General features: G+C 59.5%; 58 protein-coding genes and 1 tRNA gene (2 of these 59 only partly in view). 19 read left to right on the forward strand and 40 right to left on the reverse strand.

Annotated elements, in window-relative coordinates:
* The 4 genes from V5F23_RS22775 to V5F23_RS22790 form a co-directional block, all read right to left on the reverse strand.
* Positions 1-344, reverse strand: partial view of a multicopper oxidase family protein gene (locus tag V5F23_RS22775; protein WP_338496624.1) — the 5' end (the start) only. Its footprint begins 1,033 nt before the window's first position; 344 of the gene's 1,377 nt are visible here — the first part of the coding sequence; it begins with the start codon at positions 342-344; its stop codon lies off the left edge, out of view.
* A gap of 152 nt (positions 345-496) precedes the next feature.
* Positions 497-1,021: a DNA-binding protein gene (locus tag V5F23_RS22780; RefSeq protein WP_042731063.1), complete on the reverse strand. Its 525-nt coding sequence runs from the start codon at positions 1,019-1,021 to the stop codon at positions 497-499.
* Positions 1,022-1,025: 4 nt separating this feature from the next.
* Positions 1,026-1,301 carry a hypothetical protein gene (locus tag V5F23_RS22785; RefSeq protein ID WP_080922117.1) on the reverse strand — a complete coding sequence of 92 codons (276 nt, stop codon included), beginning with the start codon at positions 1,299-1,301 and terminating at the stop codon, positions 1,026-1,028.
* 238 nt (positions 1,302-1,539) lie between these two features.
* On the reverse strand, positions 1,540-1,947 hold the full coding sequence (locus tag V5F23_RS22790; RefSeq protein WP_053147808.1) for a DUF6632 domain-containing protein: 408 nt from the start codon (positions 1,945-1,947) through the stop codon (positions 1,540-1,542).
* Between the two features lie 303 nt (positions 1,948-2,250).
* Here V5F23_RS22790 and V5F23_RS22795 point away from each other — a divergent pair, with 303 nt between their 5' ends.
* On the forward strand, positions 2,251-4,197 hold the full coding sequence (locus tag V5F23_RS22795; protein WP_338496628.1) for an EAL domain-containing protein: 1,947 nt from the start codon (positions 2,251-2,253) through the stop codon (positions 4,195-4,197).
* A gap of 100 nt (positions 4,198-4,297) precedes the next feature.
* Here V5F23_RS22795 and guaA read toward each other — a convergent pair whose 3' ends face one another.
* The 4 genes from guaA to V5F23_RS22815 all read right to left on the reverse strand — a co-directional run bounded on the left by guaA (position 4,298) and on the right by V5F23_RS22815 (position 9,105).
* On the reverse strand, positions 4,298-5,875 hold the full coding sequence (guaA, locus tag V5F23_RS22800; protein WP_123579929.1) for a glutamine-hydrolyzing GMP synthase: 1,578 nt from the start codon (positions 5,873-5,875) through the stop codon (positions 4,298-4,300).
* Positions 5,876-5,954: 79 nt separating this feature from the next.
* On the reverse strand, positions 5,955-7,424 hold the full coding sequence (gene guaB, locus V5F23_RS22805; protein ID WP_338496630.1) for an IMP dehydrogenase: 1,470 nt from the start codon (positions 7,422-7,424) through the stop codon (positions 5,955-5,957).
* A gap of 295 nt (positions 7,425-7,719) precedes the next feature.
* Complete coding sequence (locus tag V5F23_RS22810) at positions 7,720-8,268, reverse strand: hypothetical protein (RefSeq protein WP_042731056.1); 549 nt, start codon at positions 8,266-8,268, stop codon at positions 7,720-7,722.
* A gap of 69 nt (positions 8,269-8,337) precedes the next feature.
* Positions 8,338-9,105 (reverse strand): sulfite exporter TauE/SafE family protein, encoded by a 768-nt coding sequence (locus V5F23_RS22815; protein ID WP_338496633.1) that lies wholly within the window; start codon positions 9,103-9,105, stop codon positions 8,338-8,340.
* A gap of 220 nt (positions 9,106-9,325) precedes the next feature.
* Between V5F23_RS22815 and xseA the strand changes: the two genes are divergently transcribed.
* The 3 genes from xseA (at position 9,326) to leuA (ending at position 13,687) form a co-directional block, all read left to right on the forward strand.
* Entirely contained in the window at positions 9,326-10,705 is a 1,380-nt protein-coding gene (gene xseA / locus V5F23_RS22820; protein WP_042731054.1) for an exodeoxyribonuclease VII large subunit, read from the forward strand.
* Positions 10,706-10,708: 3 nt separating this feature from the next.
* A complete protein-coding gene (locus V5F23_RS22825) occupies positions 10,709-11,542 on the forward strand; it encodes a peptidoglycan DD-metalloendopeptidase family protein (protein ID WP_053147806.1) in 834 nt (277 codons plus the stop codon).
* A 465-nt stretch (positions 11,543-12,007) separates the two neighbouring features.
* A complete protein-coding gene (leuA, locus tag V5F23_RS22830) occupies positions 12,008-13,687 on the forward strand; it encodes a 2-isopropylmalate synthase (RefSeq protein WP_053147801.1) in 1,680 nt (559 codons plus the stop codon).
* Between the two features lie 135 nt (positions 13,688-13,822).
* Here the strand turns inward: leuA and V5F23_RS22835 are convergent, their stop codons facing one another.
* The 22 genes from V5F23_RS22835 to trmJ all read right to left on the reverse strand — a co-directional run bounded on the left by V5F23_RS22835 (position 13,823) and on the right by trmJ (position 33,328).
* Positions 13,823-14,236, reverse strand: coding sequence for a hypothetical protein (locus V5F23_RS22835; protein ID WP_042727984.1), 414 nt, complete (start codon positions 14,234-14,236; stop codon positions 13,823-13,825).
* Between the two features lie 68 nt (positions 14,237-14,304).
* Positions 14,305-15,096: an amidohydrolase gene (locus V5F23_RS22840; protein WP_042727985.1), complete on the reverse strand. Its 792-nt coding sequence runs from the start codon at positions 15,094-15,096 to the stop codon at positions 14,305-14,307.
* Complete coding sequence (locus tag V5F23_RS22845; protein ID WP_047736788.1) at positions 15,084-16,232, reverse strand: pyridoxal phosphate-dependent aminotransferase; 1,149 nt, start codon at positions 16,230-16,232, stop codon at positions 15,084-15,086. Before V5F23_RS22845 ends, V5F23_RS22840 begins: the two co-directional genes overlap by 13 nt.
* Positions 16,233-16,547: 315 nt before the next feature.
* Complete coding sequence (gene der / locus V5F23_RS22850) at positions 16,548-18,020, reverse strand: ribosome biogenesis GTPase Der (RefSeq protein WP_042727987.1); 1,473 nt, start codon at positions 18,018-18,020, stop codon at positions 16,548-16,550.
* A 201-nt stretch (positions 18,021-18,221) separates the two neighbouring features.
* Entirely contained in the window at positions 18,222-19,373 is a 1,152-nt protein-coding gene (gene bamB, locus V5F23_RS22855) for an outer membrane protein assembly factor BamB (RefSeq protein ID WP_047736791.1), read from the reverse strand.
* A complete protein-coding gene (locus V5F23_RS22860) occupies positions 19,366-20,007 on the reverse strand; it encodes a tetratricopeptide repeat protein (protein ID WP_042727989.1) in 642 nt (213 codons plus the stop codon). Before V5F23_RS22860 ends, bamB begins: the two co-directional genes overlap by 8 nt.
* A gap of 40 nt (positions 20,008-20,047) precedes the next feature.
* Positions 20,048-21,337, reverse strand: a complete 1,290-nt coding sequence (hisS, locus tag V5F23_RS22865; RefSeq protein WP_047736793.1) for a histidine--tRNA ligase — start codon at positions 21,335-21,337, stop codon at positions 20,048-20,050.
* 23 nt (positions 21,338-21,360) lie between these two features.
* On the reverse strand, positions 21,361-22,470 hold the full coding sequence (ispG, locus tag V5F23_RS22870) for a flavodoxin-dependent (E)-4-hydroxy-3-methylbut-2-enyl-diphosphate synthase (protein ID WP_020795607.1): 1,110 nt from the start codon (positions 22,468-22,470) through the stop codon (positions 21,361-21,363).
* A 3-nt stretch (positions 22,471-22,473) separates the two neighbouring features.
* Positions 22,474-23,514, reverse strand: a complete 1,041-nt coding sequence (locus tag V5F23_RS22875) for a RodZ family helix-turn-helix domain-containing protein (protein ID WP_123579934.1) — start codon at positions 23,512-23,514, stop codon at positions 22,474-22,476.
* On the reverse strand, positions 23,514-24,272 hold the full coding sequence (gene pilW / locus V5F23_RS22880; protein WP_042727992.1) for a type IV pilus biogenesis/stability protein PilW: 759 nt from the start codon (positions 24,270-24,272) through the stop codon (positions 23,514-23,516). The genes V5F23_RS22875 and pilW overlap by 1 nt, the downstream gene beginning before the upstream one ends.
* 12 nt (positions 24,273-24,284) lie before the next feature.
* Positions 24,285-25,433: a 23S rRNA (adenine(2503)-C(2))-methyltransferase RlmN gene (gene rlmN / locus V5F23_RS22885; protein ID WP_042727993.1), complete on the reverse strand. Its 1,149-nt coding sequence runs from the start codon at positions 25,431-25,433 to the stop codon at positions 24,285-24,287.
* 28 nt (positions 25,434-25,461) lie between these two features.
* Complete coding sequence (ndk, locus tag V5F23_RS22890; RefSeq protein ID WP_042727994.1) at positions 25,462-25,887, reverse strand: nucleoside-diphosphate kinase; 426 nt, start codon at positions 25,885-25,887, stop codon at positions 25,462-25,464.
* An 88-nt stretch (positions 25,888-25,975) separates the two neighbouring features.
* On the reverse strand, positions 25,976-26,176 hold the full coding sequence (gene iscX / locus V5F23_RS22895; RefSeq protein ID WP_042727995.1) for a Fe-S cluster assembly protein IscX: 201 nt from the start codon (positions 26,174-26,176) through the stop codon (positions 25,976-25,978).
* Between the two features lie 13 nt (positions 26,177-26,189).
* Positions 26,190-26,531, reverse strand: coding sequence for an ISC system 2Fe-2S type ferredoxin (fdx, locus tag V5F23_RS22900; RefSeq protein ID WP_042727996.1), 342 nt, complete (start codon positions 26,529-26,531; stop codon positions 26,190-26,192).
* A 3-nt stretch (positions 26,532-26,534) separates the two neighbouring features.
* The gene (gene hscA / locus V5F23_RS22905) at positions 26,535-28,397 is read right to left on the reverse strand and encodes a Fe-S protein assembly chaperone HscA (RefSeq protein WP_212802996.1); all 1,863 of its coding nucleotides are present in this window, start codon (positions 28,395-28,397) and stop codon (positions 26,535-26,537) included.
* 50 nt (positions 28,398-28,447) lie between these two features.
* Positions 28,448-28,969 carry a co-chaperone HscB gene (hscB, locus tag V5F23_RS22910; RefSeq protein ID WP_047736804.1) on the reverse strand — a complete coding sequence of 174 codons (522 nt, stop codon included), beginning with the start codon at positions 28,967-28,969 and terminating at the stop codon, positions 28,448-28,450.
* 8 nt (positions 28,970-28,977) lie between these two features.
* On the reverse strand, positions 28,978-29,301 hold the full coding sequence (gene iscA / locus V5F23_RS22915) for an iron-sulfur cluster assembly protein IscA (RefSeq protein ID WP_030139597.1): 324 nt from the start codon (positions 29,299-29,301) through the stop codon (positions 28,978-28,980).
* Between the two features lie 24 nt (positions 29,302-29,325).
* Entirely contained in the window at positions 29,326-29,712 is a 387-nt protein-coding gene (gene iscU, locus V5F23_RS22920) for a Fe-S cluster assembly scaffold IscU (RefSeq protein ID WP_003185157.1), read from the reverse strand.
* A 43-nt stretch (positions 29,713-29,755) separates the two neighbouring features.
* A complete protein-coding gene (locus V5F23_RS22925; protein WP_042727999.1) occupies positions 29,756-30,970 on the reverse strand; it encodes an IscS subfamily cysteine desulfurase in 1,215 nt (404 codons plus the stop codon).
* A 50-nt stretch (positions 30,971-31,020) separates the two neighbouring features.
* On the reverse strand, positions 31,021-31,512 hold the full coding sequence (gene iscR, locus V5F23_RS22930; RefSeq protein ID WP_042728000.1) for a Fe-S cluster assembly transcriptional regulator IscR: 492 nt from the start codon (positions 31,510-31,512) through the stop codon (positions 31,021-31,023).
* Between the two features lie 267 nt (positions 31,513-31,779).
* Positions 31,780-32,556: a serine O-acetyltransferase gene (gene cysE, locus V5F23_RS22935; protein WP_042728001.1), complete on the reverse strand. Its 777-nt coding sequence runs from the start codon at positions 32,554-32,556 to the stop codon at positions 31,780-31,782.
* Between the two features lies 1 nt (position 32,557).
* Positions 32,558-33,328: a tRNA (cytosine(32)/uridine(32)-2'-O)-methyltransferase TrmJ gene (gene trmJ / locus V5F23_RS22940; RefSeq protein ID WP_042728002.1), complete on the reverse strand. Its 771-nt coding sequence runs from the start codon at positions 33,326-33,328 to the stop codon at positions 32,558-32,560.
* A 144-nt stretch (positions 33,329-33,472) separates the two neighbouring features.
* Here trmJ and suhB point away from each other — a divergent pair, with 144 nt between their 5' ends.
* A complete protein-coding gene (gene suhB / locus V5F23_RS22945) occupies positions 33,473-34,291 on the forward strand; it encodes an inositol-phosphate phosphatase (protein ID WP_003185165.1) in 819 nt (272 codons plus the stop codon).
* Positions 34,292-34,525: 234 nt separating this feature from the next.
* Here the strand turns inward: suhB and V5F23_RS22950 are convergent, their stop codons facing one another.
* From V5F23_RS22950 to queA, 6 genes are all read right to left on the reverse strand, one after another.
* Positions 34,526-35,074 (reverse strand): glycine zipper 2TM domain-containing protein, encoded by a 549-nt coding sequence (locus V5F23_RS22950; RefSeq protein WP_042728003.1) that lies wholly within the window; start codon positions 35,072-35,074, stop codon positions 34,526-34,528.
* Positions 35,075-35,189: 115 nt separating this feature from the next.
* On the reverse strand, positions 35,190-36,104 hold the full coding sequence (gene secF / locus V5F23_RS22955) for a protein translocase subunit SecF (RefSeq protein WP_042728004.1): 915 nt from the start codon (positions 36,102-36,104) through the stop codon (positions 35,190-35,192).
* A gap of 9 nt (positions 36,105-36,113) precedes the next feature.
* Positions 36,114-37,982: a protein translocase subunit SecD gene (secD, locus tag V5F23_RS22960; protein ID WP_338496637.1), complete on the reverse strand. Its 1,869-nt coding sequence runs from the start codon at positions 37,980-37,982 to the stop codon at positions 36,114-36,116.
* Between the two features lie 65 nt (positions 37,983-38,047).
* Positions 38,048-38,383, reverse strand: coding sequence for a preprotein translocase subunit YajC (yajC, locus tag V5F23_RS22965; RefSeq protein WP_024777037.1), 336 nt, complete (start codon positions 38,381-38,383; stop codon positions 38,048-38,050).
* 43 nt (positions 38,384-38,426) lie between these two features.
* Positions 38,427-39,542 carry a tRNA guanosine(34) transglycosylase Tgt gene (tgt, locus tag V5F23_RS22970; RefSeq protein WP_161796089.1) on the reverse strand — a complete coding sequence of 372 codons (1,116 nt, stop codon included), beginning with the start codon at positions 39,540-39,542 and terminating at the stop codon, positions 38,427-38,429.
* Between the two features lie 14 nt (positions 39,543-39,556).
* Complete coding sequence (queA, locus tag V5F23_RS22975) at positions 39,557-40,606, reverse strand: tRNA preQ1(34) S-adenosylmethionine ribosyltransferase-isomerase QueA (RefSeq protein ID WP_159284984.1); 1,050 nt, start codon at positions 40,604-40,606, stop codon at positions 39,557-39,559.
* A gap of 108 nt (positions 40,607-40,714) precedes the next feature.
* Between queA and V5F23_RS22980 the strand changes: the two genes are divergently transcribed.
* Positions 40,715-40,799, forward strand: a tRNA-Leu gene (locus V5F23_RS22980).
* Positions 40,800-41,103: 304 nt separating this feature from the next.
* A complete protein-coding gene (locus V5F23_RS22985) occupies positions 41,104-41,433 on the forward strand; it encodes a hypothetical protein (protein WP_042728008.1) in 330 nt (109 codons plus the stop codon).
* Between the two features lie 75 nt (positions 41,434-41,508).
* On the opposite strand, the gene V5F23_RS22990 is transcribed toward V5F23_RS22985, so the two are convergent.
* Together V5F23_RS22990 and V5F23_RS22995 are read right to left on the reverse strand one after the other, a co-directional pair.
* The gene (locus V5F23_RS22990) at positions 41,509-42,129 is read right to left on the reverse strand and encodes a glutathione S-transferase family protein (RefSeq protein ID WP_237614120.1); all 621 of its coding nucleotides are present in this window, start codon (positions 42,127-42,129) and stop codon (positions 41,509-41,511) included.
* Positions 42,130-42,314: 185 nt separating this feature from the next.
* Complete coding sequence (locus V5F23_RS22995) at positions 42,315-43,061, reverse strand: SDR family oxidoreductase (protein WP_053147777.1); 747 nt, start codon at positions 43,059-43,061, stop codon at positions 42,315-42,317.
* A 139-nt stretch (positions 43,062-43,200) separates the two neighbouring features.
* On the opposite strand from V5F23_RS22995, the gene V5F23_RS23000 reads away from it, so the two are divergent.
* The 6 genes from V5F23_RS23000 to V5F23_RS23025 all read left to right on the forward strand — a co-directional run bounded on the left by V5F23_RS23000 (position 43,201) and on the right by V5F23_RS23025 (position 50,517).
* Positions 43,201-44,103, forward strand: a complete 903-nt coding sequence (locus V5F23_RS23000; protein WP_338496647.1) for a LysR family transcriptional regulator — start codon at positions 43,201-43,203, stop codon at positions 44,101-44,103.
* A gap of 496 nt (positions 44,104-44,599) precedes the next feature.
* Positions 44,600-45,880, forward strand: a complete 1,281-nt coding sequence (locus tag V5F23_RS23005; RefSeq protein ID WP_338496650.1) for an N-6 DNA methylase — start codon at positions 44,600-44,602, stop codon at positions 45,878-45,880.
* Positions 45,877-48,147: a sensor histidine kinase gene (locus V5F23_RS23010; protein ID WP_338496652.1), complete on the forward strand. Its 2,271-nt coding sequence runs from the start codon at positions 45,877-45,879 to the stop codon at positions 48,145-48,147. The genes V5F23_RS23005 and V5F23_RS23010 overlap by 4 nt, the downstream gene beginning before the upstream one ends.
* Before the next feature lie 4 nt (positions 48,148-48,151).
* Positions 48,152-48,793 (forward strand): hypothetical protein, encoded by a 642-nt coding sequence (locus tag V5F23_RS23015; RefSeq protein WP_338496655.1) that lies wholly within the window; start codon positions 48,152-48,154, stop codon positions 48,791-48,793.
* 1 nt (position 48,794) lies between these two features.
* Entirely contained in the window at positions 48,795-49,445 is a 651-nt protein-coding gene (locus tag V5F23_RS23020) for an HNH endonuclease (protein WP_338496658.1), read from the forward strand.
* A gap of 109 nt (positions 49,446-49,554) precedes the next feature.
* Positions 49,555-50,517 carry an HNH endonuclease gene (locus V5F23_RS23025; RefSeq protein ID WP_338496660.1) on the forward strand — a complete coding sequence of 321 codons (963 nt, stop codon included), beginning with the start codon at positions 49,555-49,557 and terminating at the stop codon, positions 50,515-50,517.
* Positions 50,518-50,688: 171 nt separating this feature from the next.
* Here the strand turns inward: V5F23_RS23025 and V5F23_RS23030 are convergent, their stop codons facing one another.
* Both V5F23_RS23030 and V5F23_RS23035 read right to left on the reverse strand, forming a co-directional pair.
* Positions 50,689-51,054 carry a DUF6124 family protein gene (locus V5F23_RS23030; protein WP_212803006.1) on the reverse strand — a complete coding sequence of 122 codons (366 nt, stop codon included), beginning with the start codon at positions 51,052-51,054 and terminating at the stop codon, positions 50,689-50,691.
* 478 nt (positions 51,055-51,532) lie between these two features.
* Positions 51,533-52,099 (reverse strand): XRE family transcriptional regulator, encoded by a 567-nt coding sequence (locus V5F23_RS23035; RefSeq protein WP_063322864.1) that lies wholly within the window; start codon positions 52,097-52,099, stop codon positions 51,533-51,535.
* Positions 52,100-52,249: 150 nt separating this feature from the next.
* Between V5F23_RS23035 and V5F23_RS23040 the strand changes: the two genes are divergently transcribed.
* The 6 genes from V5F23_RS23040 to V5F23_RS23065 all read left to right on the forward strand — a co-directional run.
* A complete protein-coding gene (locus tag V5F23_RS23040; protein ID WP_212803007.1) occupies positions 52,250-53,032 on the forward strand; it encodes an aldolase in 783 nt (260 codons plus the stop codon).
* Positions 53,033-53,051: 19 nt separating this feature from the next.
* Positions 53,052-53,939, forward strand: a complete 888-nt coding sequence (locus V5F23_RS23045; RefSeq protein WP_047736839.1) for a dihydrodipicolinate synthase family protein — start codon at positions 53,052-53,054, stop codon at positions 53,937-53,939.
* Between the two features lie 74 nt (positions 53,940-54,013).
* The gene (locus V5F23_RS23050) at positions 54,014-54,292 is read left to right on the forward strand and encodes a Rho-binding antiterminator (protein WP_047736848.1); all 279 of its coding nucleotides are present in this window, start codon (positions 54,014-54,016) and stop codon (positions 54,290-54,292) included.
* A gap of 291 nt (positions 54,293-54,583) precedes the next feature.
* Entirely contained in the window at positions 54,584-55,771 is a 1,188-nt protein-coding gene (locus tag V5F23_RS23055) for a colicin E3/pyocin S6 family cytotoxin (protein WP_123579902.1), read from the forward strand.
* The gene (locus tag V5F23_RS23060; RefSeq protein WP_053147749.1) at positions 55,768-55,998 is read left to right on the forward strand and encodes a hypothetical protein; all 231 of its coding nucleotides are present in this window, start codon (positions 55,768-55,770) and stop codon (positions 55,996-55,998) included. Before V5F23_RS23055 ends, V5F23_RS23060 begins: the two co-directional genes overlap by 4 nt.
* A gap of 258 nt (positions 55,999-56,256) precedes the next feature.
* Positions 56,257-56,664 carry the start of a sensor domain-containing diguanylate cyclase gene (locus V5F23_RS23065; protein ID WP_338496671.1) on the forward strand. The gene runs 666 nt beyond the window's last position, so the window shows 408 of its 1,074 coding nt (coding positions 1-408); its start codon is at positions 56,257-56,259; its stop codon lies off the right edge, out of view.

The following is a 56,664-nucleotide window of genomic DNA, read 5'->3' on the forward strand; positions in this document are numbered from 1 at the left end:
AACTGCGAGACATACGGCACGCCATCCATCTCCAGCGGCAAGCGGATGCCGTGCCAGTGGATGGTGGTGGCGACCGGCAGGTGGTTGATGAACCGCACCCGCAGCCATTCACCCTGGCGTACCCGCAGCTCGGTGCCCGGCGCCGACGGGCCGAAGGCCCAAGCCTGGGTCTTGTGCCCGGCCACCAGTTCCACGTCCAGGGGCGCGGCGATCAATTCATAGTCGTGCCCAGCCTGGGCATCCGCCCGCTTGCCCAACCAATACCGCGATGCGCCTCCCGCGCCAACGCCTACAATAACAAGACCGGCCAGGCCACCGAGGATTTGGCGACGGGTAAACGACATGAAGGCAACCACCTATTGAATCCGCGCGAACCGGTAGGCCCGCAAAAGGCGAATACGATACACCCGCAATTGAGAAAGATTAAGTGAAGGATTGTCGCGCAGGCCCGCCAGAGGCGACGAGGGGGCCTGGGGGTGCCCCTCACCCCAGGTTATCAGCCAACCAAAGCCTCCCAGTCCTCGAAAATCATTCCTGGTAAGCGTCGGCCTTCCTTCGCAACGTTGACCTGCAAGGCTGCCAGGGCAACATCCAACACATTTTTGGTAAGCGAATAACTGCCCTTGCTCTGCAGCCAGCTCAGCACGTCCGCCAAGTGCCAGATAGACGCACTGCCCTCGTGTACGGGCGTCGGGAAGCTGCTCGGGTGGGCCAACATCAACTTGCGCATGTTCTGCCGAGACACGCCGACGATCTCGGCCACATCGGTGAGCCCGACCAGATCAGGAGCAACCTCGATCAGCCGGGCCGCTGGTACCGCACGGCGGACATCGCCCAAAGCGCTGAGCACGGCCTTAATCGCGTCAGGGGCATCGCGCGTGAATTCGAGAGCCAACCGTCCCGGCTGTCCTATGCCTACCAAGGCATCGTCGCAACCGGACGCACCCAGCCGCTCCAACAGTTCATCCGAGGTACGGTCGTCGTCAGCAAGCTGATATTTCAGGGTAAAGGTATATTCCACAGTCTTACTCCTCAGCATCGTCATCAGCCTCGCAACGACTGCGATGGGTCGTGCAATTGTCTACAACGCGTTGTAGCGCTCGCGCATGATTGCCAGGGTTTCTCGGCGAGCTCCATATCGATGTGATGCAGAACTCACCGCAACGGCACGCTTCGTCGTTATACGGACAATAAGCCCGTCCCCAGGCATGACTGCCGCCGACCTCTATGCGCCACCCCCACGCTTCGGCATGCCTCAGCACTTCTTCAACTTCTTTTTTCGGATGCGAGGGACGAATCATCAAGGCTCACCAGTATTCGCATGGCCTGCCTGGTTGTCAAATGACAACCTTATCCTTCCTTGGAGGATAGGCATTCCCGGCGCAACGCTGAGGGCCGAATCGTAGCGAAAGGTGACAGTGCCGGACGGCTTCTGCGTCGAGGGCCAAAACAGCGCAAGGGAAAAACGGCAAGGGCATCAAAACAAAAGCCCTGCAGAGATTATCCACAGGGCTTTTCAGATGCTCCGCGACGCAAGGATCACCCCGCCAACAACCGCGCCTTCTCCCCACGGGGTGTGAAGAACGCCAGCGCCGCCGCGACGACGAACAGCGCGGGCACGTCGCCGAGCAGATGGCCGTAATGGCTCATGCCGTCCATGCCGACGCCAAAGGACTGCACGGCCATGATCGCGCCATGCACGATGCTCGACCACACCGTGAACCAGATCAGGCTCAAGTGCCTCATCGGATCACGCGAAGCCCTGAGCAGGAACACACCTAGCGTGGCATAGAGGCCCACGATCATCAGCGGATAGTCGGAATAGCCGCTGTGCCACGTCCAACCGGACGGCCACAGGATCATCAGCGGCCAGATCGCAAACACGGAGATCAGGCCCACCCCGATCAAAACCATGCGCAAGGCGGCGAGTCTTTGGGTGTCGTTCATGGCGCTCTCCTTATTGCGGCGCAGCGGGCGCCGAAACGGGACGCGGTTGAGTATAGAAGGCCCCTTGGTTTGTAGTGCGTCGCTGAAACAAAAAAGCCGCGTGAATGCAGGTTCACACGGCTTTTTATTTGCCGTTTATCGGCTACGGAACGAAATCAAAGTGCCATCACTCATAGAGACTGAAGAAACCCGAGGATCAGCCGACACGATCCTATAAGAGCAGTGTTTAGCCCTGCTTGGCCCAGGCTGGAAAGGATAACCCGTTCGGTTATTCATCTGGTTGTATTCTCAGAGCGTCGCCTGATGAAAAAAACCCTGCTCGGCATGCGAGCGTTGATGTCCGTTCCCAAGGACAATCCCGGTCTGGTCAAGGCGCAATACATCGCGCTGTCTCGCCAGTTGCCCATGATGTATTTCATCCTGCTGACCAATACCCTGATGCTGGCGGGCACCCACTTTGCGGTCGCGCCGCGCTGGCTGGTGGTGTATTGCCCGTTGATCATGAGTTTGTTCGGCGTGATTCGTGCGGTGGAATGGATACGCACGCGCAAGCAGACGCGCAGCCCGGCGCAGATGCTCACGGAGCTCAAGCGCACCAACATGCTCGCACCCTTTGTCGCCGTGGCGTTCACTGCCTGGTCGCTGGCGCTGTTTCCCTACGGCACGAGCTATACCCAGGCGCATGTCGCCTTTTACATGGCGATCACCGTCATCGGCTGCATTTTTTGCATGATGCACCTGCTGCCAGCAGCCCTGGCCACCACAGCCGTGGTCAACACCGCCTTCGTGGTGTTCTTCGCCTCCACCAATATCATTACCTTCATTGCCACTGCGATTGACGTCCTGCTGGTGTCCATCGCCATGCTGATCATTCTCAAGGCACAGTACGCCGACTTCACCCGGCTGGTGAACATGCAGGCGCATACGGCAAAACTCAGCGAGGAAAACCTTCAACTGGCCAATCAGGACAGCCTGACCGGCCTGGCCAATCGGCGGCAGTTCTTTTCCCGCCTCGATACGCTGCTGTCCCGCGCCAGCGAGCTGGCGATTCGCCTGCCCGTGGGGCTGATCGACCTGGATGGCTTCAAGCCGGTCAACGATCTGTATGGCCACAGCATTGGCGACAAGCTGCTCTATCAGGTGGGTCAGCGCCTGACCGGGCTGCTCAATGAAGATGTACACCTGGCCCGGCTGGGGGGTGACGAGTTCGGCCTGATCATCACTCGGGCCATGAGCGATGACCAATTGCGGGCGTTTGGCGAGAAAATCTGCGCCAGCATGCGCGAGCCGTTTCTGCTGGTGGACATCCCTATTCAGATCAGCGCGTCACTGGGCATCGCCACCTTCCCGGATCAGGCATCCAGCGCCACCCAAGTGTATGAATACGCCGACTATGCCTTGTATCAGAGCAAGCGCCACCGCCCCGGCACGGTCTGCCTGTTCAGCGCGGCTCATCGTCAGCAGCTCAATCGCGAAGGGCTGACCGAACAGGCCCTGCGCAGGGCCGATCTGGAGGGTGAGTTTAACGTGGTATTCCAGCCCATCATGGATATTCGCAGTGAGCAAACCGCCGCGTTCGAGGCACTGGCACGCTGGGAAAGCCCAGAGTTGGGTAACGTGCCGCCCAGTGAGTTCATCCCGATTGCCGAGCGCGTCGGCATGGTCAATCGCCTCACGGTGCCGTTGCTGAGCAAGGCGCTGGACGCGGCCGCAAGCTGGCCCGCGGGGATGCGCCTGTCATTCAACCTGTCCGCCCACGACTGTGGTTCGGAGGACGCCGCCCAGCAGATCGTCGAGCTGATCAAGAGCAGCCGGTTCGACCCGGCCTGTCTCGATTTGGAAATCACCGAAACCGCGGCCATCCAGGATCTACCGCAGACCCAGCGAGCGATCGGCCGTTTTCGCGAACTGGGCTGCGGCATCTCCCTCGACGATTTCGGCACCGGCTATTCCAGCCTGAGCCAGATCCACGCGCTGTCGCTGACCAAACTGAAGGTGGACCGCACCTTCGTCACCAACATCCACCTCGACCCGGCCAGCTTCAAGATCGTCAAGTCGCTGATCGCCATGTGCCAGGACATGCAGCTGGAATGCATCGTCGAAGGCGTGGAAACCGCCGCAGAACTCGACGTACTGAAAAACCTCGGCTGCGCCTGGGCCCAGGGCTACCTATTCTCCAAACCCATGCGCGCCAGCGACATCAGCGCCTGGCTTGAAGGCGAAAAAATGACCAAGGTGCAAGTGGTTTAATCCGCCGCCAGGGCAAGGCGCAATTAGTCGAAAGCCCGCAATTACGCGGGCTTTCGGTGTGTTTCCTACCACTTGATGCCGGGCAGTGCCGGACGCGGGATCATTCCCACTCAATCGTCGCCGGCGGCTTGCTCGACACGTCATAGGTGACGCGGGAGATGCCGTCGATTTCGTTGATGATGCGTCCGGACACGGTTTCCAGCAGCTCGTACGGCAGGTGTGCCCAGCGAGCGGTCATGAAGTCGATGGTTTCCACGGCGCGCAAGGCCACGACCCAGGCGTAGCGACGGCCATCGCCGACCACGCCCACCGATTTCACCGGCTGGAACACCACGAAGGCCTGGCTGACCTTGTGGTACCAGTCGGCCTTGCGCAGTTCTTCGATGAAGATGTGGTCGGCGCGACGCAGCAGGTCGGCGTATTCCTTCTTCACTTCACCGAGGATTCGCACGCCCAGGCCCGGGCCCGGGAATGGGTGGCGGTAGACCATGTCGTACGGCAGGCCCAGTTCCAGACCGAGGCGACGGACCTCGTCCTTGAACAGTTCGCGCAGCGGCTCGACCAGCTTGAGGTTCATTTCTTCCGGCAGGCCACCGACGTTGTGGTGGGACTTGATCACGTGGGCCTTGCCGCTCTTGGCGCCGGCCGACTCGATCACGTCGGGGTAAATAGTGCCCTGGGCCAGGTACTTGATGTTGTCCAGCTTGCAGGATTCGGCGTCGAACACGTCGATGAAGGTGCGACCGATGATCTTGCGCTTCTTCTCCGGGTCGGACTCACCGGCCAGGTTGGTCAGGAACTGTTCTTCGGCATTGGCGCGGATCACCTTGACGCCCATGTTCTCGGCGAACATGGCCATCACTTGCTCGCCTTCGTGCAGGCGCAGCAGGCCGTTGTCGACGAAGACGCAGGTCAGTTGATCACCGATGGCCTTGTGCAGCAGCGCCGCGACCACCGAGGAGTCCACGCCGCCGGACAGGCCCAGCAGCACGTTGTCGGTACCGACCTGGGCACGCACCTGGGCAATGGCGTCTTCGGCGATCTTCGACGGCGTCCACAGGGCTTCGCACTCGCAGATGTCGAGGATGAAGCGCGACAGGATACGACCGCCCTGCTTGGTGTGGGTCACTTCCGGGTGGAACTGCACGCCGTAGTAGCGGCGTTCGTCGCTGAACATGCCGGCAATCGGGCAGCTCGGCGTGCTGGCCAGGATGTGGAAGTCTTCCGGCATCCGGGTGACCTTGTCACCGTGGCTCATCCACACGTCCAGGCCGAACAGGCCGTCGGCGTCGACATGGTCTTCGATACCGTCGAGCAGGCGGCTCTTGCCGACCACATCAACGCGGGCATAACCGAACTCACGCAGCTCGGAACCTTCGACCTTGCCGCCGAGTTGCTCGGCCATGGTCTGCATGCCGTAGCAGATGCCGAAGACCGGCACGCCCAGGTCAAACACCGCCTGCGGGCAGCGCGGGCTATTGGCTTCGTGCACGGACTCGGGACCGCCGGCGAGGATGACGCCTTTGGGAGCGAACTCGCGAATCGCTTCGTCATCCATGTCGAACGGGTGCAATTCGCAGTACACGCCGATTTCACGCACGCGGCGGGCGATCAGCTGGGTGTACTGGGAACCGAAGTCGAGGATCAGGATGCGGTGAGCGTGAATGTCGAGGGCCATGACTCATTCTCATGTAGTGAATCAGAAACAACTCGGGGCTGAATGAACAGCCCCGGTGATTAACGTTTTGCTGGAAGCCTCAACCTACGCGGTAGTTCGGCGCTTCCTTGGTGATCTGCACGTCGTGGACATGGGACTCGGCCATGCCGGCGCCGGTGATGCGCACGAACTCCGGCCGGGTACGCATCTCTTCGATGTTGGCGCTGCCGGTGTAGCCCATGGAAGACCGCAGGCCGCCCATCAGTTGATGGATGATGGCGCTCAGGGTGCCCTTGTACGGCACACGACCTTCGATGCCTTCCGGTACCAACTTCTCGGCACCCGCGGAGGAGTCCTGGAAGTAACGGTCCGAAGAGCCCTGGGCCTGGGACATGGCGCCCAGCGAACCCATGCCGCGGTAGGCCTTGTAGCTACGACCCTGGAACAGTTCGATCTCGCCTGGCGCTTCTTCGGTACCGGCGAACATCGAACCCATCATCACACAGTAGGCACCGGCGACGATGGCCTTGGACAGGTCACCGGAGAAACGGATACCGCCGTCGGCGATCAACGGCACGCCCGTGCCTTCGAGGGCGGCGGCGACGTTGGCTATGGCGCTGATCTGCGGCACGCCGACACCGGCAACGATACGGGTGGTGCAGATCGAGCCTGGGCCGATACCGACCTTGACCGCGTCGGCGCCAGCGTCGGCCAGGGCCTTGGCGGCTTCGCCGGTGGCGATGTTGCCACCGATCACCTGCACGTCAGGGAAGTTCTGCTTGACCCAGCGAACGCGGTCGATCACGCCTTTGGAATGGCCGTGGGCGGTGTCGACGACAACGACGTCGACGCCGGCATTGACCAGGGCGGCGACACGGTCACCGGTGTCCTTGCCGGTGCCGACTGCCGCGCCTACGCGCAGACGACCCTGGTCGTCCTTGCTGGCCAGCGGGTAGGCCTTGGCTTTTTCGATGTCGTTGACAGTCATCATGCCCTTGAGGGCGAACTTGTCGTCGACGATCAGCACGCGCTCGATGCGGTGTTTGTGCAGCAACTCGCGAACTTCGTCCTTGCCGGTGCCTTCCTTGACCGTGACCAGGCGCTCTTTAGGCGTCATCACTTGGCGGACGGTGGCATCCAGGCGGTTCTCGAAACGCACGTCGCGGGACGTGACGATGCCGACCAGGTCGCCATCGTGCAGCACCGGAACGCCGGAGATGTTGTGCATGCGGGTCAGTTCGAACAGATCACGAACCGTGGCATCGGCCTCGATGGTGATCGGGTCCTTGACCACGCCAGCCTCGAACCGCTTGACCTTGCGCACTTCGGCGGCCTGCTGTTCGATGGTCATGTTCTTGTGGATGATCCCGATACCGCCTTCCTGGGCCATGGCAATGGCCAGACGGGCTTCGGTCACGGTGTCCATGGCAGCGGAAACCAGGGGGATATTCAGTTCGATGCCACGGGTGAGACGGGTTTTGAGACTGACTTCGTTAGGCAGCACCTCGGAATAACCAGGCACTAGGAGAATGTCGTCGAAGGTCAGGGCTTCTTGGCTGATACGCAGCATCGCGGGGGCTCCCGAGCGGGAAAATGGAAGCGCGCCATTATACTCATGCACCCCGCCTGGCTCAATGTAAAACTCTGTCTATTATTGCCGGGGTGATTGATGGGTGAAAACACACTGCTCCCGGCTGTACTCCGAACCGCGTGGCGAGGGGATTTATCCCCGCTGGACTGCATAGCAGTCCCAAAAACAGTCGGCTCAATATGCCTGATGTACCGCATGGCCTGGGTTTAGGGCCGCTTCGCGCCCCAGCGGGGATGAATCCCCTCGCCACAAAAGCAATCTCCAGTGCCCCTCTCTACAACTCCACCTTCACCCAACTCACCGGCTGATCCAGCCAATCGGCGAATTCGTCGAGGAAGTCCTGCTTGAACCCCGCCTCCAGCCAGTTGTTGAAGATGAACCCCAGGTTGGAGAAACCGCAAGGCTGCAGGAACAGGAAGCCGTTGATGTCATCTTCATGGCCACATTCAGGGCAGGTGAAGTTGTCGGTGCGGGCGGGCATCCAGTCTTCCAGACTTTCGAACAGCGCCTCGCCGATCTCCTGGCGGCATTCGGCACAGCCGGCTTCTTCGAGAAAGCCCTTGGCCGGCGTGTAGATGCAGCGCTTGGTGATGATTTCCAACCCGTTGACCGCTTCCCCGAACGGCAAGGCATCGGGGTGCAACACCACGTTGCTCGCGCCAGGTGCAATGGCATGGGCCATGCGATTGCCGGTGCGCCCGCAGGTGGTCAGTTGTTCCTCGACGATGTTCTTGCGCACCAGCCAGCGCACGATCGCCCTGGCCCGGGGTTCGTGGACTGGCAAGGTGGAGATTTTCGGAACGATGATGCTTTGGGAGTTCATGACGAGGCCTGGGGTTTCTCTGGCGGGAGCAATTAAAAGGCCGGCAGCTTAATCCCTGGTCAAGCCAGGTCAAGCACTCAGGTAACGCCCGATCAAGGCAATGCCGCTGGCGAGCACCAGCCAGGTCACCAGGCGCACGAACGCTTCACGCGACATCCTCATGGTCAGGCGACGCCCCACCCACAGTCCCAGCGCCATGGCCGGCAACAAACACAGCGCCAGTACCAGCAAGGGTAGCTCGGCATACACGCCCGCGACAGCGAACAGGCTCAGGCGCACCACGGTGCTGCAACTGATCAAGGCACTCTGGGTCGCCCGGGCCGGCTCCTTGGGCAAGCGGCTGTTCAGGTAGATGGCATACAGAAAGCCGCCGCTGCCGAACAACGCCCCGAACATCCCGCCCACTATGCCCATCGGCACCGACCACAGCGCCGACAACTGAGTCGGCCGGGCCTTGATCAACAGGCTGTAGATCGCATAGCCGCTGATGAACACGCCCATCAACAACAGCAGCACGTCGGACTTGAGGTTAAGCAGGAACATCACCCCCAGGCTGCAGCCCACCGCCATGCACGGCAGCAACCGCAGCAGCTCGGGCCGCGACACGTCCCGTCGCGAGGGCAACAGGTTGCCGAAGGCCGCGACAAAATCCAGCAACACCAGCAGCGGTACGATTTTCGACAAGGGCATGAACAGCAACAGGATCGGCGCCGCCACCAATGCCGTGCCGAACCCGGCGATGCCGAAGACGATGTAGGCCAGGGCGATGGCCAGGCCGATGATCAACCATTCGACGGGGGCGAATGCCCATTGGCCCAACCACGACAGAGGATCCATTGCACAACTTCCTTGATGGCGAAGGGGCGACTTTAGCCAAGTGCCGGGCGGCATATCCAGTATTTGTAGAGACCGCCCTACCGCTTTCGCGGGCGAGCCCGCTCCCACAGTTGATCTTCAGTACGACATAGATCGCCTGTGGGAGCGAGCTTGCTCGCGATGCAGGCAACCCGGTCTAATTGTCTGCACACCATCGGCGAATCCCCTTATCATGCCGCCCATGATTAAAGATCCCTTTGCCCGCCTGGGCCTGGACCGCGAGGTCCTGACTGTCAGCCAGCTCAACGGCCGTGCGCGGGTGTTGCTCGAAGACGTGTTCAGCAACATCTGGGTCGAGGGCGAAATCTCCAACCTCGCCCGTCCGGCCTCCGGCCATGTGTACTTCACCCTCAAGGACAGTGGCGCCCAGGTGCGCTGCGCGCTGTTCCGGCAGAACGCCGCCCGGGTTCGCCAGGCCTTGAAAGACGGGTTGGCGGTGAAGGTGCGCGGCAAGGTCTCGCTGTTCGAGGGGCGTGGCGATTATCAACTGATTCTCGACACCGTCGAGCCGGCCGGCGATGGCGCCCTGCGCCTGGCCTTCGATGCCCTGAAGGAAAAGCTCAGCGCCGAAGGCCTGTTCAGCGCCGAGCGCAAGGTGCCGCTCCCGGCCCATCCACAACGCATCGGCATCATCAGTTCGCCCACTGGCGCCGTGATCCGCGACATCATCAGCGTCTTCCGCCGCCGTGCGCCGCAGATTTCCCTGACGCTGATCCCCACCGCCGTGCAGGGCCGCGAAGCCACCGCGCAGATCGTCCGCGCCCTGAAGCTGGCGGACGCCCGGGGGTTCGATGCCCTGATCCTGGCCCGGGGTGGCGGTTCACTGGAAGACTTGTGGTGTTTCAACGAAGAAGCCGTAGCCCGGGCCGTGGACGCCTGCGTGACACCGATCGTCAGCGCCGTCGGCCATGAAACCGACGTGTCCATCAGCGATTTCGTCGCCGACGTACGCGCCCCGACGCCCTCCGCCGCCGCCGAACTGCTGGCGCCGGATGCCGGCGACCTGGTGCGCCGGGTCGAAAGCCTGCATCGCCGGCTGGTGATGCGCATGCGCGACCGCCTCATGCGCGACCAACTACGCCTCGAAGGCCTCACCCGGCGCCTGCGCCACCCCGGTGAGCGCCTACGTCAGCAAGCCCAGCGCCTGGACGACCTGGACATGCGCCTGCGCCGCGCCTTTGAACGCAGCCTCAATACTCGCCGTGAACGGCTCATCCGTCTGGAAACCCGCCTGGCCGGACAACATCCAGGCCGGCACCTGGCCTTGCTGCGCCATCGCCTGGACAGCCTTGCCGAACGCCTGCCGCGAGCAATGCGCGAGGGCCTGAAAGCGCGACGCGTGCAGTTGCACAACCAGATGCAGACGCTGCACATCGTCAGCCCCCTGGCGACCCTTGGCCGGGGCTACAGCATCCTGCTCGACGAACGCGGCCATGCGATCCGCAGCGCCGGGCAAACCCACACCGGCCAGCGCCTGAGCGCCAGGCTCGGCGAAGGCGAACTGCTGGTGCGGGTCGAAGACAACCACCTGACACCGGTCACCCTTTCTCTACTGGATTGACTCATGCCGCGACTTTCCCTCTCCGCCCTGGCACCGCTGCTGTTGCTGTGCCTGGCCGCCCAGGCCCACGCCGACAGCTACATCACCCGCCTGTTGAACAAACCGGTGCCCGGCGGCGTGGCCGTGGTGGACCTGGGCAGCGCAGCCCTGGCGCCGAAAGCCAGCTATCAGGGCAAGCCGGTGCTGGTGGTCAAGGAACAGAACAACTGGCTGGCGATTGTCGGCATCCCGTTGACCGTCCAACCCGGCACCCAGCAGATCAGCAGCGGCGGGACCACCCAACCGTTCGTGGTCGGCTACAAGAAATACCCCGAACAGCACATCACCCTGGCGAACAAACGCCAGGTCAACCCGAACCCGGCGGACCTCAAGCGCATCGACGCCGAACTGGCCGTGCAATTGAAGGCCTACCGCAGCTTCAGCCCGAACATCCCCAGCAACCTGCTGCTGGACAAACCCGTCAACGGCCCGCTGTCGAGCAAGTTCGGTGTGCGCCGCTTCTTCAACGGCGAAGAACGCAACCCCCACGCGGGCCTCGACTTCGCCGTGCCCGCCGGTACGCCCATCAAGACCCCGGCCGCCGGCAAGGTGATCCTCACCGGCAACTACTTCTTTAACGGCAACACGGTGTTCGTCGACCACGGCCAAGGCTTCATCAGCATGTTCTGCCACATGTCGAAGATCGACGTGAAGGTCGGCCAGCAACTGGCACGGGGCACGGTGGTGGGCAAGGTCGGCTCCACGGGCCGGGCGACCGGGCCGCACATGCACTGGAACATCAGCCTGAACGATGCACGGGTGGATCCGGCCATTTTTATCGGGGCGTTTCAGCCCTGAAATGTGCTGAGGCTCCTGGTCTCTTCGCGAGCAAGCCCGCTCCCACATAGGGATCTCCTGCGAACACAACATTTGCAACCCACAGAGATCCCCTGTGGGAGCGAGCTTGCTCGCGGTGACGCCCCCCATCACCACCCTCCCGCAAATTGCCAAGCTCAAAACATCGACGCAATTCCTGATATCCATACCTGACACATGCGCGATTAAATCTCGCAAACCCGCCAAAAATCAGAACTTCTCTCAATTTTTTCCGACTGCTTGCGATCCTCCCCTCACACGGTTAGGGTTGAGGGCATGAAAACCTCTCACACCCTCATCCAGCTTCGCCAGCACCGCAGCCTGTGCCTCGTCAGCGCACGACTGCCGGGCTGAATCGCGGCACCTCGTCCAGGCTATGAAGCCACCCCCGTTCGAACCACCGGCAGGCCGCCTTTTTCCGGCCACGACAACAAAAGGATTCCCCCGATGAGCATGCTCAAAGACCCGTCTTCCAAGTACCGCGCCTTCCCGACCATCAACCTGCCGGATCGCACCTGGCCGTCGAAGACCATCACCGCCGCGCCGATCTGGTGCAGCTCCGACCTGCGTGACGGCAACCAGTCGCTGATCGAGCCGATGGACGCCGCGAAGAAGCTGCGCTTCTGGAAAACCCTGGTCGCCGTCGGCGTGAAGGAAATCGAAGCGTCGTTCCCGGCCGCTTCGCAGACCGACTTCGACTTCGTGCGCACCCTCATCGAAGAAGGCCACATCCCGGACGACACCACCATCCAGGTGCTGACCCAGGCTCGCGAAGACCTTATTGCGCGGACCTTCGAATCCCTGCGCGGGGCGAAGAAAGCCATCGTCCACCTGTATAACGCCACCTGCCCGTCGTTCCGCCGCATCGTGTTCAACCAGGACAAGGAAGGCGTGAAGGAAATCGCGGTGAACGCCGCCAAGCTGTTCGTCAAATACGCCGCGCAGCAACCCGAAACCCAGTGGCAGTTCGAGTACTCGCCGGAAACCTTCAGCGCCACCGAGCTGGAGTTCGCCAAGGAAGTCTGCGACGCGGTGATCGAGGTCTGGAACCCGACGCCCGAGCGCAAGGTGATCCTCAACCTGCCGGCCACCGTGGAAGTCGCCACCCCGAACATCTACGCCGACCAGATCGAATGGTTCGGCCGCCACATCAACCGCCGTGACAGCGTGATCATCAGCCTGCACACCCACAACGACCGTGGCACCGGCGTAGCCGCCACCGAGCTGGGCCTGATGGCCGGCGCCGACCGTGTCGAAGGCTGCCTGTTCGGCAACGGCGAGCGTACCGGCAACGTCGACCTGGTGACCGTGGCACTGAACCTCTACACCCAAGGCATCGACCCTGAGCTGGACTTCTCCGACATCGACGGCGTGCGCAAGGTGGTCGAGGAATGCAACCAGATTCCGGTGCACCCGCGTCACCCGTACGTGGGCGACCTGGTCCACACCGCGTTCTCCGGTTCGCACCAGGACGCCATCCGCAAGGGCTTCGCCCAGCAGAAACCGGACACCCTGTGGGAAGTGCCGTACCTGCCGATCGACCCGGCCGACATCGGTCGCAGCTACGAGGCGGTGATTCGGGTGAACAGTCAATCCGGCAAGGGCGGCATCGCCTACCTGCTGGAACAGGAATACGGCATCAGCCTGCCACGGCGCATGCAGATCGAGTTCAGCCAGGTGGTCCAGCGCGAAACCGATCGCCTCGGCCTGGAGATGACCGCCCAGCAGATCCACGCCCTGCTCCACAGCGAGTACCTGCAAGCCAACACCCCGTATGCGCTGGTCAGCCATCGCCTGCAGGAAGAAAACGGCAACAGCGCGGTGGAAGTCGAAGTGGCCAGCAAGGGCCAGGGCGAGACCAACCTGCATTGGCGCGGCAAGGGCAACGGCGCCCTGGAAGCCCTGGTGGCCGGCCTGCCGGTGCCGGTGGAAATCATGGACTACAACGAACACGCCATCGGCGCCGGGACCAACGCCAAGGCTGCGGCCTACATCGAGCTGCGGGTCAACGGTGAACGCGCGGTGCACGGTGTGGGCATCGATGAAAACATCACCACCGCCAGCTTCAAGGCACTTTTCAGCGCGCTGAACCGCTCGCTGAGCCAGACAGAAGCCAAAGCGGCCTGATCCGCCGCTGAATACAAAAAAGCCCCGGGGTGTGAACCCCGGGGCTTTTTTGTGGGCTGGCATTAACGGACGTTCTGCGTTCGGCTCTTGTAGGAGCGCGCTTGCTCGCGAAGACGGCGGCTCAGCCCCCCAATGTCAAGCATGGGTGTCGACAGGGCCGGCCATCGCCTGCAGCAACGATGCCCGCAAGGTTTGCAAGGCAGCCTGGGTGCCCATGATCTGGGTCTGGATGGCCATCGCCTGCTGGGTCTTCTGTTCGGCGCTGGCCTGGCTCTTCTGCACTCGCGCCAGCTCAGCTTGCTGCTGGGCCAGGAGCTTCTCGGCCTGCTCGATTTGCTTCTTCAACTGCTCGACGACATCGATACCGCCGCTGGAAGGCGCACCGGCAACGTTGGCGCCGCTGGTATCGACTTTCAGTGTTTTCCCCTTCTCATCGCCAGCTTCGGTCGCTGTCGTGGTAGTCGCCGTTTCTTCGCCAGCGCCCTTGATCCGAACGGTGGGGGCCGAAAGCGGATAAGGGTTTACGGTAGTTGCGCTGATAGTGGTCATGGGTACGCCTCCTTGGATGACCTTCTATCGGCCTGCGCCCCCCTTTCTAAAGGGCTGAATCGTTACATTTAGATGAATTCGAAGTCATCTGCATCCAGGTTCGCGGGAAACCGCGTGCGGTACGCCGCCAGGTCGGCTGCGTTCAAGCGCACCGTGAACACACCGTCGGCGTCGCCGGCGCTGAGCAAGGTCTCGCCCTGGAAATCCAGCACCTGGCTATCGCCGGTGTAGGCGAAGCCCTTGCCATCGGTACCGATGCGGTTCACCGCGGCGACATAACACAGGTTCTCGATCGCCCGGGCCGGCAGGAGCCGGTTCCAATGCTGGCGACGCGCACCTGGCCAGTTGGCGGTGTACAGCAGCAGGTCGGTGTCCTCGGCGTCGCGGCTCCAGACCGGAAAGCGCAGGTCGTAGCAGATCAGCGGACGAACCCGCCAGCCCTTGAGCTCGAACAGCACCTGGCGCTCCCCCGGCGTGTAGTGGTTGTGCTCCCCCGCCATGCGAAACAGATGACGCTTGTCGTAATGCAGCACTTCACCGTCCGGCCGCACCCAGAGCAGGCGGTTGCGGTGGCTACCGTCGGCGGCCTGGACAATCAGGCTGCCGGTGATCACCGCATCGAGCCGCGCCGCCTGGGTGCGAAGCCACACGCTGGTAGGGCCGTGCTCCGGCTCCGCCAGGGTGTGCGACGCCATGGAAAACCCGGTGGTGAACATTTCCGGGAGGATGATCAGGTCCGCCCCGCGTGCCTGCTCCAACAGGCCTTCGAAATGCTCCAGGTTGGCCTGGCGATCGTGCCAGGCCAGCGTGGTCTGGATCAGGGCAATGTCGAGGTTCGGCAACGCGCTCAAATCACGCATAGTTTTTCCGCCGCTTCACGCAGCGTCTCCTCGCGCTTGGCAAAGCACAGGCGCACCAGGCGCTGGCCTTGGGGTGGGTCCTGATAGAACACCGACACCGGAATCGTCGCCACGCCGTGTTCACGGGTCAGCCAGACCGCCATGTCGACGTCGTTCAGGTCCGGGCGGATCTGGCTGTAATCCACCAGCTGAAAGTAAGTCCCGGCCACGCGCTTGAAGCTGAACCGCGACGGAGCCAGCAGATCGCAGAACAGGTCACGCTTGGCCTGGTAGAAGGCCGGCAGCTCATCGACGTGCTCGGGGTGCTCGGCCATGTAGTCGGCCAGGGCGTACTGCAACGGCGTCACACCGCAGAAACTGACGTACTGATGGACCTTGCGCAGCTCCGCGCTCAGAGCCGGCGGTGCCACGACGTAGCCGGTTTTCCAGCCCGTGACGTGATAGGTCTTGCCGAACGAACTGACCACGAAGGCCCGCTGGTACAGTTCTTCGTGGGCCAGCACGCTGGCATGGGACACACCGTCGAACACCAGGTGTTCATAGACTTCGTCGCTGACGAGGTAGATATCGCGGTCGCGAATCAACGTCGCCAACCGATCCAGCTCGGCGCGGCTGATCAGCGCGCCGCTGGGGTTGTGCGGGGTGTTGAGGATGATCATGCGGGTACGCGGGCTCAAGGCTTCGCCAAGCTTCTGGAAGTCGATGGCGAAATCTTCCAGGCCCAGTTGCACGTGCACGCAACGCCCACCGGCCAACGTTACGGCGGGCTCGTAGCTGTCATAGCAAGGGTCGAACACGATCACTTCGTCACCACGGTGGACCACGGCGGCAATGGCACAGAAAATCCCCTGGGTCGCACCAGGCGTCACGGTGATCTCCTGGTCGGCATCGACGCTGGCGCCGTAGCTGCGGGTGATTTTCGCGGCGATCTGCTGGCGCAAGGCCGGCAGGCCGGTCATGGGCGAATACTGGTTATGGCCTTGGGCAACATGCCGACCGACCGCATCGCGCAAGGCCTGCGGGCCATCGAAATCGGGAAACCCCTGGGACAGGTTCAGCGCGCCGGTCTGCGCGGCAAGCTGGGACATCTGGGTGAAAATGGTGATGCCGACGTTTGGCAACTTGCTGGTGATCATCAACGGTCCCTTGCTCTGCCCCCGGCTCTGGCGCGGCGCGGGAGAGACCGAGAATAGCCCAATCGTCGGGCATGAAAAAGGGTGCCCAGGGGCACCCGATATCACTCAATGACATCACAGCCATCCCGACACAGAACCCTGTGGCGAGGGGATTTATCCCCGCTGGGTTGCGCAGCAACCCCAAAGCAGTGAATTCAATCTACCTGACACACCGAGTTGTGGGTTTTAGGGCTGCTACGCAGCCCAGCGGGGATAAATCCCCTCGCCACAGGTTCTGTGTGCTGTCTCTGTGGGCAAAGCCCTCTGAGCAGTCAATCAACGCTTGTCGCGACGCTTCTTGTCGGCCTTCTTGTGGTGCGACATCAAGCGGCGCTTCTTGTTGACCTGGCGGTCGGTGAGCGTGTTCTTGTTGCCTTCGTACGGGTTCTCGCCGCCCTTGAACTCGATGCGGATCGGCGTGCCGACCAGCTTCAGGACGCGGCGATAGGTGTTTTCCAGGTAACGGACGTAGGACTTGGGCACCTTCTCGATCTGGTTACCGTGAATCACGATGATCGGCGGGTTGGCGCCACCCAGGTGGGCGTAACGCAGCTTGATCCGACGGTTGTTGACCATCGGTGGCGCGTGCTCGCCGACGGCGTCTTCGAGGATCTGGGTCAGGCGGTTGGTCGGCCAGCGGGTGACCGCCGACTTGAACGAGTTCTGCACCGAGGCGTAGAGGTTGCCCACGCCCGTGCCGTGCAGGGCCGAGATGAAGTGGATGTCGGCGAAGTCGACGAAGAACAGCCGGCGCTGCAATTCGACCTTCACGAAATCCCGCTCGCTGGGCGTCATGCCGTCCCATTTGTTGATCGCGATGACCAATGCGCGACCGGCCTCCAGGGCAAAGCCCAGCAGGTTCAGGTCGTGATCGACCACGCCTTCGCGCGCGTCCATCACGAAGATCACCACGTTGGCGTCCTTGATCGCTTGCAACGTCTTGACCACGGAGAATTTTTCGACTTCTTCGTGGATCTTGCCGCGCTTGCGCACACCAGCGGTGTCGATCAGCGTGTACTTCTCTTCGTTGCGCTCGAAGGGAATGTAGATGCTGTCGCGGGTGGTGCCGGGCTGGTCATACACGATCACCCGGTCTTCACCGAGCATGCGGTTGACCAGGGTCGACTTGCCCACGTTCGGACGGCCAATGATGGCGATCTTGATACCGTCTTTTTCGCTCGGGCCCGGAATACGCTTGGCTTCTTCGCCTTCGGCGACGATTTCCTCTTCGCCCTCTTCCGGCTCGTCTTCATCGTCCTTCGGGAAGTCCGCCAGGGCGATTTCCAGCAGTTGGCTGATACCACGGCCGTGGGCACCGGCGATCGGGATCGCCTGGCCCATGCCCAACGGTGCGAATTCGGCGCGGGCCATGTCCGGGTCGATGTTGTCGACCTTGTTGGCCACCACGTGGGAGCGCTTGTTACGTTTGCGCAAATGCTCGGCGATCATCTGGTCGGCGGCGGTAAAACCGGCCTTGGCGTCTACCAGGAACAGCACCACATCGGCTTCTTCGATGGCGAGCAACGACTGCTCGGCCATTTTTTCGTCCATGCCGTGTTCATCACCGGAGATGCCGCCGGTGTCGACCAGGATATAGGTACGCCCTTGCCACTTGGCCTCACCGTATTGGCGATCACGGGTCAGACCGGACAAGTCGCCGACAATGGCGTCGCGAGTCCTGGTCAGGCGGTTGAACAAGGTGGACTTGCCGACGTTCGGTCGGCCCACCAGGGCGATTACGGGAACCATGCGGCTCTCCACTTCGTTATTTCAGAAAATACAAAAGCCGCTGCGAGGCAGCGGCTGGTGCTCGGAGGCCGTCCTGTGGGAGCGGGCTTGCTCGCGAAAGCGGTGTGTCAGTCGAGAATTTGTCTTCTGATACGCCGTATTCGCGAGCAAGCCCGCTCCCACAAAGGACAGGCCGCTTGAGGTCTAGCCCCAAGCATAGTCTTACTTGATGGTCAGGGCTTCCAGCTTGCCGCTGTTGCCATACACATAAATCATGTTGCCCACCACCAGCGGACGGGCACGCAGGCCGTCGCTGTCGATGCGCTCACGGCCGACGAAACGGCCGTCTACCTGGCTGAGCAGGTGCAGGTAACCTTCCAGGTCACCCACTGCAACGTAGCTGGAGAACACTTCCGGGGCCGACAACTGGCGGCGGGCCAGGGAATCATTGCTCCACAACGCGGTGGTGGAACGCTCGTCGACGCCTTCGACCGTGCCCGAGGACAGGCTCACGTAGACGCTGCCAAACCCTTGGGCGACACCGGCGTAGCTGGACGCATCGCGTTGCCACAGCGGACGACCGCTTTCCAGGTCCAGTGCGGCCACGCGGCCCTGGTAGCTGGCGACGTACAGTGTACCGCCGGACAACAGCAGGCCGCCGTCGATGTCGACCACGCGCTCCAGTTCCGAACGACCTTGCGGCACAGCAACGCGCTGCTCCCACACCGGCACGCCGTTGGAGATGTCCAGGGCGACCACCTTACCCGTCGACAACCCAGCCACCGCGAGGCGGTTGGTGACGACAGGCGCACTGGTGCCGCGCAGGGTCAGTACTGCCGGTGTGCTGTCATAGACCCAGCGCTGGTTGCCGGTGGCGGCATCCAGGCCGATCAGACGATCATCCTGGGTCTGGACCACGACCACGTCACCGTTGGTGGCCGGCGGGGCGAGCACTTCACTGGACACGCGGGCGCGCCATTTCTCTTCACCGCTGCTCGCATCGAGGGCGACGATCTCCCCCTTGAGCGTGCCGATCATGACCAGACCGTAACCCACGCCCACGGCGCCGGACACGGGCAGTTCGAGATCCTTTTCCCACTTGGTGTCGCCGTTCATGCGATCCAGTGCATACACTTCACCGGTGACGTCACCGGCGTAGATCGTGTCGCCATCGATGGCCGGCACCAGCATGTTGTAGGTTTCGCCCTGGCCTTCGCCGATGGAACGGCTCCATTGCTTCTGCAGCACGACTTCTTCTTTGAAATCGGTCAGCTCGGCCGGGGGCAGTTCTTTCTTGCTGTTGCTGCTGCAACCCGCGGCCAGAATGGCCAGGGTCAGCAATGCTGCATGTTTCCAACGGATCACGTCACGCATCCCCTTTGGCCAGGTCGTCCAGCTTGATTTGCAGGCCACCGACTGCGGCTTCATCCGACAGCGCAGCCTTGGCTTTTTGGTAGGCCGCGTGAGCCTCATCGGTGCGCCCCAGCTGTACCAGCAGGTCGCCCTTGAGTTCTTCGCGGGTCGCCAGGAAGGCCTTGTCGGCATCGCCGTCAAGCAACTTCAGGGCGTCTTCGGTCTTGTTCTGTGCCGCCAGCACCTGCGCCAGGCGCTGTCGCGCCACTTCGCCCAGGGTCGGGTTGGCCGGCTTGTCGACAATGCCCTTGAGCTCGGTGGCGGCGTCGTCCAGCTTGCCGTTGTCCACCGCTACCTTGGCCACGAACAGGCGACCGTACTGCGCGTACGCGGTGCCGCCGAACTCGCTGTTGAGCTTGCCGGCCAGATCCGCGACACGTGCCGCGTCAGGCTTGCCGTCTGGCGTCAGGGTGGTTTCCAGCAATTGCTGATAGAGCACCGAGGCGCCTTGCGACTGGTTGTTCTGGTATTTCTGGTAGGCCTGCCAGCCGAACACGATGACCAGCGCCAACAGGCCGCCAGTGACCAGCGGCTTGCCATTGCGCGTCCACCAGTCCTTCAAATCCGCCAGCTGTTCATCTTCGGTACTCGACACCCCAATACTCCTTAATCGCTAAATCGGCTGTTTGACAGCTTCAACCCTGCACGACGCAGGTGGCCAGGTGTGCAGCAAGCGCATCCCAGGCAATGCTTTGTTGTTCGCCCTGGCCACGCAGGGGTTTGAAACCTACCACTTGTTGGGCCAGTTCGTCGTCACCAAGGATCAGTGCATACAGCGCACCGCTCTTGTCGGCCTTCTTGAACTGGCTCTTGAAGCTGCCGGCACCGGCGTTGATCTGCAGGCGCAGGTTGGGCAACTGGTCGCGGACCCGCTCACTCAGCGACAATGCCGCCAGCTCGGCCGCTTCGCCGAACGCGCAGAGGTAGACGTCAACCTGACGGGACAGCGCCTGCGGCACCTTGTCCAAGGCCTCGAGCATCAGCACCAGGCGCTCGATGCCCATGGCAAAGCCCACGCCCGGGGTCGGCTTGCCGCCCATCTGTTCCACCAGCCCGTCGTAGCGGCCGCCGGCACACACGGTGCCCTGGGCGCCGAGCTTGTCGGTGACCCATTCGAATACGGTCTTGCTGTAGTAATCCAGGCCACGGACCAGTTTCGGGTTGATCACGTAGGGAATGCCAGCGGCGTCGAGACGAGCCTTGAGCCCTTCGAAGTGCACGCGGGACTCTTCGTCCAGGTAGTCGGCCAGCTTCGGCGCATCCACCAGCACGGCCTGGGTGTCCGGATTCTTGGTATCCAGCACCCGCAGCGGGTTGGTCTTGAGCCGACGCTGGCTGTCTTCGTCCAGGTGCTCGAGGCGGGCCGAGAGGAACTCCACCAACGCGTCACGGTAGCGAGCACGGGCTTCGGCGGTGCCGAGGCTGTTGAGCTCCAGCTTGACCGCGTCGCGGATGCCCAGCTCACCCCACAGGCGCCAAGTCAGCACGATCAGTTCGGCGTCGATGTCCGGGCCATCGAGGTTGAACACTTCGCAGCCGATCTGGTGGAACTGGCGATAACGGCCTTTCTGAGGACGCTCGTGACGGAACATCGGGCCGATGTACCAGAGCTTCTGCACCTGGCCGCCACCGGTGATGCCGTGCTCGAGCACTGCACGTACGCACGCCGCCGTGCCTTCAGGGCGCAGGGTCAGCGAATCGCCGTTGCGGTCGTCGAAGGTGTACATCTCTTTTTCAACGATGTCGGTCACTTCACCAATCGAGCGCTTGAACAGCTCGGTGAACTCGACGATCGGCATGCGGATCTGCCGGTAACCGTAGTTATCCAGCAAACGCGCCACGGTGCCCTCGAAATAACGCCACAGGGGCGTCTGCTCGGGCAGGATGTCGTTCATGCCACGAATGGCTTGCAGGGACTTGCTCACAGGTTTTCCTTAAATTCGTTCGATCAGCCGCGCGCGATCACCGCTGCGTCGGCCTCGACCTTCTCGGCCGCCTTCTCGCGGATCAGCCGTTCCAGCTCATCCACCAGATTGTCATTCGTCAATTTCTGCGACGGCTTGCCGTCGATGTAAATCAGGTTCGGCGTACCGCCGGTGAGGCCGATATGGGCCTCCTTGGCTTCGCCCGGCCCGTTGACCACGCAGCCAATCACCGCGACATCCAGCGGCACCAGCAGATCTTCGAGTCGCCCTTCCAGCTCGTTCATGGTCTTGACCACATCGAAGTTCTGCCGCGAGCAGCTCGGGCAGGCGATGAAGTTGATGCCACGGGACCGCAGGTGCAGGGACTTGAGGATGTCGTAGCCGACCTTCACTTCCTCGACCGGGTCCGCCGCCAACGAGATGCGGATGGTATCGCCAATCCCTTCGGCGAGCAGCATACCGAGGCCGACGGCGGATTTCACCGTGCCCGAACGCAACCCGCCCGCTTCGGTGATGCCCAGGTGCAGCGGCTGGACGATTTCCTTGGCCAGCAGCCGGTAGGCTTCAACGGCCATGAACACATCGGAGGCCTTCACGCTGACCTTGAAGTCCTGGAAGTTCAGGCGTTCGAGGTGCTCGACGTGACGCAGCGCCGACTCGACCAGCGCCGCCGGGGTCGGCTCGCCGTATTTCTTTTGCAGGTCTTTTTCCAGGGAACCGGCGTTCACCCCGATGCGAATCGGGATGCCACGGTCGCGGGCGGCATCCACCACGGCACGCACGCGGTCTTCGCGACCGATGTTGCCGGGGTTGATGCGCAGGCAATCCACACCCAACTCGGCCACGCGCAGGGCGATGCGGTAGTCGAAGTGGATGTCGGCCACCAAGGGGACCTTGACCAGTTGCTTGATCTTGCCGAATGCCTCGGCGGCGTCCATGTCCGGCACCGAAACCCGCACGATGTCGACACCGGCGGCTTCCAGGCGGTTGATCTGCGCGACCGTGGCGGCCACGTCATTGGTGTCGCTGTTGGTCATGCTCTGCACAGCGATAGGAGCATCGCCGCCCACGGGCACGTTGCCGACCCAGATTTTTCGGGATTCGCGACGCTTGATAGGAGATTCGCCGTGCATGACTTATTGACCCAACTTCAGGCGAGCGGTCTCGCCACTGGTGAACGGGGCCACATCGACCGGCTGGCCGTTGTAGCTGACCTGTGCGCCACGGGCATACCCCAGGCGTACGGCGAAAGGCGGCTTGCCATTGATGGACGTGCTGTCGCCCTTGCGCTTGAGGCCACTGAACAGGACCTTGCCGTTGCCGTCGGTGACCTGGGTCCAGCAGTCGGCGGTGAACTGAATCTGGACCTGGCCTTCACCGGCTGCCGGGGCAACCGAGGTCGCCGGAGCGGCTGGGGCGGCTGGAGCGGCCGGCACTGCCGGAGCGACTGGAGCGGCGTGGGTGGCAGGCGCAGCCACTGTTGGCGCTGGCGTGCCTGGCGCGGCAGGGGCGGTGGCAATCGGTGCGCCGCCCGTGCTCGGGGCAGCAGGCGTGGTCGGTGCCGGGACAGCTGGCTCAGCGCCGGCCTGGGCGTCGGCATCGTCCGGGCTTTGTGGCAGCGCCAGATTGGTCTCGCCTTCGGCCTGGCCTTCCACGACGGCCTGGTCTTCCGGCTCGTCCAGCGGATGGATCTGGGTCGTGCCGTCGGCGCCTTCGACCTCGACGTGCTCGGAGTTCATCGCCACCGGCTCTTTGTTGCGCTGGGACGTCTGGTCCTGCCACCAGACGAAACCGCCACCGATCACCGCGATCAGCAACAACAGGCTGACAATGCGCAGGATCGTGTGGGAAACACGAACTGGCTCCTCGATGCGTCCCAGGCTGTGCACATTGCTGCCCTGGGCGTCGGAACCGGTGTATTGATCGAACTGCTGGACCAGAACGGTCTGGTCCATGCCGAGCAACTTGGCATAGGCGCGGATATAGCCGCGGGCGAAAGTGTGCCCGGGCAGCTTGTCGAACGCGCCCGCTTCCAGGTTGCTCAGGGAAGTCACGGTGAGATTGAGCTTGTGGGCCACTTCGGCCAGCGACCAACCATTGCTTTCGCGGGCTTGACGCAGGGTCTCACCGGGATTTACGCGAGTCGCTGCTACAACTTCGGGATGCGCCGCTTTCATCATTGCTCCGACAGGTATTGCTGATATTCCGGCGTACCGGGATAGAGTCTTTTGAGTTGCAGGCCATAACTTGCAGCCTTGTCGCGATCTTCAAACACATGTGCCAGCCGAACGCCGAGCAATAGACTACGTGCATTTTGCTCGCTGAGCAGGCTAAAACGCTCGTAGTAGTCACGCGCGGGCACATAATGCCTGTCTTCGTAGGACAACTCAGCCATTTCCAGCAGGGCCCGCGGTTGTTGGCGGTTGAGGCGCAGGGCCTTTTCCAGCTGCTGGCGGGCCAGGTCTCGCTGGCCCAGTTGCGCGGCCGTCATGCCAAGGTTCTCGAATACCCGCGAGCGCTCTGGGTAAAGGGTGTCGGCGGCGGCCTGCTCGAAGCGCTCGTAGGCTTCCTTGTAACGCTTCTGCTCGTAAAGAAAACCGCCGTAGTTGTTCAGGATCCGTGCGTCCTGGGGCCGTGCCGAAAGCGCCTTGCGAAAATGCTGGTCGGCCAGCTCCGACTCCAGTTCGGCCTGGAACACCAGGGCCAGGGCCGCGTTGGCGTCGGCGTCATTGTCGTCCAGGTCCAGGGCTTTCTTGAGCGGGACCTTGGCCCGTTCGGTCATGCCCTGCTGCAAGTAGCCAATGCCCAGCTGTACATAGGCCGCACGCGCCTCATCGCGCCCCTTGCTGGTTTTCATCGGGTTGTAGTCACCCGACAGAACACAACCGGAACACAGCCCGGCCAACAGCAAGATGAGCGCGAAGCGCAGGGACATAGAGTTCCTCTCTTAGTGACTGTTCGCAGCGTTCTGCGCCACATCGTCGGAGGCGTTCAACTCGCGCACGGCAATGTAGCGTTCGCTGCGACGGGTGCGATCCAGCACCTGCCCTACCAATTGGCCACACGCGGCATCGATGTCTTCGCCGCGGGTGGTGCGCACGGTGACGTTGAAGCCAGCGTGGTGAAGCTGATCCTGGAAGCGACGAATCGCATTGTTGCTCGGACGCTCGTAACCGGAATGCGGGAACGGGTTGAACGGGATCAGGTTGATCTTGCACGGGATGTTCTTGAGCAGTTCGATCATCTCGACCGCATGCTCGACTTTGTCGTTCACATCCTTGAGCAAGGTGTACTCGATGGTCAGCACGCGCTTCTCGCCCAGGGCCGACATGTAGCGCTGGCATGACTCGAGCAGCATCTTAAGCGGATACTTCTTGTTGATTGGCACCAATTGGTTACGCAATGCGTCATTGGGTGCGTGCAGCGACAACGCCAGGGAGACGTCGATGTGCTTGGCCAGCTCATCGATCATCGGCACCACGCCGGAGGTGGACAGGGTCACCCGACGCTTGGAAATGCCATAGCCCAGGTCATCCATCATCAAGTGCATGGCCGAGACGACGTTGTCGAAGTTCAGCAGCGGCTCACCCATGCCCATCATCACCACGTTGGTGATGGCACGGTCGACGGTCGCCGGGACGCTGCCAAAGGATTTGTTGGCAATCCACACCTGGCCGATCACTTCGGCGGCGGTGAGGTTGCTGTTGAAGCCTTGCTTGCCGGTGGAGCAGAAACTGCAATCCAGGGCACAGCCTGCCTGGGACGAAACGCACAAGGTGCCGCGTTTGCCCTGGGGAATGTAGACGGTCTCGACGCAGCTGCCGGACGCCACGCGCACCACCCACTTGCGGGTGCCGTCGCTGGAGATGTCCTCGCTGACCACTTCGGGGCCGCGAATCTCGGCAACCGCCTTGAGCTTCTCGCGCAAGGCCTTGCCGACATTCGTCATGGCGTCGAAGTCGTCGACGCCGAAGTGGTGAATCCATTTCATCACCTGGCCGGCACGGAAACGCTTCTCCCCGATCGAGTCGAAAAATTTCTCCATTTCCGGCTGGGTCAGGCCCAACAGGTTGGTTTTGCCGTTCGATGTAGTCATGGATTCACCTTCACTCAAAAGCCTGGGCTTAGCGAGTGGTTACTTCAGTAGCGGAGAAAAAGTAAGCGATTTCGCGAGCAGCAGCGGCTTCGGAGTCCGAACCGTGAACGGCGTTGGCGTCGATGGACTCGGCGAAGTCAGCACGGATGGTGCCGGCAGCCGCTTCTTTAGGGTTGGTGGCGCCCATCAGCTCACGGTTGCGAGCGATAGCGTTTTCGCCTTCCAGAACCTGGACGACAACCGGACCGGAAGTCATGAAGGCAACCAGTTCACCGAAGAAACCGCGCTCGCTGTGCTCGGCGTAGAAGCCTTCGGCCTCGGCCTTGGACAGTTGCTTCATTTTCGAAGCTACAACGCGCAGGCCAGCGTCTTCGAAGCGGGTAACGATCTTGCCGATGACGTTTTTAGCAACGGCGTCAGGCTTGATGATGGAGAAAGTACGTTGAACAGCCATGGTGTAACTCCAGAAACGATAATTTGTGAAAAATTAAACCCGCGAATTATACGCGGGTTCAGGGGTATTGCCTAACCTGCCGGGTCGATCAGTCGATTTCTTCGATCCAGAGCGTCTGAACCGCCTCCAGGACCTTCTCGCCGCAACGGCCGGAAGCATTGTCGAAGTCGGGCAGCTCCATGATCCATCGCTGCAGATCGACGAAGTTGACCGTCAACGGGTCTACGTCTGGCTTCGCTTCGGCCAATTCCTCAGCGATGCGCCGTACATCATTCCAACCATAGCTCATGACAGTGTCACCATCAGTGCGGCGCTTCGGCCGCATGGTTAAGCGAATATTTCGGGATCTCCACCACCAGGTCCTCGGTGCCGACCTTGGCCTGGCAGGTCAGGCGCGACGTCGGCTCCAGGCCCCAGGCGCGATCCAGGTAGTCTTCTTCGAGCTCATCGGCTTCGTTCAGCGAGTCAAACCCTTCGCGAATGATGCAATGGCACGTGGTGCAGGCACAAACGCCGCCGCAGGCGCTTTCGATCTCGATGTGGTTGTCGTGGGCCACTTCCAGCAGGGATTTGCCGGTTTCGGCCTCGACCACCATACCGTCCGGGCAGTGCTCGGCGTGTGGCAGAAAAATGATCTGCGGCATCAGTTATTCCTCGATTTCATTCAGGTTGCGCCCCGCCAGGGCGGCCTTGACTGTCGAGTCCAGGCGGCGGGCAGCAAAGGCATCGGTGACGCTCGACAGACGCTTGGTCTGCTGCTCGATGGCATGGCCATCGGTGCCCTTGATCAATTCGGACAGTTCCTGCATCTGCAATTCGATGACCATGCGCTCTTCGGCGTCCAGCAAGCGATCGCCATCGGCCTCGAGGGCACCCTGCACCGCTTCGATCAGGCGCTGGGCATCGACTTGTTGCTCGCGCAGCACGCGGGCCACCTTGTCGTCGCCGGCGTACTGGAACGAGTCCTTGAGCATCCGGGCGATTTCGCCGTCGGTCAGGCCATAGGACGGCTTGACCTGGATGCTTGCCTCGACACCCGAACCCAATTCGCGGGCGGTGACGTTGAGCAAGCCGTCGGCATCGACCTGGAAGGTCACGCGGATCTTCGCGGCACCGGCCACCATCGGCGGGATGCCACGCAGTTCGAAGCGCGCCAGGGAACGGCAGTCGCTGATCAGCTCACGCTCGCCTTGCAGCACGTGAACCATCATGGCCGACTGGCCGTCCTTGTAAGTGGTGAAGTCTTGGGCGCGGGCGACGGGAATGGTGGTGTTGCGCGGAATCACCTTCTCCATCAGGCCACCCATGGTCTCGAGGCCCAGGGACAGCGGAATCACATCGAGCAGCAGCAGTTCGCCGCCGTCACGCTTGTTGCCGGCCAGGGTATCGGCCTGGATCGCGGCGCCGATGGCCACCACCTGGTCCGGGTCGATTTCCGTCAGCGGCTGACGGCCAAAGGCTTCGGCCACGGCCTGGCGAACGCGAGGCACACGGGTCGAGCCACCGACCATGACCACGGCCTTGACGTCTTCGAGCTCGACGCCCGAGTCACGCACGGCGCGACGGCAAGCCTTGAGGCTGCGGGCGACCATGGGTTCGATCAATGCATCGAAGGCTTCACGGCTCAGCACAGCGCTCCAGCCTTCGTAGTGCACTTCAACGCTGGCGGCGTCGGTCAGGGCTTCCTTGGCGGCGCAGGCGGTTTGCAGCAGGTGGCGCTGCGCACCCGGATCGAGGTCGGCGGACAAGCCCGCCTGCTCGATGATCCAGCCGGCAATGGCGTGGTCGAAGTCGTCACCGCCCAGGGCGCTGTCGCCGCCGGTGGCCAGGACCTCGAAAACACCGCCGGTCAGGCGCAGGATGGAAATATCGAATGTACCGCCGCCCAGGTCGTAGATCGCGACGAGGCCTTCGGCGTGCTGGTCCAACCCATAGGCCACCGCCGCGGCAGTCGGCTCGTTGAGCAGGCGCAGCACGTTGAGGCCGGCCAGCTTGGCCGCATCCTTGGTGGCTTGACGCTGAGCGTCGTCGAAGTAGGCCGGGACGGTGATCACCGCACCCACCAGCTCGCCGCCCAATGCGGCTTCGGCACGCACGCGCAGGACCTTGAGGATGTCGGCCGACACCTGCACCGGGCTTTTCGGCCCCTGCACGGTGTCGATGAACGGCATGTGGGATTCGCCGCCAACAAAACGATACGGCAGTTGGTCGCCCAGTTGCTTGACGTCGGCCAGGCCGCGCCCCATCAAGCGCTTGACCGACACGACGGTGTTCAGCGGGTCAGTGGAGGCGGCCAGCTTGGCCGATTCACCCACCTCGACGCGGTCGGCGTGGTAGCGAACGGCGGATGGCAGGATCACCTGCCCCTGCTCGTCCGCCAGCGGTTCGGAGAGACCGCTGCGCAAGGCAGCGACCAGGGAATTGGTAGTACCCAAGTCGATTCCCACTGCCAGGCGACGCTGGTGGGGTTGTGGACTTTGGCCGGGTTCGGCGATCTGCAGTAGGGCCATCGTAATCAGGACTTATCTGTAATCAGGCGTGCGACCGGAGCGGCACTGGGTTAATCGTCGAGGCGCTCTTCGAGCTGGCGCACTTCGTAGGTGAGCTTGTCGAGGAACTGCATGCGCCGCATCAGGCGTTCGGCCTGTTCGCGTTGCGCGGCATCGTTCCAGCAGGCTGCGAAGCTTTCGTTCAGTGTGTGCTGGGCGTCTTTGAGACGGCGCTTGAAGGCCGCGACACCGGCCAGGTCGGCGCTCTCCTGGAGGTCTTCGAGCTCTTCGCGCCACTGCATCTGCTGCAGAAGAAACTCAGGGTCGTGCACCGTGACTTCCAGGGGCAACTCATGACCGCTGATGGCGAGCAGGTAGCGCGCGCGCTTGGCCGGATGCTTGAGCGTCTGGTAGGCCTCATTGAGGTTGGCAGACTGCTCCAGCGCCCGGCGCTGCTCGGCTTCGGAGGCATCGGCAAACCGGTCCGGGTGTACACCCCGGGCCAGCTCCAGGTAACGCGCGGACAACTGATCGAGATCCAGCTGGAACGCAGGCTGCATCTGGAACAAGGCAAAATGACAAGGAGTTCCCACGAGCCGCCTCAGATGTTGAAGCTTTCGCCGCAGCCACACTCACCGCGTACGTTGGGGTTGTTGAACTTGAAGCCTTCGTTCAACCCTTCCTTGACGAAATCCAGCTCGGTGCCGTCCAGGTACGTCAGGCTCTTCGGGTCGATGATCACTTTCTGACCATGACTTTCGAACACCTGGTCGTCTTCGCCCACTTCATCGACGAATTCGAGCACGTAGGCAAGGCCAGAGCAGCCCGTGGTGCGAACACCCAGGCGGATACCCTCGCCCTTGCCGCGCCCCGCGAGGGAACGCTGCACATGTTTAGCTGCCGCTTCTGTCATCTGGATAGCCATGGAAACTCCTTAGCGGTGCGCGGATCAGATCAAGCCTTTCTTCTGCTTGTAATCGCGAACGGCGGCCTTGATGGCGTCTTCAGCGAGTACCGAGCAGTGGATCTTCACTGGCGGCAGGGCCAGTTCTTCGGCCAGCTGGGTGTTCTTGATGGTTTCGGCTTCATCAAGGGTCTTGCCCTTCATCCACTCGGTGGCCAGGGAGCTGGACGCGATGGCCGAACCGCAGCCATAGGTCTTGAACTTGGCATCTTCGATGATGCCTTGCTCGTTGACCTTGATCTGCAGGCGCATCACGTCGCCGCATGCCGGGGCGCCGACCATGCCAGTGCCGACATCAGGATCCTGCGCGTCCATCTTGCCGACGTTGCGCGGGTTCTCGTAGTGGTCGATGACCTTTTCGCTATATGCCATTTGCTTCAATCCTCATCAGTGAGCCGCTCTGGTGGCGACTTCTTCAGTGCGCAGCCCACTCGATTTTCGAGATGTCGACGCCGTCTTTGTACATGTCCCACAGCGGCGACAAGGCGCGCAGCTTGGTGACGGCCTCGCAGACTTTCTGCGCGGCGTAATCGATTTCCTCTTCGGTGGTGAAGCGGCCGAAGGTGAAGCGAATCGAGCTATGGGCCAGTTCGTCGTTGCGGCCCAGGGCGCGCAGTACGTACGAAGGCTCGAGCGAAGCCGAGGTGCAAGCCGAACCGGACGACACAGCCAGGTCCTTGAGTGCCATGATCAGCGACTCGCCTTCAACGTAGTTGAAGCTCAGGTTCAGGTTGTGCGGGACGCGGGCGGTCATGCTGCCGTTGACGTAGAGTTCTTCGAGGTGCTCGACCTGCTTGAAGAAACGGTCGCTCAGGGCCTTGATGCGCACGTTCTCGGCGGCCATGTCTTCCTTGGCGACGCGGAAGGCTTCGCCCATGCCGACGATCTGGTGGGTCGCCAGGGTGCCGGAACGCATGCCACGCTCGTGACCGCCACCGTGCATGGTCGCTTCGATGCGCACACGCGGCTTGCGGCTGACGTACAGCGCGCCGATGCCTTTGGGACCATAGGTCTTGTGGGCCGAGAAGGACATCAGGTCGACCTTGAGCTTCGACAGGTCGATCTCGACCTTGCCGGTGGACTGCGCCGCGTCGACGTGGAACAGCACACCCTTGGAACGGGTCAGCTCGCCAATGGCGGCGATGTCGTTGATGGTACCGATTTCGTTGTTCACGTGCATGATCGAAACCAGGATGGTGTCGTCGCGCAGCGCGGCTTCAACCATGGCCGGGGTGATCAGGCCGTCTTCACCCGGCTCGATGTAGGTGACTTCGAAGCCTTCACGCTCCAATTGGCGCATGGTGTCCAGGACAGCCTTGTGCTCGACCTTGGAGGTGATCAGGTGCTTGCCCTTGGTGTGATAGAAATGCGCGACACCCTTGATTGCCAGGTTGTCGGACTCGGTGGCACCGGAGGTCCAGACGATTTCACGTGGGTCGGCATTGACCAGATCGGCGACCTGGCGACGAGCGTTTTCAACCGACTCTTCGGCTTTCCAGCCGAACACGTGGGAACGGGACGCCGGGTTACCGAAGTTTCCGTCGACCAGCAGGCATTCACTCATTTTTTGCGCGACACGTGGATCAACCGGGGTGGTCGCAGAGTAATCAAGGTAAATCGGCAATTTCATGGACTCTCTCCTAAATCAGGCTGGCTGGCGTTCCGCGTGCTCTGCGGCGGTCATTCGACGGCGGACGCTTCAATCTTGTCCAGGTGCGGCGCCCTGCCATTGCAACGGCGCTGGTCCTGACGCTGGGCTACTTCTTGCACCTCACGGCGGGTGACAAGGTCGGCCAAGCTGATACCGCTCAGAAACTCGTGGATCTGCAGGCTCAAGTCGCACCACAGGTGATGGGTCAGGCAAGTATCGCCGCCATGGCAGTCGCCCAGCCCTTGGCATTTGGTCGCATCGACCGATTCGTTCACGGCATCGATCACCTGGGCGACCTGGATGCCTTGCATTTCACGGGACAGCTGGTAGCCGCCGCCGGGGCCGCGCACGCTGGAGACCAGGTTGCTGCGGCGCAGCTTGGCGAACAGCTGCTCAAGATAAGACAGGGAAATGCCTTGGCGCTCGGAGATATCGGCCAGGGACACCGGCCCGTGCTGCGCGTGCAATGCCAGATCCAGCATTGCGGTCACGGCGTATCGGCCTTTTGTAGTCAGTCGCATGGACAATTACCACGGAGTTCGGAATGGGGGCGAGTATGCAATTCCCGAGTATTTAAGTCAAGTATAAGACCTAGTGGGTTACTCGGATTTACCCGCGAAAGAGCGCGCGCATGATAGCAAAGGCTTGGCGGGCAGGACCAGTGATACCGCGTTATCGTTCTTCGCGAGCAAGCTCGCTCCCACAGGGGGTCTGCGTCGTACATGAGTGATGTGCTCGACAGAGATCCCTGTGGGAGCGAGCTTGCTCGCGATGAGGCCAGCAGGGTCTCAGCTGGCCTGGCTTTCATCCTTGTCCTGCACACACGCAAAGTCTTCCTCGCGCAGTTCAGGCAGGTCCTTGGCACAGTAATTACTGCCCAGTTCCTTCAGGGCGCCGCACATCCCCTCCAGGCGACCATCGACGGCCTGCAGGTGATCGAGCAACTGGTTGATCGCGCGCGCCACCGGGTCGGGCATGTCTTCGCCGACACCGTAGGCATCGAAGCCGATCTTCTCGGCCATGGCTTTGCGCCGGGCATTCTGCTCGTCATCGGACTTGACGATGATCCGCCCCGGAATACCGACCACGGTCGCCCCGGGCGGCACAGCCTTGGTCACCACGGCGTTGGAGCCGACTTTGGCCCCCGCGCCCACTGTGAACGGCCCGAGTACCTTGGCGCCCGCCCCCACCACCACGCCGTCTTCCAGCGTCGGGTGGCGCTTGCCTTTGTTCCAACTGGTGCCGCCGAGGGTCACGCCCTGGTACAGGGTCACGTCATCACCGATCTCGGCGGTTTCGCCGATGACGATGCCCATGCCGTGGTCGATGAAAAACCGCCGACCGACCTTGGCGCCAGGATGGATCTCGATCCCGGTCAACCAGCGTCCGAAGTTCGAGACCAGCCGCGCCAGCCATTTCCAGCCCATGTTCCACAACGCGCCAGACAACCGATGCAGCCAGATGGCGTGCATTCCCGGGTAGCAGGTCAGCACTTCAAAGGCATTGCGCGCCGCCGGATCACGATGAAAAACGCTTTGGATATCTTCACGCAAACGTTCGAACATTTTATTTCTTCCGCTTAATCAGCTCACCACGGGCCGCTTTCTGGGTTTCCGTGAGGATGCCGCGCAATATATTCATCTCCGCCCGGCTGACCGAGCTTCGTCCGTACAACCGACGCAGGCGCGCCATCAAGTGCCTTGGCTTGTCCGGGTCGAGGAACTCGATGTCCACCAGGGTCTGCTCCAGGTGTTCAAAGTATCGTTCCAGCTCATCCATCGTCGCCAGTGTCTCACTGCGCGGCGAGCCGACCTCGGTTTTTTCGACCTTGCTTGGCTGCCCTTCGGCGGCCAGCCAGGCCATGCGCACTTCATAACTCAACACCTGCACCGCCGCCGCGAGGTTCAGGGAACTGAACGTCGGGTCGGAAGGGATATGCACGTGAAAGTGACATCGCTGCAGCTCTTCATTGGTCAGGCCGGAGTCTTCACGGCCGAACACCAGGGCGATCTCGCTGCCCTGCTCCGCTTCCTCGATGACCTTGGTCCCGCACTCGCGGGGGTCGAGCAACGGCCAGGGGATGCGCCGGTCGCGGGCACTGGTGCCGAGCACCAGGTTGCACCCGACCAAGGCGTCTTCCAGGGTGGCGACCACTTGCGCACCGGCAAGGATGTCATCGGCGCCGGACGCCCGGGCGTCGGCTTCGTGATGGGGGAACAGCCGCGGCTCGACCAGCACCAGGCGTGACAGGCCCATGTTCTTCATGGCCCGCGCAGCCCCGCCGATGTTACCCGGATGGCTGGTATTGACCAGGACGACACGAATGTTCTGCAACAAGGGAGGCGCTCTCGAACACGATAAAGGGAGCAAATCTTACATAAGCACCTACCGTTAAGCTATGAAAGCGAACACCAACCTTCTCCTCGGAAAACTTTCTGATAGAATGCGCGGCTTTCTTTAACAACCTTAGGTGACACATCCATGCAGCCCATGCTGAATATCGCGCTGCGCGCCGCCCGCAGCGCCAGTGAACTGATCTTCCGCTCCATCGAGCGCCTGGATACCATCAAGGTCGACGAAAAAGACGCCAAGGACTACGTGTCCGAGGTGGATCGCGCCGCCGAACAGAAGATCGTCGACGCCCTGCGCAAGGCTTACCCGAACCACTCGATCCTGGGTGAAGAGACCGGCATGCACGCCGGCACCGGCATCGAAGGCGAAGAGTACCTGTGGATCATCGACCCACTGGACGGCACCACCAACTTCCTGCGCGGCATTCCTCACTTTGCTGTCAGCATCGCCTGCAAATACCGTGGCCGCCTGGAACACGCTGTCGTGCTGGACCCGGTTCGCCAGGAAGAATTCACCGCCAGCCGTGGCCGTGGCGCCCAGTTGAACGGTCGTCGCCTGCGCGTCAGTGGTCGCACCAGCCTGGACGGCGCCCTGCTGGGCACTGGCTTCCCGTTCCGCGATGACCAAATGGACAACCTGGACAACTACCTGGGCATGTTCCGCGCCCTGGTCGGCCAGACCGCCGGCATCCGCCGCGCTGGCGCCGCCAGCCTGGATCTGGCCTATGTAGCCGCCGGCCGTTTCGATGCATTCTGGGAGTCGGGCCTGTCCGAGTGGGACATGGCCGCAGGCGCCCTGCTGATCCAGGAAGCTGGTGGCTTGGTGAGCGACTTCACCGGCGGCCACGACTTCCTCGAAAAAGGCCACATCGTGGCGGGCAACACCAAATGCTTCAAGGCGGTGCTGACGGCTATCCAGCCACACCTGCCGGCTTCGCTGAAACGCTAAGCGACGCAGCCACAGAAAAGCACCCTTCGGGGTGCTTTTTTTGTGCCTCGGTTTTATGGATGAGGCAAATCCTGTGGGAGCGGGCTTGCCCGCGAAGACAATGTCTCATTGGACATGGATGCAAGCTGTTCCACCGCCTTCGCGGGCAAGCCAGCTCCCACACGGGATTGGGGTGGGTCAGGAATACGGGCATAAAAAAAGCACCCCGAAGGGTGCTTTTTCAATTCTTCCGAATTACTGGGCCGGTTCGTTCTGGCCTAGGATCAGTTGGCCTTCCTTGCTCACCGGGATCTGGTTGCCCGGGTCGCGATCCATACGGACTTTGCCTTCCTTGCCGTCGAGCATGTAGCGCACGTCGTAGCCGACGACCTTGTCACTGATGTCGTTGACGGTATTGCAGCGGGTTTGCGTCGTGGTGTACGTGTCACGCTCCTGCATGCCTTCCTGAATCTTGTTACCGGCATAGCCGCCGCCGGCCGCGCCGGCCACGGTGGCGATTTTCTTGCCGGTGCCGCCGCCCACCTGGTTGCCCAGCAGGCCACCGGCCAGGGCGCCGATCACGGTGCCGGCGATCTGGTGCTGGTCCTGGACCGGCTTCTGCCGGGTTACGGTGACGTCCTTGCACACTTCACGCGGGGTCTTGATCTGGGTCTTGACCGGTTCCACGGCCAATACTTGCGCATACTCAGGGCCACTTTTTACCAAGCTGTAGGTCGCGACCGCACCACCGGCAGTCACACCGACAGCACCCAATACCGCACCAACCAGCATCGATTTGTTCACTTGAACCTCCTGACCATCACAAGCGGAATAATCCGCGCTTCTCCCAGCCTTGGAGCATAAAAAAAGGCGCGAGTTCAACTCGCGCCTTTTCGGTCGTGACGGACGGGGACAAGCCTTATGGGCGGTCGTCCACTTCCGTTTCGGTGGCCGCTGGAGGAATGAGGTCCTCGGTGCTCAGGTTCAGCCAGATCAGCACCACGTTGGCGATGTAGATCGACGAGTAGGTACCCGCCAGTACACCGACGAACAGCGCGATGGAGAAACCAAACAGGTTATCGCCACCAAAGAACAGCAGCGCGGCGATCGCCAGCAGCGTGGAGATCGACGTCGCCATGGTCCGCAGCAGGGTCTGGGTGGTCGAGATGTTGATGTTCTCGATCAAGGAGGCCTTGCGCAGCACGCGGAAGTTCTCACGCACCCGGTCGAACACCACGATGGTGTCGTTGAGCGAGTAACCGATGATCGCCAGCACCGCCGCCAGCACCGTCAGGTCGAAGGTGATCTGGAAGAACGACAGGATGCCCACGGTCACGATCACGTCGTGGATCAGCGAGACGATGGCGCCCACCGCGAACTTCCACTGAAAGCGGAAGGCCAGGTAGATCAGGATGCCACCCAGCGCCATCAGCATGCCGAGGCCGCCCTGGTCGCGCAGCTCTTCACCCACCTGCGGGCCGACGAACTCGACGCGCTTGACCTGCGCCGGGTTGTCGCCACCGGCCTTCTGCAAGGCTTCGGCAACCTGGTGACCCAGTTGCGGGTCTTCGCCCGGCATGCGCACCAGCAGGTCGGTGGTCGCACCGAAGCTCTGCACGATGGCTTCGCCGTAGCCCGAGGTCGCCAGTTGCTCACGCACCTTGGTGACGTCGGCCGGACGCTCGTAGGTCAGCTCGATGAGCGTACCGCCAGTGAAGTCCAGGCCGTAGTTCAGGCCCTTGGTGGCCCAGCTGAACAACGCCAGTACGGTAAGAAACAATGTGACGCCGAACGCAACGTTGCGAACGCCCATGAAGTTGATTGTACGTAACATGGCAGCCCCTTAAATCCACAACTTCTTGAAGTCACGACCGCCAAAGATCAGGTTGACCATTGCGCGGGTCACCATGATGGCCGTGAACATCGAGGTAAAGATCCCGAGGGACATGGTCACTGCGAAGCCCTTGACCGGGCCAGTGCCCATGGCGAAGAGAATCCCGCCGACCAGCAACGTGGTCAGGTTGGCGTCGAGAATCGCGGTGAATGCCCGGCGGAAGCCTTCGTTGATTGCCCGCTGGATCGACATGCCCGCGGCGATCTCTTCACGTATCCGCGAGAAGATCAGCACGTTGGCGTCCACCGCCATGCCCATGGTCAATACGATACCGGCGATGCCCGGCAGGGTCAGCGTAGCCCCCAGCAGCGACATCAGGGCCAACAGCATCACCATGTTCACCGCCAGCGCGACCGTGGCAATGATGCCGAAGAAGCGGTAGATGGCGATGATGAACAGCGACACGAACAGCATGCCCCACAGCGAGGCGTCGATACCCTTGGTGATGTTGTCGGCACCCAGGCTCGGGCCGATGGTGCGCTCTTCAGCGAAGTACATCGGCGCGGCCAGGCCACCGGCACGCAGCAGCAGGGCCAGTTCCGAGGCCTCACCCTGGCCGTTCAGGCCGGTGATGCGGAATTGGCTGCCCAGCGGCGACTGGATGGTCGCCAGGCTGATGATCTTCTTCTCTTCCTTGAAGGCCTGCACGGCGACGTCTTTCTCGACGCCGTTTACCACTTGCTTGGTGTAGGTGGTGATCGGCTTCTGCTCGATGAAGATCACCGCCATGCTACGGCCGACGTTGCTGCGCGTGGCGCGGCTCATCAGTTCGCCACCGTGGCCGTCGAGGTGGATGTTCACCTGCGGACGACCGTGCTCGTCGAAGCTCGCCTTGGCGTCGGTCACCTGGTCACCGGTGATGATCAGGCCACGCTCAATCTGCGCCGGTGGACGGTTGCCCTCGCGGAACTCGAAGCTCTCGGAAGTGGCCTTGGACGCGCCCGGCTCGGCACCGAGGCGGAATTCCAGGTTGGCGGTCTTGCCGAGGATACGCTTGGCTTCGGCGGTGTCCTGCACACCCGGCAGCTCGACCACGATGCGGTTGGCGCCCTGGCGCTGCACGATCGGCTCGGCCACACCCAGCTCGTTGACCCGGTTACGCACGGTGGTCAAGTTCTGCTTGATGGAGTATTCGCGGATTTCCGCCAGCTTGGCCGGGGTCATCGCCAGACGCAGCACCGCCTGACCATTGAGGTCGGCCGGTACGATGTCGAAATCGTTGAAGGTCTTGCGGATCAGTGCACGGGCCTGCTCGCGGGTATCTTCATCACTGAAGCCCAGCTGAATGGCACCGTTGAACGCTGGCAGGCTGCGATAGCGCACGCGCTCCTTACGCAACAGGCTCTTGACGTCGCCTTCGTAGACTTTCATCCGCGCGTCGAGGGCTTTTTCCATGTCCACTTCCAGCAGGAAGTGCACACCGCCGGACAAGTCCAGACCCAGCTTCATGGGGTGCGCGCCGAGTTTGCGCAGCCATTGCGGGGTGGTCTGGGCCAGGTTCAGGGCTACGACGTAATCATCGCCGAGCGCCTTGCGCACCACGTCCTTGGCCGGCAATTGATCTTCGGCCTTGACCAGGCGCAACAGGCCGCCCTTGCCACCGTTGGCAACCGACGAAGCCTTGACCTCGATACCGGAAGCCTTGAGCGCTTCGCTCGCACGATCCAGATCCGCCTGGGTGACCTGCAGGGCCGTGCTTGCGCCACTGACCTGAATGGCCGGGTCATCCGGGTAGAGATTGGGAGCGGAATAAATCAGACCGATCGCCAGCACCGCCAGGATCAGTACATATTTCCACAGAGGGTATTTGTTCAGCATCACGCCGCCCGCTTATGACGCGGGGCGCCTTGCGCGCCCCGTCGATTGAAGAGAAGTTTGAAACCTTAGATCGCTTTCAGCGTGCCTTTTGGCAGCGTGGCCGCGATAGCGCCCTTCTGGAACTTCATTTCAACAGTGTCGGACACTTCCAGTACCACGAAATCATCCGCCACTTTGGTGATCTTGCCAGCGATACCGCCGGTGGTGACCACTTCGTCGCCCTTCTGCAAGCTGCCGAGCAGGTTCTTCTGCTCTTTGGCGCGCTTGGCCTGTGGACGCCAGATCATCAGGTAGAAGATAACCAGGAAGCCGACCAGGAAAATCCACTCGAAACCGCCACCCATAGGCGCGGCTGCGGGAGCAGCGGCATCAGCCATGGCGTTAGAGATAAAAAAGCTCATTTAGCACTCCAGTTGCAAGTATTGAATCTTAGGATCGGAAAACTCAGTCCAAGGGCGGAACAGGCAACCCGCGCTTGGCATAGAAGGCCTCGACAAAGGCGGCCAATGTACCCTGTTGAATAGCCTCGCGCAAACCAGCCATAAGCACCTGGTAATGGCGCAAATTGTGGATCGTATTCAGCATGCTACCGAGCATTTCGCCGCACTTGTCCAAATGATGCAGATAAGCGCGGGAGAAGTTCTGGCACGTGTAGCAGTCGCAGGTCGGATCCAGCGGCGAATCATCATGGCGATGAAACGCGTTACGGATCTTCAGCACACCCGTGTCGACGAACAGATGCCCATTGCGGGCATTACGGGTTGGCATCACGCAATCGAACATGTCCACCCCGCGGCGCACACCCTCAACCAGATCTTCCGGTTTGCCAACGCCCATAAGGTAACGAGGTTTGTCAGCGGGCATCTGGCCCGGCAGGTAATCGAGCACCTTGATCATTTCGTGCTTGGGTTCGCCCACCGACAGCCCGCCGATGGCCAGGCCGTCGAAGCCGATCTTGTCGAGGCCTTCGAGCGAACGCATGCGCAGGTCCTGGTGCATGCCGCCCTGGACGATGCCGAACAGCGCCGCCGTGTTGTCGCCATGGGCGTTCTTGGAGCGCTGGGCCCAGCGCAACGACAGCTCCATGGACACCCGCGCAACGTCTTCATCGGCCGGGTACGGCGTGCATTCGTCGAAGATCATCACGATGTCCGAGCCCAGGTCGCGCTGCACCTGCATGGATTCTTCCGGGCCCATGAACACCTTGGAACCGTCCACCGGCGAGGCGAAGGTCACGCCCTCCTCCTTGATCTTGCGCATGGCGCCCAGGCTGAACACCTGGAAGCCGCCGGAGTCGGTCAGGATCGGGCCTTTCCACTGCATGAAATCGTGCAGATCGCCGTGGGCCTTGATCACTTCCATGCCCGGGCGCAGCCACAGGTGGAAGGTGTTACCGAGGATGATTTCAGCGCCAATCGCCTCGATGTCGCGCGGCAGCATGCCCTTGACCGTGCCATAGGTGCCCACGGGCATGAACGCCGGGGTTTCCACCGTGCCACGAGGGAAGGTCAGACGACCGCGACGTGCCTTGCCATCGGTGGCCAGCAACTCGAAGGACATGCGACAGGTGCGACTCATACGGTTTCCTCGGGCCCGCGGGGCGCGGGGTTACGGGTGATGAACATCGCATCACCGTAGCTGAAAAAGCGGTAACCCTGCTCGACGGCGGCCTTGTAGGCGGCCATGGCTTCGGGATAACCGGCGAACGCCGAAACCAGCATCAACAGCGTGGATTCGGGCAAATGAAAATTGGTGACCAAGGCATCGACCACATGGAACGGCCGGCCCGGGTAGATGAAGATGTCGGTGTCGCCACTGAACGGCTTGAGCACGCCATCGCGGGCGGCGCTTTCCAGGGAACGCACACTGGTGGTGCCCACCGCTACCACCCGGCCACCGCGGGCGCGACAGGCCGCCACGGCGTCGACCACATCCTGGCTCACTTCGAGCCATTCGCTGTGCATGTGGTGGTCTTCGATGCGCTCCACCCGCACCGGCTGGAATGTGCCGGCGCCGACGTGCAGTGTCACGAACGTGGTCTCGACGCCCTTGGCGGCAATCGCCTCCAGCAACGGCTGGTCGAAATGCAGCCCCGCCGTCGGCGCCGCCACCGCCCCCAGGCGCTCGGCGTACACGGTCTGGTAGCGCTCGCGGTCCGAACCTTCGTCGGGGCGATCTATATAAGGAGGCAACGGCATGTGCCCGACGCGGTCGAGCAGCGGCAGCACTTCTTCGGCGAACGCCAGCTCGAACAACGCGTCATGCCGCGCCACCATCACCGCCTCGCCGCCACCGTCGATCAGGATCGACGAACCCGGTTTGGGCGACTTGCTGGAGCGCACATGGGCCAGCACCCGGTGACTGTCGAGCACCCGCTCCACCAGAATCTCCAGCTTGCCGCCGGAGGCTTTCTGGCCAAACAACCGTGCCGGAATCACCCGGGTATTGTTGAACACCATCAAGTCGCCTGGGCGTAAATGCTCAAGCAAATCAGTGAATTGACGGTGAGCCATGGCTCCGCTGACCCCATCCAGGGTCAACAGTCGACTGGCGCGACGCTCGGCCAGAGGGTGGCGAGCGATCAGCGAATCCGGGAGTTCGAAGGTAAAGTCAGCAACACGCATGATGGGGTTCGTCTAGCAGGGCCGGAAAGTCTAGCGGAAATATCGAAAATTGACCATGAAACGTGATTGACCAACGGTAGGCACCTCTCTATACTTCGCCGCCATTGAGCCCTGATGGCGGAATTGGTAGACGCGGCGGATTCAAAATCCGTTTTCGAAAGGAGTGGGAGTTCGAGTCTCCCTCGGGGCACCATCTTAAAGAAAGACCTTGAAATTCAAGGTCTTTTTTTTCGTCTGCAGGAAAGTGCTTAGGTCATGGCTAATCACTCCTTTGTGGCGAGGGGATTCATCCCCGCTGGGCCGCAAAGCGGCCCCAAATCCCAAACCTCTGGCAAGGAAGAATCTGTGGCTACTAGGAACCTGTGGCCAGTAGGAACCCGTGGCGAGGGAGATTGCTCCCGCTTGAGCGCAAAGCGCTCACAAAAATGTCACACCCCCCATTGATGCTCCGCCGTGCGACACCCAGTTAACCCACCGCTGACAAAGGACTCCACCCCATGGAATTGCTGCTGGAAACGGTCGCTCTTTACTCGCTGAAGCTGGCTTATGAGACGGAGGGGCATAGTCCGATTTTGCGGGATGATCCGTTGATGGGCGGGTGTGATCGGGAGGTTTTTGGGTTGTTGGTGCGGCGGGATGATGTGGCTGGGATCCAGGAGAAGATCCAGCAGAGCCTGGCGTTGGCACTGGAGGCCGTTGGAGGTGCCGATACGGTGCTCGGCACCGAACTGCAGCGGCTGACTGCAGAACTCCACGCAGCACAAACAGCCGAACAGCTTAGGGCACCGCTCAGTGCGCTTAAGGGCTATCTGAAAGATATTCTATAAACCCCCCACGTTCAGCGTGAGGATGCATCCAGCGACGCTTCGTCCCCTCCTGCATCCCCTGCGCATCGGCACTTTTCAGGCTTCCATCCCAGTAGCCAAAAGTGCCCTCTGCTCCTGTAAGTGCTTGCGGAACCGGATGGCATAGTCCTCTGCAACGGCCGCCTGAATGCTGGGACGGCCGGCCAGCGCGCGACGCCAGTCAGCCATCCGATGCAATCCATCGAACAACTGATGTTCGGGCTCGAAACCCAATATGTCGAAGTAACGAAAGACGGGAGCCATGGCGATATCGACCAGGCTGAACCTCTCGCCGGCGAAATAAGGTCCGCCGGATATTTCACCGTTGAATCGTTCCAGCTTGGCTCTCAACGCGGCAGATTTGCCAAGGGCTGTCTGCTGGTCGGTGGCGTTCAAAAATCCCCATGCGTCCGCCAATGCAGCAGAGGCGAACTCGACCCATGCACGGTGTTGTGCGCGGACCCACGCACTCGATGGATGCAACGCGGGTTCCGGGTAGATCTCCTCCAGGTATTCACAGATGGCGACGCTCTCGAATAGAACGGATTCGCCTTCATTACTGACAGGAACCTTGAGCAGTGGAACCTTACCGGCTGGGGATATCGCCAAGAACCAGTCCGGCCTGTCGCGAAGGTCTATATCAATCCGTTCAAAGGCAAGGCCTTTTTCCAGTAACACGATGGCCACTCGCTGAACGAATGGGCACAAAGGATGGCTGACAAGTGTGAATGGTGACATTGGAATAGGCCCATCGAAAAAATAGAAGCCCGCCGCCCGAAAGAGGACGGGCCGTATGAAAGCCACGCCGATGAGAAAGCCTGAGTTGCATTCAGCTTTCAATAAAAGGCAGGAGGCGTTGGCAACTAGAGCGAACGACCACCGTCGACGATGAGTTCCGAGCCAACCGTCCACCGCGACTCGTCCGACGCCAGGTACAACACGGCCTTGGCCACTTCCTCGGGCGTACCGAACCGGCCAAATGGAATGGTCGCGGCGATATCCTGGTTGACCTGTTCACGGTAGGCATCGGGGATACCGAGTTTGTCGTAAAGCGGCGTATCGATCGGGCCGGGGCTGACCGCATTGACACGAATACCACGCGGGAGAAGTTCGCTAGAAAGCGTCTTCGACATGTTCAGGAATGCAGCCTTGGTCGCGCCATAAACCGATGAACGCGCGTCACCGAGGTGCGCACTCACCGAGGTATTGAGTACCACCGACGCAGGGTTCGCGAAGACCGGTAGCAATGCCTGGATCAGGAAGTAAGGCCCCTTGACGTTAATGTCGAAAGAGCGATCGAACATTTCTTCCGTCCACTCTTCAATCGGCAGCCAAACGGATACGCCTGCATTGAGAAAGGCAACATCGAGTTGGCCATAGTGAGCCTGAACGGCCTGCGCCAGTTCCTTCTGCGCATCGATGCTGGCTGAGTCAGCACGCAGTACCAATACTTCGCTTCCCAGTTCCGCCTGGGCCTTTGCGATGGACTCCGGATTGACGCCGGTAACAATCACGCGGGCACCTTCGGCGAGGAACTGCTTGGCCGTTTCCAGGCCAATGCCGCTGGTGCCGCCGGTGATGAGAGTACGCTTGCCTTGCAATCGGGACATATCAGTTTCCTTTACGGTTTTTCACGGTCAGCCGATGGACTGACCTGCCTGAGGGAAACTATGTATTCATACCTGCGCATTGATAAGATGACCCATTCGAATACATTTCATGCCTAAATTGCATGAATGAGAGGCCTGAATGGATCGACTGCTGCTGATGACCTGCTTTGTTCGCGCTGTCGAGACAGGAAGCTTCTCGGCTGCGGGGCGTGACCTGGGGCTGGGGCAACCCAACGTCAGCCGCTATGTGGCGGCGCTGGAAGATCATCTGCAAACCAGGCTGCTTCACCGATCCACACGCAAGCTTGCCCTCACCCCCGAGGGAGAACGCTACTACGCAGATGTCCGGCGCATTCTCGACGCTGTGGAAGAATCGGAATCGTCCCTCAGGGAAAACATCACCCCGTCCGGCTTGTTGCGAGTCGCCTGCCCGACCGCGCTAGCCCACGCATTCGTGGTGCCCCATGTAGCCCGCTTCCTGGCTCGCTATCCCGAGTTGACGCTCGACCTGCAGATCAGTGATCGGTACGTGAATCTGGTCGACGAAGGGGCTGAACTGGCGATTCGCATCGGACATCTGGAAGACAGCGCAATGCGCGCCCGACCACTGGGCTGGTTCGAGCGCGTGTGCGTCGCCAGCAACGAGTACCTGGCCAAACACGGAAGCCCCACGACCCCCAATGACCTGAGAACGCACGAGTGCCTGATCTATACCTTGCTGTCGACAGGCACCACATGGCGCTTCCGGGATATCGATGTCCCCGTCTCCGGCAGGCTCAGGGTCAGTTCACCTGAGGCCATACGCGAGTGCGTAAACGCGGGCCTGGGGATCGCACAGGGGCCTGAATGGCTTTACGAGCAAGGGCTGAAAAATGGCAATCTGCGGGTGTTGCTGAAGGAGCACGCAGCGCCGGCTGTTCCTGTTCAGATCATCTACGTTGCCGACCGGCTTCTTCCCAAGAGGGCTGTTGTTTTTATGGACTTTATTGCTGAGGTGTTTGCGAAGAGTTCTGCGTTTAGGGAACGGCCTGGGGGGGGGTAGTTGCACTGGGCGGGCTTGGTAACAAAGGAGACGGACCAGCTCAACCATAGCCATAGAAAATAAATCCGTCCCCTTTTTTTTAGCCCCCCTACACGGGTTATCAGACTCGCAGCTTTCCTCTAGCCTCTAGCTGAGAAATCTGCTAGGACGTCCGTCTTTGTTGCTGGGTACAGTGACCTAACCGCTAGGAACTAGACCCGTCAAAACCATTGCTCGAAGCTCAATGACGTCTCAAACCGGTCCGGACGCATGTTTTAACCGAATTCATCGACTGGATGCTCAGATCTTGCTCGTGTGCCACTCGAGCACTGCTGTATATTTGTGCGAAGGATCGTGATTCCATCAAGACTGCTGAGTGACGTTCAAATGCTTTCTCATCTTGAAGGCTACGCAAAATGGAATTTTGCGAATAAAAACCTTGTAGACATCACAGCTTTAAATATTCATCTACCCAAAACCATACACAGAAACACACCAGATTCATGATGAGGAACAAATGGAAGGCTTTGCGGAATACAATACAAAACTCGAGCAAGTCTTCCACCTATGGAGAAAAGACTCTAATTCGAAGTACTCCAATCACAGCAATGTCACAGCAGCAAAAGTAAGAGAACTAATAGACATAGCGACTCTACGCGAGTCCGGCGTATTCTTTACCAGCGAAAACTTGGCGGAGAAAGCGATTAATGCTTTCAATACACCTATAGACGATAGCGCTTTAGTCGTAGATCCAACATGTGGATCGGGAAGTCTTCTTGTTGCCGCCTCAAGAAAGCTCGCTATAATGCCATTAGCTAGTGAGACTTTAAAAAAGTGGGGAAAACAGCTCTGTGGAATTGACCTATTCCCGGAGTTTGTTTACTGCACCAAGCTAAGACTAATACTAGAAACCCTAGTGAGAGGTGCGGAGGCAGATAAGAGCCTTCCAGAACTTCTAAATCTACTAACCAACATTCATGTTGGCAACTGCCTAGATCAATTACCCTTAATAACTAAGGCCACCCACCTAGCACTTAACCCGCCCTACAACAACTCAAAGACGCCAGCAAGCTATAGCTGGGCCAATGGAAAAATTAATAACGCAGCGATCTATTATTATGAGTTGTCACTCATCTTAAAAGACGGCTGCTCAGTTTCGGCTATTCTTCCCGATGTTCTTAGAAGCGGAAGTAGGTTCGAAGCATGGCGTAGAACCGTCGAGCCCGCACTGGCCATGTCTAACGTCGCAGTCGAAGGTAGATTCGACAAACAAACTGATATTGACATATTCATCCTCAACGGCTTAGTTGACCGACAAAGCTTCAACACCGTAGAGTGGCAGACGGTGGAAACTTTAGGTACGGAGGGCGCCCACAAAATTCGAGATTTTTTTGAAGTTGCGGTCGGAGCGGTAGTTCCCTACCGGGATCCTCATGAAGGGAAGCTGTACTCATACATTCATCCAAAAACACTTCCTCGCTGGGGAGAAATAAGCAAGATCCCGGAAAGCCGTAGGTTTTTAGGAAGGGTTTTCCAGCCACCCTTCGTTGCTATCCGAAGAACATCGGGGCCTAGAGATAGGCATAGAGCCGTACCGACACTGGTGCTAGGAAAGAGATTAGTCGCAGTCGAGAATCACCTTATCGTACTAACTCCACGGAACGGAAGTTTAGAAAAATGCCGCGAACTTTCAGATTTACTCAAAGAGAACCACGTCAATGAGTTTCTGAACAATAGAATTCGATGCCGCCACCTCACCGTATCGGCAATATCCGAAATACCATGGAGGTTTGAATGAAAGAATTGCTAGATGAGCTGCCTTTTGAGATTGCTGCTCGCTTACCCATTCAGCTCGGACGGCAAAGCATATCAAGCTCTATGGTTGCTATTTCCGAGCTTATTAAAAACTCTTACGACGCCGACTCGAAAAATGTGCAACTCAAATTCACCCTCTCAGAAGAAGGCCTTCCAACCCTCATAATTGAAGACGATGGGGAAGGCATGTCTCATGATGATGTTAAAGAAAATTGGTTAATTATAGGCACAAGCCATAAGACGCATCAGGACATCTCGGAAAAAGAAAGAATATACACCGGCGCAAAAGGTCTTGGTCGGCTTGGCGCGGATAGACTTTGCAGGACTTTAATCCTGCAGACAAAGCGCGAAAGCGAACAAATTGCACTGGAGCTTCAAATACAATGGGAGGCATACGAAAATGCAGAAAAGCCCCTATCCCAAATCAAGCACAAACTATATAAACACTCCACCCAAATTCAAGATGAATACGGAAAGTTCCCGACCAACAAGAAGAACTCTGGTACGCGGATTATTCTGAAGGGATTAAAAGACGATTGGAATCTTAGTCTTTTAACCGACCTAAAAAAAGAGCTTTCACTTCTAATATCGCCTTTTGATGAAGCTAATGACTTTTCAATTTCGATTAAATCGGACTACCCGGAAGTAAACGGAAACGTCTCTAGTTCATCCGCTGTTGAATACGCACGTTGGGTTGTCGATGCGGAGCTTGATGGCGAAATCATTAATGCTAAATTTAAATACTCCGACGGTCGTGAATTTACAATCGATGCAGAAGAATGGAAAAACTGGATTAAAGATCGCCCTCCGCTGCCTAGCTCTGGTCCGTTAAAGCTCAAAATGTACTTTATTCCGTGGGATGCCCCTGGCTTAAAGAACGTAGACTTCAGCAAGCGTAACTGGCGGGAGTTCATGAATGCAAACCAGGGTATACGTATTTATCGAGATCGATTCAGGGTGCGTCCTTATGGTGAACCCACAGGCAAGGGAGATTGGCTAGACCTTGGCATTCGCCGCGCACGTAGCCCTGGAGGGGTAAAACAAGGTGGCTGGAAAGTCGGGCCACATCAAGTTATTGGCGCAGTATTTATAGGTAGACAAACCAACCCTCTCTTAGAAGATCAAACAAATCGTGAGGGCATCGTTGAGTCAGAAGCATATTACGACATGCGCGCTTTCTGTGTAAAAATCATCGATCGCTTTGAACTTTACGCTCACCAAATTGCGCGAGAGGAAGATGACGACTCTGATACAGAAGAAAAGAAGCTCCTAGCCAAAAGAGCTATATCCGACACTACAAAAGTAGTCGAAGAACTGAAGGAGTCAATTTCGAAAAACATTCAACATCACGCGGACTCTGGCGAGCATAAAAATATCAGCGTTGATAAACCTGAAATTTTGATGAATAGAATCGCCGAGGTTGAATCTAGGTTGGCAGAGGCGGCAGCCCGAGCAAGCGAGTTGGAAACCCACCTAGAGAAAAAGGCCGAAGAACTAGAGCATGAGAAAGACACGTTAGCTAACCTAGCATCATTAGGTATACTAACTGTCTGCTTCGGTCATGAAGCAAAAGAATTCACAAATCTATCACTAGTTAATGCAAAAAATTTAAGAGATAGTTTCGAAAACGGCATATTTATGCTCACACCTCCTTATGACGAGGAGTTCGCAAACTGCTTAAAAACAATAATTTCAAGCACAGGCTTTGTAAGAAACTTTGCTTCATTTGCCTTGGGAAATATCAAACCAGACAAAAGAAGGCGTAAAGCAGTTCATATTGGCGACGTAGCCTCAGGCGTATTTAAAGCTTTAAGTGCATCCTTGGAAAGACAGAATATCGAAACAAGCGTCACATGCGAAACCAAAAGAAAAATCGTTGCTTTTGAAATAGATCTGGAAAGTATTTTTGTAAACCTAATATCCAACTCTATATGGGCGCTCAAAAAAACCGCAGTAGGCGAACGGTTTATATCAGTTCATATTCATGAAACGAATGATTACATGACTATTAGCTTTGCCGATAGTGGCTTTGGGTTAGAGTCAGGAACAGAAAATCAAATCTTCCAACCTATGTATAGTACCCGACTCGACAGGAAAGGATCGGTAGAGGGCACAGGCATGGGGCTTTCCATTGTTAAAAGCTTCGTGGATAATCATACAGGTGGAAATATTTCCTCGATAGCGAAGGGTAGACTTGGCGGAGCGGAGTTTACAATCAATATACCATTAAATACAAATATCAAGGCTTAACCTCATGGAAAAGAATGTTGTGCTTTATATTGATGAGGAACAAAGTGCTCTAGACTCTTACGGCCGAGAGTTAAGAAAAAACCTGCCGCCAGAGCTAGAGATCATTTGCTCTCTACCTCAACCCACGCTCCCTGAGATGCTGAAATTTATCTGCAGCATGCGCCCCAGAATCGCGTCCATTGTAGTTGACGAGCACCTTGAGGTGGCAGGAACTGCTGACTACATAGGAAGCCAATTAGCAGATGCATATAGACAGCTTGACAGCAAAATCCCTATTTACATCCTCAGCAACCATCCAGACGAGATTGATGACAATTTAGAAAGTGTTGAGTACATATTAAGCAAAGACGACTTCGCGGATGGAGGGGTCGCCTTGGACAGCGCTATTAAAAGGATGGTTCGCCACATCAACGCTTACGAACAAATCGTAGATGAGCGAGAACAGCGCTTTGTTAATTTATTGAAAAAATATGTATTATCTGAGATCTCCACAGAAGAAGCATTGGAGCTAAGTGAGCTAAAATTTTGGAGAGAAGCTCCCGCAGCCATTGAAGAGTCAACCATGACCATGGAGCTTAAAAGAAAACTAGATGAACAGGAGGACACATTAAACGATATAGAAAAATTACTTTCTGGTGAAAAATAAGATGTTCTATCCTACCCTCACTCGTCGCACCAACTACTCGAAAAAACCTGACAATACATATTACGCAGACTACCACCATTACTTCACAGAAATAAAAGAAGACTGCCAAGAGCGCTGCGTCTATTGTGACGCGCTTCTTTCAGAGCACGGAAATGAAGGCTTTCACATCGACCACTTCAGACCGTTTGTACATTTTTCAAGCTTGAAGAGCGATCCTAACAACTTAGTTTTAGCCTGTTCCAAATGCAACATATGGAAATCTAAAAACTGGCCCACCAATATGTACTTTCATGTACATGCGTCCCACGACGGCACTGTTGGCTTCATTGATCCTTTCTTAGAACCGTTATCAGGCTATTTTGAAGTTGAACAATCGGGAAGACTCTTAACGAAAGGAACCGTAGCAACATACATGCTTGAACTTCTTCATCTCAATAGAGAATCAAGAATACAACTGAGAAGAAAGCGAACCATTCTACACAAGGCGATGCAGCTCAACGAGATAGTGGACCAAAAGCTAAAAATAATCGTTGAATACATGCAGAGCGAGGACTTCGACAGGAACATCGCACGCGAAATGGTCAACTCGCTACGTGAGGCGAAAAATTTGTTAACCGATGCCCTAAATATGCTTCATAAAAAAACTTCGTAATATCGACCTAAATATCGATAATTTATTCATGGGGCTACTTGCTGCGTTACTCGTCTTGCAGGAAGGTATATTTTTTAACCTTACTGTCAACTGCTACCGGTGATTATGAATGGAATCGACATCCCAGAAACGAGCATTTCGTACACCTGAAAGTATTCAAGCAGAGACGTCCACTCGTGAAATGCTCAAACCTTTCCTGGAAAGCAGAGGATTCACAGACATCAGCGATGTTCGTATAGGGCACTCACAGCTACTTTCCGCCAGAAGCCCTGAGGGCCGATCGTTTAGGGCACGAGTGCGACTGTGCTGGCGGTGGGAGGATCGTAAAGAAAAATATTCTGCAGCGCAGCTACGTGCTCGCTTGAGCCATGGAGATTGGGATAAAACCATTGCTCAAATCGTAGATCGCGAAGGTCCGCGAGGGATTACACATGCTCTCTTGGTGCAGCGCTTTGGCAGCGATATTATTTTTGCTGCATTGATTCCAGTTTCCGCCATTGCTGGAATTATTAATGAACAAAAAAAAATAAGCTCTGAGCTGATAGCAACGGGCAGATTAGGACGCCTTAAGAAGAATCATGCCGTCAATGGGGGCAGCCCTACAATGTGGCTGATGGATGACAGGTTTGAGGAAGCGCACAAAGTGGCAGATGCCCTGTGGAAGTGGGATGGAGTACAAGATCTCTCCAAGCGGCCACTTTTAAAAAATCTCATTGAACGCGTTGACGATACGGTCAACGATCTGCCGGGAATCGATTTATCGCTCCTCGGCCGCGATGAAGCGTCTCGTTTTCAAGCAACGGTGTCTAGGGTAGCTAGAGATCCGAATGTGCGGAAAGCTGTGATCAGGCGGTGCCAAGGTCGATGCGAACGTCCTGGATGCGGAGCGAGCCGTCCTTACACTGGTTTTCTTGATGTACACCATATTTTTGGAGTTGAGGTTAGTGATCGCGTTTCTAACTGTGTCGCGCTCTGTCCAAATTGTCATCGAGATGCACACTTCCCGATTGACCGGGAGACTTTGAATCAGTCTTTCTCGTTGATAGCTCAGAATCGAGTTCGAGACATATGATGCGGCATTGGATGCCCAGCGGGGTTAGAGCTGTATCCCACTTGTATCCCTTAGCCAGAAATAGCTCTGAAGACCTCGAATTATATAGCCTAGCCGAGTCTCCCTCGGCTCATAAAAAGGCCTTGCTGGGCAAGACCTTTTTTAATCCGGGCGGCACGTAGCACTGCTGCCCTACCGCACCTCAACAATATCCAAAGCCCGATTCGCCAACAGCTCACTCACCTCGATCACCTGCAAAATCCCCAAAGCAACCCGCCGTCTCGAACCATCCAGATCAAACGCCAAATCACTGATCATGGCATTCGCCGAAGCCAGATTCTCACTCAGATTCGCAAGCAAACACTCAGAATCAACCCCCGGATCAATCCGAAAAATAGAGTCGGTCTTGTCAGACGTTTCGCCCTTAGGCTTGGGTTTCAGGTAGTAATCCAACGCGCGGGTGGCCGCGTCGTCGAGTTTTTTGTTGCGGGCAGACTGTGCCCGGGATGTGGGTTCGTTTGAATCTGTAACTGGAGGATTCGGTGTAACTTTGACCATGGTCTTAACTCTCTGGTTGAGGCCACGACCCGTTCGCTGCTAAACGAATTGGGAGGCAGCTGTACGCAGGTTAGCAGACCGACGAGTTAAGAAATCGGCGCGCCCGAGGGCGCCCTGCGCACAGCCACCATCAAGTGCAGGGATGGGGATTCCTGTCTGATGACGCGTTGTGCGACTTAACTCGGCGAGCTGCTAAACCCGATCACTGACAATCAGTGACAGGCCCCAAACTACCGACGCAATCCCAGTCGCACAAGCCGGCGGATTCTGGCGTAGTTGTAGGCAAAGGCGCAAGGCGCTGTGGCTTGGCGAGCTTTCGTCGCTGGTGTCTGTCGGTCTTTACTGACAGGACGCCACTCGACTGGTCCTAGCAGGTGCCCGATGCCGTTCGGCGCTTATAGGAGGGGGCTGCTGCGCAGCCCAGCGGGAGCAAGCTCCCTCGCCACGTTGTTTACCCATGGCATTGCAATCGGAGCCGCTAGGCGCCCTCGCCCTTCTCCGACGACTCATCGCTGTGCACCACCACCAGCAACTGTGCCTGGACGTCGCCCACCGAACGCAACCGATGGGGCTTCTGTGCATTGAAATGCAGGGCATCCCCACGGTTCAGCAGCACGCGCTCGTTCATGAAATCCACTTCCACCTGGCCTTCGTGCACGAACAGGAATTCTTCCCCTGTGTGCTCCTTGAAGGCGTGATGCGCGGTGAACTCGGCCGCCGGGTAGAGGATGAAGGGCAGCAGGCTGCGCTCGGACACCTGGTGGGCCAAGACCGCGTATTCGGAGCTGCCGCTGCTCGCCGCGAGGGATTGGCGGTCTTCGCTGCGCACCAGGCTGTAGCTGTCGAGGGAGACGTTTTCTTCGGAGAACAGCTCCTCGACTTTCACGCTCAGCGCCTTGGCGAGCTTGAGCGCGGTGGCGATGGAGGGCGTGCTCAAGCCTCGCTCCACCTTGGACAGGTAGCTCTTGGTCATCCCGGTTTTTTCGGCCAGGACGTCCAGTGTCATGCCGAGTTTTTTCCTGAGCAATTTCAAGCGAATGGACATAGGTAACCAACATTTCCAGAGAAACGGACAATCTGCGATTGCAAATGACACTTTGTGTCATATAGTCTATTTAGTGTCATTAGCACCTTCCCTTCACAGCTTCCATGACGCGGATCAAGAACGCTCAAAGAACGAATCAGGAGAACGGATATGAGCAAGACACTGGCAACGCCCAAGGACCAGTTGGTCCAGCATGCTGTTAACCAGATGCAGAAATCACTGCCGGATAATACGTGGACTGTACGACAAAAGCTGGCCCTGACCTGCCGCATCCTGTTCGAGAACGGCCACGACTCAGGGCTGGCCGGGCAGATTACCGCGCGCGGGCCGCAGCCGGGCACCTACTACACCCAACAACTGGGCTTGGGCTTCGACGAAATCACCGCCGGCAACCTGCTGCTGATCAATGAAGACCTGGAGGTGCTGGAAGGCCACGGCATGCCCAACCCGGCCAACCGCTTCCATACCTGGGTCTACCGTGCTCGGCCGGACGTGAACTGCATCATCCACACCCACCCGACCCACATCGCCGCGCTGTCGATGCTGGAAGTGCCGCTGCAGATTTCCCACATGGACCTCTGCCCGCTGTACGAAGACTGTGCGTTCCTGGAAGGCTGGCCGGGCGTGCCGGTGGGCAATGAGGAAGGCGAATTGATCGCCGGTGCCCTGGGTGACAAGCGCGCCATCCTGCTTTCCCACCACGGCCAGTTGTCCACCGGTGCCACCGTAGAGGAAGCCTGCAACATCGCCCAGTTGATCGAGCGCGCCGCGAAGTTGCAATTGCTGGCCATGGCCGCCGGCGAAGTGAAACCGATCCTGCCGCACCTGGGCCGCGAAGCCCACGACTGGATCGCCCGACCGAAGCGCCACGCGGCCGCCTTCGACTACTACGTCCGGCAGAACCTGCGCCAACACGCCGATTGCCTGAACTGACCCTATTAGGAGCCTCGCCATGTCTACCCCCAATATCCACGGCATCATCGGTTACACCATCACGCCCTTCTCCGCCGACGGCCAGGGCTTGGACCTGGACGCGCTGGGCCAGTCCATCGATCGCCTGATCGACAGCGGCGTCCACGCCATCGCGCCCTTGGGCAGCACGGGCGAAGGCGCCTACCTGAGCGACGCCGAGTGGGACCAGGTCGCCGAGTTCAGCATCGCCCGCGTCGCCGGCCGGGTGCCGACGGTGGTCAGCGTGTCGGACCTGACCACCGCCAAGGCGGTGCGCCGCGCGCGTTTTGCCCAGGCGAAGGGCGCCGATGTGGTGATGGTGTTGCCGGCTTCGTACTGGAAACTGAGTGAGGCGGAAATCCTCGCCCATTACAAAACCATCGGCGCCAGCATCGACCTGCCCATCATGCTTTATAACAACCCGGCCACCAGCGGCATCGACATGTCGGTGGAACTGATTCTGCGGATTTTCAACGCGGTGGAGAACGTCACCCTGGTCAAGGAGAGCACTGGCGACATCCAGCGCATGCACAAGCTGCAAGTGCTGGGCGAAGGCCAGGTGCCGTTCTATAACGGTTGCAATCCGCTGGCGCTGGAAGCCTTTGCCGCCGGCGCCAAGGGCTGGTGCACGGCCGCGCCGAACCTGATCCCGCAGCTCAACCTCGACCTGTACGCTGCCGTGCTGGCCAATGACCTGAACAACGCGCGGGCGTTGTTCTATCGTCAGTTGCCGCTGCTGGATTTCATCCTCAAGGGCGGTTTGCCGGCGACGATCAAGGCCGGTTTGCGCACCTTGGGCCTGGAGGTGGGCGATCCGCGCTTGCCGGTGTTCCCGCTCGATGAAGTGCGCGACGGCCAACTGCGGGCCATGCTGGAACAACTGCGCTGATCGACCCACTGGCCTTGCGATCGACAGGGGGTGTTCAAGCACACCCCCTGTTCGGTCGCTGTCGAGGTAATGAGATGAACACCTATCAACCACTGAACTGCGACCTGCATGATTACCTGGAGATCGCCTGCCTCTACGGCTACACGCTGGACATCGAACTGACTGACGGCCAACGCCTGAACGCCCGGGCGATCACCACGCGGACTGCCCCCACGCGGGAGGAGTTTCTCGATGTGGAAACTGCGGACGGTCGCCTGGAGATTCGTCTTGATCAGTTGCTGGCGATTACGCCGCTGGATCACAGTGCCCGGTTTGGGCGGGTTGTGCTGGCGCTGCGAAATCTGCCGGGGTAGGTGTGATGGCGTTTAGGCTGGGAGTTTTTGGGGCCGCTGCGCAGCCCAACGGGGATAAATCCCCTCGCCACGGGCTGTGTTTTCCTCACCTGATCTCAAACGCCCTCAGCTAAATCATCTGCTGCCACCCACACGTGCGATCCATTCAGATCGAACACCAGATCACGGATCATCCGGCTTTTCCTGCATTAGCGAAAACGGACCAACCATTTCCAGAAACCTCCTACAACCTTCCCCTGGGCTCCCGCGTTAACGTCTGTCTTGCCTTTATCGGACGAGACGCTCAGCGCAGTGACACGCAAACAAGACATCCCCAAGGTCCGAAACCCGCCCGCCGGTGACGGGCATCACATCACTTACAGAGACATGACTGCCAGCGAACTGGCCGCGCGCGAAACCCGACAGCGGGATTATGAAGCCATGCTTGCCCGACAAGCAGCCTATGAACAGGCGCGCTGGGCTCCGGTGGATAACAAACCGCTACCCGAGGTGACTGGGTGCGTGTTTGCCAAGAGCTGCAAGCTGCCCAACGGCATCATTGATTACAGCAACCCCAACGGCTACGTACCGGCGGATCTGGTCAAGCAGTACGGCGACCTGATGTGGCTCGGCGGCCGCAGTGCCGACCCTTCCGGCGCGGTGCCCCTCAAGCGGATCGGCGCGAACACGGTGCCCGTGACGTTGGGCCGGTTCGCGTTGGGCGGTTCGGCAGCGTCTACGGCTGCTGCCGGCAGTACCGTCGGCGCAGCTCTGCTGACGGGCATCATCGCCCTGCTCTGGCCTTCCAACCTGGGTGACAGCGCACTCTACAGCGAGGACCAGCTACGCAACCTCAAGCAGGCGCGCAGCCGCATGCGCCTGAACATCGAGCAGCAGGCCGATGGCAGTCTCAAGGGGTATGGCTTCTACACAGGTCAGAATGGCGGCTGGGAGATGGTCGACGTTGTCCAGTTCACTCCGCGGGCCGAGCAGTTCGTCGCCGACCTGGGTGATGGCGTCGAACTGATCTGGACGCCGGCCACCGACCCTTCCGACACCCTTGGCATCCCTGCTCTGGAGGCCGCGCCCCAGGCACCTCCCGTATGGATCTACCCGCCGACACCGATGGCCGACAGCATCATTGTCGACCCGATTTATCCGCCGGAATACAGGGACTTCATTCTGGTGTTTCCGGCGGATTCGGGGGTTCGGCCGGTTTATGTGGTTTTAAGTGTTCCGGGGGATCATAAGTACCACAAACCTCCCTCGCTGCTTCCAGCCTTTCCAGATGCTAAAACTGCTCCATCTAAAACGTTCGTACGTGGTGGCGGTATTAAACGTCGAAGATGGAAGGATCCCGCCGGAAGAATCTATGAGTGGGACTCACAACACGGTGCTGTCGAGCTATATACAAAACAAGGGAAACATCTTGGGGAATACGACCCAATAACTGGCGAACAAACAAAACCCGCCGACCCGACAAGGAGAGTAGAAAAGTGAAACCCATCGTTGAAGTTTTTGACATGGAAACGGAAGAGCTAATACAGACAGTGGAAGTTCCAAGCGTCTATATGGACCAGTTGGCTGTGCTTATGGGCTGGACAACACCGGAAGATTTTTGCTTTGTCTACGAGCTGTTACCGCAGCAGATAAAAACGATAGAAGAGTGGACTCACACAACATTTCATGGCGAAAACCGCATCATTCAAATCGTCTGCCTTGAATAACCCTTGGTAATCCTCTCCCGATGAACTGCGTCGGGCGGTTTTGGGGCTGCTACGCAGCCCAGCGGGAGCAAGCTCCCTCGCCACGGGGATTGGGTTTTCCTTTCGGTCTCGGGCAACCGATCGGCAATCCCCCACTCAGCCTGCAAAAAAACTTCAATATTTCCCCTCCCGCAAAGCTTTCATCCGCTCCAGCAAAGTCCTCGCGTCTTGCGCCCTTCGATAATCCCCGCTTCGCTTGCACACCCCTTGCCCGCCACCATGAACCTACACACCTTCATCCGTCACTCCAGGCTCGCCACCGCGGTACTGATCCGCCTGCATCGAACGTTTTCGTTCATGGCCGGTTACCTGACGCGGCTGGGCTTCGATTCCGAACGGTGGCCGGTGGCCCGTGACGAGGGCGCCGTGGACAGGTCGGCCGGGGCCATTTGCCCGGAGCTGGCTGCGACCGTGTTCAGCCACGCGCGCGAAGGAGCCATTCTGGTGGACCCATTCGGCCGAGTCATTGCCGTGAACGAGGCGTTCACCCGCCTCACCGGTTACGGGCAAGACGAGGTGCAGGGTCGGGCGCTGAATGCCCACCCCATGGTGCGGCGGCTGCTGACGTTTTACGCACCGATGAAGAACGCGTTGGATTTCCACGGGCACTGGTCCGGCGAAATCCAG

Origin of the sequence: Pseudomonas sp. WP18 (genome assembly GCF_036689585.1) — a bacterium.
Classification (GTDB): Bacteria; Pseudomonadota; Gammaproteobacteria; order Pseudomonadales; family Pseudomonadaceae; genus Aquipseudomonas; species Aquipseudomonas chlororaphis_E.

What these genes read in the sequence shown, in the direction of transcription:
- V5F23_RS22985 (WP_042728008.1), top strand. Translation starts at nt 41,104, where the DNA reads ATGGAATTGCTGCTGGAAACGGTCGCTCTTTACTCGCTGAAGCTGGCT.
- suhB (WP_003185165.1), top strand. Translation starts at nt 33,473, where the DNA reads ATGCAGCCCATGCTGAATATCGCGCTGCGCGCCGCCCGCAGCGCCAGT.
- yajC (WP_024777037.1), bottom strand. Translation starts at nt 38,383, where the DNA reads ATGAGCTTTTTTATCTCTAACGCCATGGCTGATGCCGCTGCTCCCGCA.
- V5F23_RS23020 (WP_338496658.1), top strand. Translation starts at nt 48,795, where the DNA reads ATGTTCTATCCTACCCTCACTCGTCGCACCAACTACTCGAAAAAACCT.
- ndk (WP_042727994.1), bottom strand. Translation starts at nt 25,887, where the DNA reads ATGGCTGTTCAACGTACTTTCTCCATCATCAAGCCTGACGCCGTTGCT.
- V5F23_RS22785 (WP_080922117.1), bottom strand. Translation starts at nt 1,301, where the DNA reads ATGATTCGTCCCTCGCATCCGAAAAAAGAAGTTGAAGAAGTGCTGAGG.
- V5F23_RS23005 (WP_338496650.1), top strand. Translation starts at nt 44,600, where the DNA reads ATGGAAGGCTTTGCGGAATACAATACAAAACTCGAGCAAGTCTTCCAC.
- xseA (WP_042731054.1), top strand. Translation starts at nt 9,326, where the DNA reads ATGATTAAAGATCCCTTTGCCCGCCTGGGCCTGGACCGCGAGGTCCTG.
- V5F23_RS22790 (WP_053147808.1), bottom strand. Translation starts at nt 1,947, where the DNA reads ATGAACGACACCCAAAGACTCGCCGCCTTGCGCATGGTTTTGATCGGG.
- V5F23_RS23025 (WP_338496660.1), top strand. Translation starts at nt 49,555, where the DNA reads ATGGAATCGACATCCCAGAAACGAGCATTTCGTACACCTGAAAGTATT.
- V5F23_RS22845 (WP_047736788.1), bottom strand. Translation starts at nt 16,232, where the DNA reads ATGATCACCAGCAAGTTGCCAAACGTCGGCATCACCATTTTCACCCAG.
- secF (WP_042728004.1), bottom strand. Translation starts at nt 36,104, where the DNA reads ATGTTACGTACAATCAACTTCATGGGCGTTCGCAACGTTGCGTTCGGC.
- guaB (WP_338496630.1), bottom strand. Translation starts at nt 7,424, where the DNA reads ATGCTGCGTATCAGCCAAGAAGCCCTGACCTTCGACGACATTCTCCTA.
- V5F23_RS23035 (WP_063322864.1), bottom strand. Translation starts at nt 52,099, where the DNA reads ATGTCCATTCGCTTGAAATTGCTCAGGAAAAAACTCGGCATGACACTG.
- iscR (WP_042728000.1), bottom strand. Translation starts at nt 31,512, where the DNA reads ATGCGACTGACTACAAAAGGCCGATACGCCGTGACCGCAATGCTGGAT.
- V5F23_RS22835 (WP_042727984.1), bottom strand. Translation starts at nt 14,236, where the DNA reads ATGACCACTATCAGCGCAACTACCGTAAACCCTTATCCGCTTTCGGCC.
- ispG (WP_020795607.1), bottom strand. Translation starts at nt 22,470, where the DNA reads ATGCACGGCGAATCTCCTATCAAGCGTCGCGAATCCCGAAAAATCTGG.
- V5F23_RS23050 (WP_047736848.1), top strand. Translation starts at nt 54,014, where the DNA reads ATGAACACCTATCAACCACTGAACTGCGACCTGCATGATTACCTGGAG.
- iscU (WP_003185157.1), bottom strand. Translation starts at nt 29,712, where the DNA reads ATGGCATATAGCGAAAAGGTCATCGACCACTACGAGAACCCGCGCAAC.
- V5F23_RS22875 (WP_123579934.1), bottom strand. Translation starts at nt 23,514, where the DNA reads ATGAAAGCGGCGCATCCCGAAGTTGTAGCAGCGACTCGCGTAAATCCC.
- rlmN (WP_042727993.1), bottom strand. Translation starts at nt 25,433, where the DNA reads ATGACTACATCGAACGGCAAAACCAACCTGTTGGGCCTGACCCAGCCG.
- der (WP_042727987.1), bottom strand. Translation starts at nt 18,020, where the DNA reads ATGGTTCCCGTAATCGCCCTGGTGGGCCGACCGAACGTCGGCAAGTCC.
- V5F23_RS23010 (WP_338496652.1), top strand. Translation starts at nt 45,877, where the DNA reads ATGAAAGAATTGCTAGATGAGCTGCCTTTTGAGATTGCTGCTCGCTTA.
- V5F23_RS22810 (WP_042731056.1), bottom strand. Translation starts at nt 8,268, where the DNA reads ATGAACTCCCAAAGCATCATCGTTCCGAAAATCTCCACCTTGCCAGTC.
- V5F23_RS22825 (WP_053147806.1), top strand. Translation starts at nt 10,709, where the DNA reads ATGCCGCGACTTTCCCTCTCCGCCCTGGCACCGCTGCTGTTGCTGTGC.
- cysE (WP_042728001.1), bottom strand. Translation starts at nt 32,556, where the DNA reads ATGTTCGAACGTTTGCGTGAAGATATCCAAAGCGTTTTTCATCGTGAT.
- tgt (WP_161796089.1), bottom strand. Translation starts at nt 39,542, where the DNA reads ATGTCCTTCGAGTTGCTGGCCACCGATGGCAAGGCACGTCGCGGTCGT.
- V5F23_RS22925 (WP_042727999.1), bottom strand. Translation starts at nt 30,970, where the DNA reads ATGAAATTGCCGATTTACCTTGATTACTCTGCGACCACCCCGGTTGAT.
- pilW (WP_042727992.1), bottom strand. Translation starts at nt 24,272, where the DNA reads ATGTCCCTGCGCTTCGCGCTCATCTTGCTGTTGGCCGGGCTGTGTTCC.
- iscX (WP_042727995.1), bottom strand. Translation starts at nt 26,176, where the DNA reads ATGAGCTATGGTTGGAATGATGTACGGCGCATCGCTGAGGAATTGGCC.
- guaA (WP_123579929.1), bottom strand. Translation starts at nt 5,875, where the DNA reads ATGGCCCTCGACATTCACGCTCACCGCATCCTGATCCTCGACTTCGGT.
- iscA (WP_030139597.1), bottom strand. Translation starts at nt 29,301, where the DNA reads ATGGCTATCCAGATGACAGAAGCGGCAGCTAAACATGTGCAGCGTTCC.
- V5F23_RS23015 (WP_338496655.1), top strand. Translation starts at nt 48,152, where the DNA reads ATGGAAAAGAATGTTGTGCTTTATATTGATGAGGAACAAAGTGCTCTA.
- leuA (WP_053147801.1), top strand. Translation starts at nt 12,008, where the DNA reads ATGAGCATGCTCAAAGACCCGTCTTCCAAGTACCGCGCCTTCCCGACC.
- V5F23_RS22995 (WP_053147777.1), bottom strand. Translation starts at nt 43,061, where the DNA reads ATGTCCCGATTGCAAGGCAAGCGTACTCTCATCACCGGCGGCACCAGC.
- V5F23_RS23000 (WP_338496647.1), top strand. Translation starts at nt 43,201, where the DNA reads ATGGATCGACTGCTGCTGATGACCTGCTTTGTTCGCGCTGTCGAGACA.
- V5F23_RS22795 (WP_338496628.1), top strand. Translation starts at nt 2,251, where the DNA reads ATGAAAAAAACCCTGCTCGGCATGCGAGCGTTGATGTCCGTTCCCAAG.
- V5F23_RS22840 (WP_042727985.1), bottom strand. Translation starts at nt 15,096, where the DNA reads ATGCGTGATTTGAGCGCGTTGCCGAACCTCGACATTGCCCTGATCCAG.
- hscA (WP_212802996.1), bottom strand. Translation starts at nt 28,397, where the DNA reads ATGGCCCTACTGCAGATCGCCGAACCCGGCCAAAGTCCACAACCCCAC.
- secD (WP_338496637.1), bottom strand. Translation starts at nt 37,982, where the DNA reads ATGCTGAACAAATACCCTCTGTGGAAATATGTACTGATCCTGGCGGTG.
- V5F23_RS22815 (WP_338496633.1), bottom strand. Translation starts at nt 9,105, where the DNA reads ATGGATCCTCTGTCGTGGTTGGGCCAATGGGCATTCGCCCCCGTCGAA.
- fdx (WP_042727996.1), bottom strand. Translation starts at nt 26,531, where the DNA reads ATGCCGCAGATCATTTTTCTGCCACACGCCGAGCACTGCCCGGACGGT.
- queA (WP_159284984.1), bottom strand. Translation starts at nt 40,606, where the DNA reads ATGCGTGTTGCTGACTTTACCTTCGAACTCCCGGATTCGCTGATCGCT.
- V5F23_RS23030 (WP_212803006.1), bottom strand. Translation starts at nt 51,054, where the DNA reads ATGGTCAAAGTTACACCGAATCCTCCAGTTACAGATTCAAACGAACCC.
- V5F23_RS23040 (WP_212803007.1), top strand. Translation starts at nt 52,250, where the DNA reads ATGAGCAAGACACTGGCAACGCCCAAGGACCAGTTGGTCCAGCATGCT.
- V5F23_RS23045 (WP_047736839.1), top strand. Translation starts at nt 53,052, where the DNA reads ATGTCTACCCCCAATATCCACGGCATCATCGGTTACACCATCACGCCC.
- bamB (WP_047736791.1), bottom strand. Translation starts at nt 19,373, where the DNA reads ATGCGTGACGTGATCCGTTGGAAACATGCAGCATTGCTGACCCTGGCC.